The organism is Paenalicyclobacillus ferrooxydans (genome assembly GCF_001399675.1).
GTDB lineage: Bacteria > Bacillota > Bacilli > Alicyclobacillales > Alicyclobacillaceae > Alicyclobacillus_B > Alicyclobacillus_B ferrooxydans.
Window position 1 is genome coordinate 57,672 of sequence record NZ_LJCO01000011.1, and the last position, 57,671, is coordinate 115,342.

Annotated in this window: 48 protein-coding genes and 12 tRNA genes (2 of these 60 cut by a window edge); 43 read left to right on the forward strand and 17 right to left on the reverse strand. The window is 53.5% G+C overall.

The annotated features are described in order from the left end of the window. Both AN477_RS02390 and AN477_RS02395 read right to left on the reverse strand, forming a co-directional pair. A protein-coding gene (locus AN477_RS02390) for an FMN-binding glutamate synthase family protein (protein WP_245631684.1) crosses the window boundary here: on the reverse strand, positions 1-1,234 show its 5' portion. Its footprint begins 149 nt before the window's first position; only the first 1,234 of its 1,383 coding nucleotides appear in the window; it begins with the start codon at positions 1,232-1,234; the stop codon falls past the left edge of the window. A 59-nt stretch (positions 1,235-1,293) separates the two neighbouring features. After that, on the reverse strand, positions 1,294-2,388 hold the full coding sequence (locus tag AN477_RS02395) for a GerAB/ArcD/ProY family transporter (RefSeq protein WP_054967595.1): 1,095 nt from the start codon (positions 2,386-2,388) through the stop codon (positions 1,294-1,296). A 146-nt stretch (positions 2,389-2,534) separates the two neighbouring features. Between AN477_RS02395 and AN477_RS02400 the strand changes: the two genes are divergently transcribed. From AN477_RS02400 to AN477_RS02430, 7 genes are all read left to right on the forward strand, one after another. After that, a complete protein-coding gene (locus tag AN477_RS02400; protein ID WP_054967596.1) occupies positions 2,535-4,088 on the forward strand; it encodes a spore germination protein in 1,554 nt (517 codons plus the stop codon). A 3-nt stretch (positions 4,089-4,091) separates the two neighbouring features. Next, positions 4,092-5,294: a Ger(x)C family spore germination protein gene (locus tag AN477_RS02405; protein WP_083485883.1), complete on the forward strand. Its 1,203-nt coding sequence runs from the start codon at positions 4,092-4,094 to the stop codon at positions 5,292-5,294. After that, positions 5,291-5,515 (forward strand): hypothetical protein, encoded by a 225-nt coding sequence (locus tag AN477_RS02410; protein WP_054967598.1) that lies wholly within the window; start codon positions 5,291-5,293, stop codon positions 5,513-5,515. Before AN477_RS02405 ends, AN477_RS02410 begins: the two co-directional genes overlap by 4 nt. Positions 5,516-5,535: 20 nt before the next feature. Then, positions 5,536-6,621 (forward strand): GerAB/ArcD/ProY family transporter, encoded by a 1,086-nt coding sequence (locus AN477_RS02415; protein ID WP_054967599.1) that lies wholly within the window; start codon positions 5,536-5,538, stop codon positions 6,619-6,621. 87 nt (positions 6,622-6,708) lie between these two features. After that, positions 6,709-8,274: a 4Fe-4S dicluster domain-containing protein gene (locus AN477_RS02420; protein WP_054967600.1), complete on the forward strand. Its 1,566-nt coding sequence runs from the start codon at positions 6,709-6,711 to the stop codon at positions 8,272-8,274. Between the two features lie 105 nt (positions 8,275-8,379). Then, positions 8,380-11,544 (forward strand): molybdopterin-dependent oxidoreductase, encoded by a 3,165-nt coding sequence (locus AN477_RS02425; protein WP_083485884.1) that lies wholly within the window; start codon positions 8,380-8,382, stop codon positions 11,542-11,544. 171 nt (positions 11,545-11,715) lie between these two features. Next, a complete protein-coding gene (locus AN477_RS02430; protein WP_054967601.1) occupies positions 11,716-12,486 on the forward strand; it encodes a C40 family peptidase in 771 nt (256 codons plus the stop codon). A gap of 1,124 nt (positions 12,487-13,610) precedes the next feature. On the opposite strand, the gene AN477_RS02435 is transcribed toward AN477_RS02430, so the two are convergent. Continuing rightward, on the reverse strand, positions 13,611-14,156 hold the full coding sequence (locus tag AN477_RS02435; protein WP_054967602.1) for an aminotransferase class IV: 546 nt from the start codon (positions 14,154-14,156) through the stop codon (positions 13,611-13,613). Positions 14,157-14,261: 105 nt separating this feature from the next. Here AN477_RS02435 and AN477_RS02440 point away from each other — a divergent pair, with 105 nt between their 5' ends. Continuing rightward, complete coding sequence (locus AN477_RS02440; protein WP_054967603.1) at positions 14,262-14,474, forward strand: DUF1540 domain-containing protein; 213 nt, start codon at positions 14,262-14,264, stop codon at positions 14,472-14,474. 198 nt (positions 14,475-14,672) lie between these two features. On the opposite strand, the gene AN477_RS02445 is transcribed toward AN477_RS02440, so the two are convergent. Then, positions 14,673-15,017 carry a hypothetical protein gene (locus AN477_RS02445; protein ID WP_054967604.1) on the reverse strand — a complete coding sequence of 115 codons (345 nt, stop codon included), beginning with the start codon at positions 15,015-15,017 and terminating at the stop codon, positions 14,673-14,675. A 203-nt stretch (positions 15,018-15,220) separates the two neighbouring features. On the opposite strand from AN477_RS02445, the gene AN477_RS24190 reads away from it, so the two are divergent. Then, positions 15,221-15,370: a hypothetical protein gene (locus AN477_RS24190; protein ID WP_211265938.1), complete on the forward strand. Its 150-nt coding sequence runs from the start codon at positions 15,221-15,223 to the stop codon at positions 15,368-15,370. A gap of 4 nt (positions 15,371-15,374) precedes the next feature. Here AN477_RS24190 and AN477_RS24195 read toward each other — a convergent pair whose 3' ends face one another. The 3 genes from AN477_RS24195 to AN477_RS25630 form a co-directional block, all read right to left on the reverse strand. Next, positions 15,375-15,545, reverse strand: a complete 171-nt coding sequence (locus AN477_RS24195; RefSeq protein WP_157061776.1) for a hypothetical protein — start codon at positions 15,543-15,545, stop codon at positions 15,375-15,377. Between the two features lie 46 nt (positions 15,546-15,591). Continuing rightward, the gene (locus AN477_RS02450; protein ID WP_054967605.1) at positions 15,592-16,008 is read right to left on the reverse strand and encodes a CoA-binding protein; all 417 of its coding nucleotides are present in this window, start codon (positions 16,006-16,008) and stop codon (positions 15,592-15,594) included. 206 nt (positions 16,009-16,214) lie between these two features. Continuing rightward, positions 16,215-16,349: a hypothetical protein gene (locus AN477_RS25630; RefSeq protein WP_281176302.1), complete on the reverse strand. Its 135-nt coding sequence runs from the start codon at positions 16,347-16,349 to the stop codon at positions 16,215-16,217. A 344-nt stretch (positions 16,350-16,693) separates the two neighbouring features. Between AN477_RS25630 and AN477_RS02455 the strand changes: the two genes are divergently transcribed. The 23 genes from AN477_RS02455 (at position 16,694) to AN477_RS02570 (ending at position 34,376) form a co-directional block, all read left to right on the forward strand. Beyond that, positions 16,694-18,118, forward strand: a complete 1,425-nt coding sequence (locus AN477_RS02455; RefSeq protein WP_054967726.1) for an NAD(P)/FAD-dependent oxidoreductase — start codon at positions 16,694-16,696, stop codon at positions 18,116-18,118. Between the two features lie 369 nt (positions 18,119-18,487). Continuing rightward, positions 18,488-19,528 (forward strand): 2-oxoacid:ferredoxin oxidoreductase subunit gamma family protein, encoded by a 1,041-nt coding sequence (locus AN477_RS02465; protein WP_054967607.1) that lies wholly within the window; start codon positions 18,488-18,490, stop codon positions 19,526-19,528. Positions 19,529-19,530: 2 nt separating this feature from the next. Then, positions 19,531-21,834, forward strand: a complete 2,304-nt coding sequence (locus AN477_RS02470) for a transketolase C-terminal domain-containing protein (protein WP_054967727.1) — start codon at positions 19,531-19,533, stop codon at positions 21,832-21,834. A 132-nt stretch (positions 21,835-21,966) separates the two neighbouring features. After that, positions 21,967-22,043, forward strand: a tRNA-Asp gene (locus AN477_RS02475). Between the two features lie 15 nt (positions 22,044-22,058). Beyond that, a tRNA-Ile gene (locus tag AN477_RS02480) sits at positions 22,059-22,135 on the forward strand. A 197-nt stretch (positions 22,136-22,332) separates the two neighbouring features. Continuing rightward, positions 22,333-23,988, forward strand: a complete 1,656-nt coding sequence (locus AN477_RS02485) for a thiamine pyrophosphate-dependent enzyme (RefSeq protein WP_054967608.1) — start codon at positions 22,333-22,335, stop codon at positions 23,986-23,988. A gap of 132 nt (positions 23,989-24,120) precedes the next feature. Beyond that, on the forward strand, positions 24,121-27,108 hold the full coding sequence (gene fdhF / locus AN477_RS02490; RefSeq protein WP_425388115.1) for a formate dehydrogenase subunit alpha: 2,988 nt from the start codon (positions 24,121-24,123) through the stop codon (positions 27,106-27,108). Positions 27,109-27,211: 103 nt separating this feature from the next. Then, complete coding sequence (locus AN477_RS02495) at positions 27,212-27,685, forward strand: helical membrane plugin domain-containing protein (RefSeq protein ID WP_054967610.1); 474 nt, start codon at positions 27,212-27,214, stop codon at positions 27,683-27,685. Between the two features lie 83 nt (positions 27,686-27,768). Beyond that, positions 27,769-27,845: transfer RNA gene (locus AN477_RS02500), tRNA-Arg, on the forward strand. Positions 27,846-27,851: 6 nt separating this feature from the next. After that, positions 27,852-27,934 (forward strand) — tRNA-Leu (locus tag AN477_RS02505). 5 nt (positions 27,935-27,939) lie between these two features. Beyond that, positions 27,940-28,015 (forward strand) — tRNA-Ala (locus tag AN477_RS02510). Between the two features lie 5 nt (positions 28,016-28,020). After that, positions 28,021-28,095 (forward strand) — tRNA-Asn (locus AN477_RS02515). A 27-nt stretch (positions 28,096-28,122) separates the two neighbouring features. Continuing rightward, positions 28,123-28,197, forward strand: a tRNA-Glu gene (locus AN477_RS02520). A gap of 3 nt (positions 28,198-28,200) precedes the next feature. Beyond that, a tRNA-Val gene (locus AN477_RS02525) sits at positions 28,201-28,275 on the forward strand. A 152-nt stretch (positions 28,276-28,427) separates the two neighbouring features. After that, a tRNA-Met gene (locus AN477_RS02530) sits at positions 28,428-28,503 on the forward strand. A gap of 3 nt (positions 28,504-28,506) precedes the next feature. After that, positions 28,507-28,583: transfer RNA gene (locus tag AN477_RS02535), tRNA-Asp, on the forward strand. A 14-nt stretch (positions 28,584-28,597) separates the two neighbouring features. After that, positions 28,598-28,674 (forward strand) — tRNA-Ile (locus AN477_RS02540). Positions 28,675-29,121: 447 nt separating this feature from the next. Further along, positions 29,122-29,538, forward strand: a complete 417-nt coding sequence (locus AN477_RS02545; RefSeq protein WP_054967611.1) for a hypothetical protein — start codon at positions 29,122-29,124, stop codon at positions 29,536-29,538. A 106-nt stretch (positions 29,539-29,644) separates the two neighbouring features. Then, a complete protein-coding gene (locus tag AN477_RS02550) occupies positions 29,645-30,229 on the forward strand; it encodes a hypothetical protein (RefSeq protein WP_054967612.1) in 585 nt (194 codons plus the stop codon). Between the two features lie 68 nt (positions 30,230-30,297). Further along, positions 30,298-31,641 (forward strand): MFS transporter, encoded by a 1,344-nt coding sequence (locus tag AN477_RS02555; RefSeq protein ID WP_281176305.1) that lies wholly within the window; start codon positions 30,298-30,300, stop codon positions 31,639-31,641. Positions 31,642-31,843: 202 nt separating this feature from the next. Beyond that, positions 31,844-32,485: an anthranilate synthase component II gene (locus AN477_RS02560; protein ID WP_083485887.1), complete on the forward strand. Its 642-nt coding sequence runs from the start codon at positions 31,844-31,846 to the stop codon at positions 32,483-32,485. Next, entirely contained in the window at positions 32,482-34,119 is a 1,638-nt protein-coding gene (locus tag AN477_RS02565; protein ID WP_245631685.1) for an anthranilate synthase component I family protein, read from the forward strand. The genes AN477_RS02560 and AN477_RS02565 overlap by 4 nt, the downstream gene beginning before the upstream one ends. A gap of 182 nt (positions 34,120-34,301) precedes the next feature. Then, a tRNA-Arg gene (locus AN477_RS02570) sits at positions 34,302-34,376 on the forward strand. A 132-nt stretch (positions 34,377-34,508) separates the two neighbouring features. Here the strand turns inward: AN477_RS02570 and AN477_RS02575 are convergent. After that, on the reverse strand, positions 34,509-34,769 hold the full coding sequence (locus AN477_RS02575; RefSeq protein ID WP_157061777.1) for a hypothetical protein: 261 nt from the start codon (positions 34,767-34,769) through the stop codon (positions 34,509-34,511). A gap of 142 nt (positions 34,770-34,911) precedes the next feature. Continuing rightward, the gene (locus AN477_RS02580) at positions 34,912-35,493 is read right to left on the reverse strand and encodes a hypothetical protein (protein WP_054967615.1); all 582 of its coding nucleotides are present in this window, start codon (positions 35,491-35,493) and stop codon (positions 34,912-34,914) included. A gap of 193 nt (positions 35,494-35,686) precedes the next feature. On the opposite strand from AN477_RS02580, the gene AN477_RS02585 reads away from it, so the two are divergent. After that, positions 35,687-35,905: a hypothetical protein gene (locus AN477_RS02585; RefSeq protein ID WP_054967616.1), complete on the forward strand. Its 219-nt coding sequence runs from the start codon at positions 35,687-35,689 to the stop codon at positions 35,903-35,905. Between the two features lie 39 nt (positions 35,906-35,944). Here AN477_RS02585 and lepB read toward each other — a convergent pair whose 3' ends face one another. Further along, positions 35,945-36,484 carry a signal peptidase I gene (gene lepB, locus AN477_RS02590; protein WP_054967617.1) on the reverse strand — a complete coding sequence of 180 codons (540 nt, stop codon included), beginning with the start codon at positions 36,482-36,484 and terminating at the stop codon, positions 35,945-35,947. 138 nt (positions 36,485-36,622) lie between these two features. Between lepB and AN477_RS02595 the strand changes: the two genes are divergently transcribed. After that, positions 36,623-37,297 (forward strand): SOS response-associated peptidase, encoded by a 675-nt coding sequence (locus tag AN477_RS02595; RefSeq protein WP_054967618.1) that lies wholly within the window; start codon positions 36,623-36,625, stop codon positions 37,295-37,297. A gap of 583 nt (positions 37,298-37,880) precedes the next feature. On the opposite strand, the gene AN477_RS02600 is transcribed toward AN477_RS02595, so the two are convergent. The 4 genes from AN477_RS02600 to AN477_RS02615 form a co-directional block, all read right to left on the reverse strand. Further along, positions 37,881-38,801, reverse strand: a complete 921-nt coding sequence (locus tag AN477_RS02600) for an ABC transporter permease (protein ID WP_054967619.1) — start codon at positions 38,799-38,801, stop codon at positions 37,881-37,883. Beyond that, positions 38,798-39,886, reverse strand: a complete 1,089-nt coding sequence (locus tag AN477_RS02605) for an ABC transporter permease (RefSeq protein WP_054967620.1) — start codon at positions 39,884-39,886, stop codon at positions 38,798-38,800. The genes AN477_RS02600 and AN477_RS02605 overlap by 4 nt, the downstream gene beginning before the upstream one ends. Next, on the reverse strand, positions 39,883-41,415 hold the full coding sequence (locus AN477_RS02610) for an ABC transporter ATP-binding protein (RefSeq protein WP_054967621.1): 1,533 nt from the start codon (positions 41,413-41,415) through the stop codon (positions 39,883-39,885). The genes AN477_RS02605 and AN477_RS02610 overlap by 4 nt, the downstream gene beginning before the upstream one ends. Positions 41,416-41,514: 99 nt before the next feature. Beyond that, a complete protein-coding gene (locus AN477_RS02615) occupies positions 41,515-42,567 on the reverse strand; it encodes a BMP family lipoprotein (RefSeq protein WP_211265939.1) in 1,053 nt (350 codons plus the stop codon). A 263-nt stretch (positions 42,568-42,830) separates the two neighbouring features. On the opposite strand from AN477_RS02615, the gene AN477_RS02620 reads away from it, so the two are divergent. The 3 genes from AN477_RS02620 to AN477_RS02630 all read left to right on the forward strand — a co-directional run bounded on the left by AN477_RS02620 (position 42,831) and on the right by AN477_RS02630 (position 46,018). Beyond that, complete coding sequence (locus AN477_RS02620) at positions 42,831-43,304, forward strand: hypothetical protein (RefSeq protein ID WP_054967622.1); 474 nt, start codon at positions 42,831-42,833, stop codon at positions 43,302-43,304. A gap of 40 nt (positions 43,305-43,344) precedes the next feature. Beyond that, entirely contained in the window at positions 43,345-44,502 is a 1,158-nt protein-coding gene (locus AN477_RS02625) for a glycoside hydrolase domain-containing protein (protein WP_245631686.1), read from the forward strand. A gap of 121 nt (positions 44,503-44,623) precedes the next feature. After that, positions 44,624-46,018, forward strand: coding sequence for an amino acid permease (locus tag AN477_RS02630; protein WP_245631687.1), 1,395 nt, complete (start codon positions 44,624-44,626; stop codon positions 46,016-46,018). Between the two features lie 8 nt (positions 46,019-46,026). Here the strand turns inward: AN477_RS02630 and AN477_RS02635 are convergent, their stop codons facing one another. Together AN477_RS02635 and AN477_RS02640 are read right to left on the reverse strand one after the other, a co-directional pair. After that, a complete protein-coding gene (locus tag AN477_RS02635; RefSeq protein ID WP_054967623.1) occupies positions 46,027-46,437 on the reverse strand; it encodes a CoA-binding protein in 411 nt (136 codons plus the stop codon). Between the two features lie 209 nt (positions 46,438-46,646). Further along, positions 46,647-46,856, reverse strand: a complete 210-nt coding sequence (locus AN477_RS02640; RefSeq protein ID WP_054967624.1) for a hypothetical protein — start codon at positions 46,854-46,856, stop codon at positions 46,647-46,649. 200 nt (positions 46,857-47,056) lie between these two features. Here AN477_RS02640 and argC point away from each other — a divergent pair, with 200 nt between their 5' ends. The 3 genes from argC (at position 47,057) to AN477_RS02655 (ending at position 50,251) form a co-directional block, all read left to right on the forward strand. Next, on the forward strand, positions 47,057-48,094 hold the full coding sequence (gene argC / locus AN477_RS02645) for an N-acetyl-gamma-glutamyl-phosphate reductase (RefSeq protein ID WP_245631688.1): 1,038 nt from the start codon (positions 47,057-47,059) through the stop codon (positions 48,092-48,094). A 97-nt stretch (positions 48,095-48,191) separates the two neighbouring features. After that, positions 48,192-49,013, forward strand: coding sequence for an acetylglutamate kinase (gene argB, locus AN477_RS02650; protein WP_054967625.1), 822 nt, complete (start codon positions 48,192-48,194; stop codon positions 49,011-49,013). 98 nt (positions 49,014-49,111) lie between these two features. Beyond that, positions 49,112-50,251, forward strand: coding sequence for an aspartate aminotransferase family protein (locus AN477_RS02655; protein WP_083485888.1), 1,140 nt, complete (start codon positions 49,112-49,114; stop codon positions 50,249-50,251). A 193-nt stretch (positions 50,252-50,444) separates the two neighbouring features. Here the strand turns inward: AN477_RS02655 and AN477_RS02660 are convergent, their stop codons facing one another. Next, complete coding sequence (locus tag AN477_RS02660) at positions 50,445-50,945, reverse strand: N-acetyltransferase (RefSeq protein ID WP_054967626.1); 501 nt, start codon at positions 50,943-50,945, stop codon at positions 50,445-50,447. Positions 50,946-51,116: 171 nt separating this feature from the next. On the opposite strand from AN477_RS02660, the gene AN477_RS02665 reads away from it, so the two are divergent. The 3 genes from AN477_RS02665 to AN477_RS02675 form a co-directional block, all read left to right on the forward strand. Continuing rightward, positions 51,117-55,682 (forward strand): glutamate synthase-related protein, encoded by a 4,566-nt coding sequence (locus AN477_RS02665; protein WP_054967734.1) that lies wholly within the window; start codon positions 51,117-51,119, stop codon positions 55,680-55,682. 380 nt (positions 55,683-56,062) lie between these two features. Then, positions 56,063-57,034 carry an ornithine carbamoyltransferase gene (gene argF, locus AN477_RS02670; RefSeq protein ID WP_211265943.1) on the forward strand — a complete coding sequence of 324 codons (972 nt, stop codon included), beginning with the start codon at positions 56,063-56,065 and terminating at the stop codon, positions 57,032-57,034. Beyond that, positions 57,031-57,671, forward strand: the 5' portion of a protein-coding gene (locus tag AN477_RS02675) for an argininosuccinate synthase (RefSeq protein ID WP_083485889.1). It continues 631 nt past the right edge of the window; 641 of the gene's 1,272 nt are visible here — the first part of the coding sequence; it begins with the start codon at positions 57,031-57,033; its stop codon lies beyond the right edge, outside the window. The genes argF and AN477_RS02675 overlap by 4 nt, the downstream gene beginning before the upstream one ends.

Genomic DNA, 57,671 nt, shown 5'->3' on the forward strand with positions numbered 1-57,671 from the left:
TCTGCGCCCCTTCTTCGAGTGAAAAGTCCGCTTCGTGTGTGCCGGTGGCCCAGGCGAGTTGCGTTGGTGGTTCGAACGGGAGAGGCTTGAGTATCTGTTTATGAGATGTGGCGAACAAGGCCGAGGCACCGATATACACGGCGTCCGCACCCAGCGCAAGGGCTTTTAACATGTCTCCAGGTGTGCGAACCCGGCCGGAGATAATGAGCGTCGTGTTGTTGCGCTTGTGCCGGTTACGCAGGTGTTTGTCGGCCCGGCAAAGTGCGGCAAGTGTCGGCAAACCGAAATCGTCGACAAGGATGGCTGGGGAACCATGTGTCCCCGCTTGTGCACCGTCAATGACAATCGCATCGACATCCGCGCGAAGTGCAATATCGACTTCCTTTTCGAGCAGATGGCTTGCAGCCAATTTCACCGCAATCGGCACGCCGTGGGCAACGTCGCGAAGTCGCTTGACCAAGGAAACGAGCTCATCCCCAGACCGAACTTCACTGAGCCCAGCGGGAATGTGCAGTGTGCTCGCGGGGCGGTTCGCGTACTGCATAAAATCTCGCAAGACATCATCTGGGAGTTCAGCTGCTGTTACGCTTGCCCCGGCCCCGGCATTGGCTCCTTGACCAAACCGGATTTCAACCATATCTGCGACGGCCAGTTGTTCATCTGTTGGTCGCCAGAACGCCCCGTGGTACTGAACAACCATGTGCTTACCATAACTGCGATGTTCGGGCAGTATTGGACCCTGACCGGTGTTGAAAGCTGTACCAGCTAAGGCGGTTCCCTTGGCAATGGCTAGACTGAACGGCTTGCTGAGTGCGACACCGTATCCCATTGCACTGACCAGAATCGGCATAGACAGACGTAACGGTCGATTTGATCGTGGTCCGATTTCAGTCGAGATATCTACTGGAACGAAGTCATCTACGGGTAGTTTTACTAATTGAGCGGGGGTGAAAAGAAGTCCCTCAAAGTGCGGGAAGTCACGAGCGCCGCCCAGTGGTTTATGCAGCACTTTATTCGTCGAGGCACGCAGCTCGTTCTCCACCGTCTGCTCAATCCCCATATGTTTGAGGCCTGTTACACCCTCCCACAAATTCTCCGAATAAGTGTCCGAAAATAGTCGCTCAATTCGCTTTCGGAGCTGTCTAGCCACAATCATGTAGACAGTGCCGCCAAGGATGGCAAACAGAAAGAGTTGAAGTCCGACAGTCCATACAACAGTCCAGAAGACAAGCACGACGATCCCTCTCGTTCGTTGGCAGCATCGCTATGACGACATGGGCTCATTGCCACGCGTCAGGATGTCTCATGCGGCTTTGGATGAAAGAACCGATAAACGCCAGCAGAGAGCACAGGCAGCACCACGAAGGTAAAGATGAAGTATGCAGGCGTGGTGAGGATGATGAATTGCCCCATCGAGTCAACGTCTTTGAACAAGAACATGCTCCCAGCCCATACCAAAAGTGTCGCTGGCCAAATCACGACCTTTTGGCTTGAAAGGCCAAATAACTCCTCCATGGCCTTGCAAAACGCATAAATAAAGACCGCCAGTTTAATGTAGATCGATGCAAGAACCGCCATCACGTAGAGTGTATCCAAGCGTTCAATAAACTCCGATATCTTAATGACGCGAATCACTTCCAGGATTGGATAGCGTAGTCCGGCGATAGCCCCCCCTAGAACACCAATAGAGACCACCTCCAGTGCCAAGAGGAAACAGAACACGAGAGCTACGACGATTGCAAAGTCCCACGGTAACGACTTACTGCGGTTCAGGTCCTGAACCAATTGCAGGATGACTAACGGTTCAAGGACGTACGTGATTCCTGGAACCACAGCGCCTCGAAGCACGGGTGTCAACCCGTCTGTAAGTATTGGTCTTAGTGAGCTCAATTGCACATCTTCCATACTGAGAATGACAAACACAGCCGAGACAACGACAGCGAGAGGAGCGAGAAAGTCGCTGAACAGGCCGACACTCTTGATTCCTTTGTGCAATCCGTAAAAAATCGGAAAAACGAGTACTGCAGCCAGTAAGGACAACGCTGTCTTTGGATACACAGTGACTTCAAGGAAGACAATTAGTTCTCTCCAGACGGTAGCAGCTATGAGATACAAACAGAGCGCATACCACAACCCAAAGGCTCGCCCAAAGATGCGTCCAAAGGACAGTGTGAGTCCCTGCATGACACTTTGTTGCGGAAAACACCTGTTGTGGATGATTGCAACCAGGATGATGCTTAGCCCCGTGAACAACACCACAGTCACTGACAGCCAGCCGTCTCGTATGGTGAATTGTCCAATTGCAAATGGAATGGCTAAGATTCCAGTGCCCATGACAGACCAGACACTTAGATAGATGGTCTCGAGCCGCGTTAGTTTGTCACCCATCAGTTCATCTCACTTAGTCGCTGAATTTTTTACCAGGGCAGGTTAAGACCTTTGTCAACTAGCTTGCTACAGAACGACGTTATGCATACAAATATCGCTTCCGGGTACAAATACTGTAAGTTCGTTTACGGGAATGGGTGAATACGATGCGGAAGCGTGACAGCCAGAAACAACGTTTTGATGACCTGATGGCAAATCTCGCATCTGATAACGAAGTCTCTGACGTGCGCGTACCAATCCATTTGTCAGAGTATGAGCCAATCGTGAGGGAGACTTGGAAGAACTGCGACGATTTTAAAGTTGCGATGATGGAAATTGGCAGCACCAAGCTGATGATTACTTGGTTGCGCGGCCTGGTTGACAGGCAGGCGATGCAAATCGGAATTTTCGAGCCTCTCACTGGACTTGACGGGAGCGATTTGCATGATCTAGGGCAGAGTGTTGAGTCGAGGATGGCCGCTGCCCCCATCAAGCATTGTGCGACGATGGCCGCTGTCTCTAAGTCCATGGCATCCGGTTGCGTGGTCATCTATCAGGATGGCCTGGACAGTGTCATCGGTGTCGACATGAACAACATGCCTGGCAAAGCCATCGAGGCGTCACAAAGTGAGCCCGTCATCGAAGGACCGCAAGAGGCCTTTACTGAAAGCCTGGACATCAATGTTGCAATGCTGCGCAAGCGGTTTCGAAACCCAAAGTTCAAGGTTGAGGCAACGGAACTGGGAGAACTGACCAGAACTACGGTATCGATACTTTATGTGGAAGGCTTGGCACCAGCAGATTTGGTAGCTGAGGTTCGCCAGCGGTTAAGTCGAATCAATATAGATGCCATCCTTGACATCAATCTGATTCGAGAGATGACAAAAGATGCTCCCTGGTCCCCGTTTCCGACGACAGAATCAACTGAGCGTCCTGATAAGGTAATTGCGGGTCTTGTTCAGGGGCGTATTGCAATTGCGGCGAACGGCGCTACGCATATGCTGCTTGCACCCACCCTGTTTGTGCAGAGTCTGATGGCTTCAGAGGACATGTACTCAAATTTTTGGATCGTCACTCCCATTCGATTACTCAGGCACATCATGTTTTGGAGTTCTATTCTGCTGCCCTCTTTGTATGTCTCTTTGCTTTCGTATCAGCAAGATTTGATTCCTACGCCCTTGTTAATCAGTTTGATTGGGCAGCACGAAGGTATACCGTTTCCTACGGTATTCGAGGCGTTCTTAATGCAATTTTTCTTTGAGGCACTGCGTGAAGCGGGCCAGAGGCTGCCACGAGCAGTAGGGCAGTCCGTCAGTATTGTGGGCGGCCTGGTTATCGGAGATGCTGCCGTAAATGCCGGGATTGTCTCCCCTGGTATGGTGATTGTGGTTGCGGCTACGGGTATTTCATCGTTTACGATTGCATCGTACACGCTCGTAAACACAAGCCGCGTCTTACAGTTTTGTTTCCTCCTCTCATCAGGTCTGCTGGGCTTGTATGGTGTTGTAATCCTTGGCATCATGCTTACGACCCACATGGTGTCCATCCGTTCCTACGGGATTCCTTACATGGCTCCATACGCGCCAATGGTCATACCGGATATGAAGGATTCGATTTTACGCGCACCTTGGTGGCTGATGCGGACACGGCCTCAGATTTATTCCGTGACGAATGAAGTACGAAACCGGACACCGCAACCCCGGCCACAGACGGACCAATAGACGATGAGACGGTGGAGACGGGTTCAAATCATTACCTTGACGTTGGCCATGACACTTGGTTTGCCAGGGTGCACTCGGGATTTAGCTGAGGTAGATTCAATCAACCTTGTTTTGGCCTTTGGCGTGGATGAAGTTGCCAACATGGTTCGTGTCAGTGCTGAGATTGTGTTGGCTCAGGGTGCCCAAGGAGGAGCACAACAGGCGACAGGACCCCAGTACATGGTGGCAGACGCAACCGGCCCAACGATTGAGCAGGCTATGAACAAACTGAATACCCAGGTGCCGCGGCAACTCTTCTTACCCCACAACACCCTTGTCATATTTGGTAAACAATACGCGGAGCATGGGATAGAAAGGTCCTTCGACTATTTGGATCGGGATAGGAACTTTCGAAGAAACGAATTGATTTTGGTGACCTCAGGGGAGGCACGTGACTTGTTGAAAGCCCCCACAACACCAGAGGGTATTAACGCGATGGGGCTGAGACAACTTGTGGAACAGTATTCCGAAAACTCCCCCGTGGCAATGAGTCAACAGCTGCGTGTCATCCGGGAATATATGCAGGCGTCAAACGCTCCAATCATGACGCAACTTGACCTGGATTCGAAGAACAGCCCCGTGGTATCAGGGGTCGGAATCTTTCAAGGACCACAACTTGTTGGGTCTCTTAATACGGAGCAGTCACAGGGATTGTTTTGGATGATTGGTCCTACCCGAGACATTGTGCTGAATGTTCCATGTCAGGGGAAATCGGGAGTGGATATAGGCTCGACATTTCGTGTTCTGGCGACGAAGGTCAAGGTGTCTCCGATCATCACAGGCGGCAAAGCCAACATTCATGTCAGACTGCGAGGAAAAGCAGAACTCGAGAGAGCGTGTCCGGACCTTCAACTGAATGTGGAGGCCATGAACAAAATGGAGCAAGCACTCAATCAGGAGGTCGAGCTTCGCATGCGAGAAACGATGAAGACTCTGCAAGATAAGGGTACGGATACGGCCCAGTTTGGCACTGCGATGTTCCAGCAGCACCCGAGATTGTGGAGACGGTACTCGGGCGAGTGGGACAATTTGTTTCAGCATGCGACCGTCACGTACGATGTGAAAATTCATCTATTGCGTACCGGGCTCAGTGCAACGGGACCGACGGTGGATTATACGCGCGCGCAGTTACCGCCAAAATCAGGAAGGGAAGCGAAGGTCAAGTGATTTGGTTTGCCATGTTGTTTGTTGGCGGGACAGTAGCCGAGTGGATTATTGTCAAACCAAAGCAAAAGTTTCAAGATTGGGCCGTACAACTGGTTTTGCTAGGCATGACAGTATTTTTTGCGGTACTCGTTGAAACGGACGTGTGGCCGCAGCTAGACCCACTGGAACCTCTGAAGGCCGTTTTTATGCCAATGACGGAGTGGATTTATAATCACGTCTGAGTTGAAAGGGGCAAGAACGGGTGAACATCAAGATTTCCAGGGTACAACTTGTGTTCTTGCTCGTCTGGGGAATATTGGGCACCGGCACCATCACCATCCCGTTTGCCATTGCTCGTTTTACCGTCCGAGATGGGTGGATCGTCGCGTTGATGTTCATGGTGACAGTCGTTTTTGCAGCAGGTATCGTCTGGTTGTTTAACCGGAGCTTCCCCGAAGGATCTTTGTTTGATGCGTTTGACAAGGCGTTTGGTCGTTATGTCGGGAGAGCAGCATCGCTCTTTGGTGTTTTATGGGCGTATGTCTTTATGTGTATGCTGGTTCGGGAACTCAATCTGTTTGTTGAGGTCACGATTCTTCCGAAAACGGCCCTGTACATTATCAATTTCTCTATCGCCGTGGCATTCACGTATGCCGTATACAGCGGTATTGAGGTGATTGGCCGACTTGCAGAGGTGTTTACAATTGTAATTCTTGCGGCGTACATCGTCCTGTTTTTCCTGCCATTACGAGTGGCAGATGTCCATCTGTTGCTTCCGCTCGTATCATCAGGGTGGAAGCCGATTCTCCGTGCTGCGATTAATCCGGATATTTCTTTTGCACTGGAACTGATTGCGGCTCTTCAGTTTCTGCACTTGGTCAAGGACCGAAACAAGATTGCCAAAGATGTACTGATAGCGGGAACGATTATTACGGCAATTCTTTTGATGATTGACGTGATGGTGATTATTGTCCTAGGGCCCGCATCAACTTACCTCGCATTCCCTGGGCTCGAAGTTGTGCGAAGTATTCGCTATGGCCAGTTTATCGAGCGACTCGACACCATCCTGGTGATGATTGTCCTTATCACGATGTTCCTTAAGTTCTCACTGTTTCATTTTATCCTTTGCGACTTTCTTCGCTATTCCTTTAACCTCAGCTCAGCGAAGTTGATTGCTATCCCCGCGGGTGGTGCGGTTTGGGCTGGCAGCCTATTATTGTTCAAAAACGGGGCGGACTTGCAAAAGTTCATGCTGTTTGTCACCCCAGTTTGGTTTACGGTGGTCCTCATTGGCGTACCGGGAACAGCCATGGCTGCGTGGATGATACGAAAGCGCTTTATTTCCTGAATGCCCCCATGCAGGCTTTGCATTACCTCCAACGTTTCGCGCGATGATACGCTGAAGTTACTATCGTTGCAAAGGAGGTCGTGCTCTGTGTTAGATACGGAATTTATGGAAGGCAGCGCTGCTGGGTCAGAGGCCCCAATCCGATGGGGAAAGGTTATCAATCAGGAGACCTGCATTGGCTGTCATGCTTGTTCGATTGCCTGCAAAATGGAACACGACGTTCCGCTCAGTGTGAATCGAACCTACGTGAAACAGATTGAGGTCGGCGTCTATCCAGAAGTGAGTCGGCAGTTTCAGATTACGCGTTGTAACCAATGCGATGATGCACCTTGTGTGCCGATTTGCCCGGTCACAGCGATGTATAAGAGACCCGATGGTATCGTCGACTTTGACCGGGAAGTGTGCATCGGCTGTAAGGCTTGTATGGCTGCATGTCCGTACGATGCCATCTACATCAACCCGGACGTACACAGTGCAGAGAAGTGCAACTTCTGTGCTCATCGGATCGATCAGGGGCTCGAGCCAGCCTGCGTGATTGTCTGCCCAGTCGAGGCCATTGTGGTTGGAAACCTGAATGATCCAAACAGTGAAGTCCTGCAACTCATCAGCCGCAACAAGGCCGACGTCCGTAAGCCGGAGAAAGGCACCAATCCCAAGGTGTTTTACGTCGGAGCCAGCGATTATACTTTAAATCCTTCGAAATCAGAATATACGGGGATGCACTTGTATTCTGAGGAAAAGGAATCATATCCGGTACATCACGCAAAGACAGATACCCCGAAGCACAGCGTCGCCGCGGCCCGATTGGCGTATGACGTGCCTCATGCTCATCCCTGGCATTGGGAGGTTTCGCTCTATACCTGGACCAAATCGATTTCTGCCGGGGTCTTCATGATGTTTGCCATTCTTTCGTTTGCGGGGATCCGATTGTCACCTGTCTGGGATGTGCTGTCAGCGATCATTGCAGGTGTCTTTCTCGCCGTAACCGGTGTTGTTCTGATTGCGGATCTGGAACATCCTGCTCGTTTTATCCGAATTTTTACGAGACCGCAGTGGAAGTCATGGTTGGTGCGCGGCTCCTTCATTATCCTTGGCTACAGCATCATCTTACTGATCCAGTTTGTGCTCGGAGTCGCGGGTACCTCTGCCGGCAATGTTGCATTATCGGTACCGGGTGTCATTTTGGCTGCGTTCACCGCCATGTACACGGCGTTTTTGTTTGCACAGGCGAAGGGACGTGACCTGTGGCAAAACCCGTCTCTGCCGCTTCATCTGTTGTCTCAGGCAGCACTCTCCGGTGCAGCTGTATTCGCCATCGTGGGTCTCTTTCTACCGCTCCCCGGTGCGTCACTGACGATTGTACACGTGACACTGCTCGCGTCCTTGTTGGTCCACCTCGCGCTCTTGGTCAGTGAGCTCGCTATCCCGCACACTACGGCTGACGCAGCGAAAGCTGCCAAACAGATGTTCCATGGACGATATAAGGGATATTTCTGGACGGGTCTCATCGTCGGTGCAGCTGTGCCGGTGGTTCTCAGTTTGTTTGTGACGTCGGTAGCCTTGCCGGCCGTTGGAGCCGTGTTGGCCCTCTGCGGATTGTTTGCCTATGAACATGCGTACGTCCAAGCGGGACAATCGGTCCCGTTGTCTTAGCAGAGGACCCGAATCCTCGGTGTAAGAAATCAAACATCCCGCTCAGGTCAGCTTGAGCAGAGTGAACGTCAAAAAGCTGACTTCCTTAAATCAGGAGGTGTATCTGTGAGTATCTCGGAACAACACAAGCAGCTTACCCAAGGTTTTGGCCATCTGCGCTCTCATCCTGAACCGGCGAACTGGGACGACTGGACAGAACTCGATGCCAAGGCCTGGCCGCGCAAAGAAGTACACCACTATGAACTGGTTCCGACCGTCTGCTTCAACTGTGAGGCAGCCTGCGGATTACTTGCCTATATCGACAAGGAAACAGGTGAAGTCAGAAAGCTGGAGGGCCACCCGCTTCACCCAGGGAGTCGGGGCAGAAACTGCGCCAAGGGCCCGGCGACGGTCAGTCAGATGACGAACCCGGAACGGATCCTTTATCCGCTGAAGCGCGTCGGCAAACGGGGTGAAGGGAACTGGGCGAGGGTCTCCTGGGACGAGGCGCTCGATGATATTGCACAGCGGATCAGAAAGAGTATCACCGAAGGGCGCAAAGACGAAGTGGTGTATCATGTTGGCCGCCCGGGCGAGGACGAGTACACGGAGCGGGTGCTGAAAGCCTGGGGGATTGACGGCCTGTCGAGTCACACCAACGTCTGCTCTGCCGGCGGGCGTGCGGGATATGCGTTTTGGATGGGCATGGATCGACCGTCGCCAGATTACTCGAATGCACGTTTCATCCTGATGATGAGTTCGCATCTTGAGTCGGGTCACTATTTCAATCCGAATGCACAGCGGATTATCGAGGCACAGCAAAAGGGTACCAAGATCGCTGTGGTTGACACGCGTCTCTCAAACACTGCGTCAAAGGCAGATTATTGGCTGTCTCCGTACCCAGGGACAGAAACCGCACTTTTGCTCGCGATTGCGAATGAACTGATTCAAACGGATCGTTTCAATCATGACTTTGTACGTCAGTGGACGAACTGGAACGAGTTTTTGGCGGACCGGCAGTACCTGGCGCGGCTGAAAGAGAGGAAGTTTATCCAGACCATCCCGGACGGACGCCAGTTTGACGACTTCGTCTTCGTCCTGAAACAGCTTTACAGCCATTACACGCCGGAGTGGGCGGCGGAGGAGTCTGGCGTCTCCGCCAAGATGTTGCGGCAGATTGCTGATGAGATTGCCAAGGCGGGAGAATCCTTCTCAAGCAATATCTGGCGAAATGCGGCAGCAGGTCACCGCGGCGGCTGGATGATCACACGGGCACTGATGTTCTTGAACGTCCTGATGGGCGCTGTAGGTGAGGAAGGAAGCATGATCCCGAACGCCTGGGTCAAGTTCGTTCCCGCCCGGAACTCTGCTCCTGCCCCAATTCAGGAATGGAACGAAAATCATTGGCCGCGGGAGTATCCCCTGTCCTATTTTGAGATGAGCTTTATGCTGCCGCACATCCTCAAGAAGCGAAACAAGCGGCTTGAGGTGTACTTCACACGCGTGATGAACCCGGTCTGGACGTTTCCGGACGGCTTCTCATGGATTGAGATGTTTCAGGACGAAGAACGGGTCGGGTGCCACGTGACGCTCTCGCCGGTGTGGTCAGAGACCGCCCAGTTTTCGGATTATGTTCTTCCGATGGGGCTCGCAACAGAACGGCATGACCTGCACAGCTATGAAACCCATGCGTCGCAGTGGATTGGTTTTCGGCAACCGGTCCTGAGGGTGGCGAAGGCGAAGAAGGGCGATCCGATCACCGACACGCGCGACACAAACCCTGGCGAGGTCTGGGAGGAAAACGAGTTTTGGATTGAACTGTCGTGGCGTATTGATCCCGATGGATCGCTTGGCATCCGCCAGCATTTTGAGTCGCCGTACCGGCCGGGTGAGAAAATCACGATTGACGAGTACTACCAGTGGATCTTCGAAAACGCTGTGCCGGGGCTCCCCGCGGCAGCTGCGGCGGAAGGCATGACGCCGATGGAGTACATGCGCCGCTATGCAGCGTTTGAAATCACGAAGGATGTCTACGCGGTCCACAAGCGGCCGCTCGACGCCAGTGTTCTGGAACACGCCGACGTCTGTTCCGAAGAGACTGAGTCGGATGAGGGAGACACGGCCGAGGAGTCCGGCCATACGGTGCCCGGCCACACGGAGCCCGGCCACACGGAGCCCGGCCACACGGAGCCCGGCCACACGGAGCCCGGCCACACGGAGCCCGGCCACACGGAGCCCGGGGTCTGGGTCGACAAACTGCCGCACAATCCGAACCATGCACCGCAGCCGGGGCCATTCAAGAACGCCAAGGGACAGCTTCGGGCTGGTATTGTGGTTGATGGGAAACCGGTCAAAGGCTTCCCGACACCGTCCGGACGGCTGGAGTTTTTCTCAACGACCCTGCGGGATTGGGGATGGCCGGAGTACGCCATTCCAATTTATCCGCGCAATGACCGTGAGCGCGACGAGATGATTCATATCGTCAGCCAGGTTCACCACAAGACCATCGATAGAAGCAAAGGGGAGTACATGCTCCTGCCGACGTTCCGATTGCCGACATTGATTCACAGCCGTACCAATGGCGCCAAGTGGTTGCACGAGACGGCGCATACGAATCCCGTCTGGGTTAACCCGGTTGACGCAAGGCGCCTCGGCGTGCGGACGGGGGATGAGGTGCGTATTACAACGGAAATCGGATCGCTCGTCGATAAGGTCTGGGTGACAGAAGGCATCAAGCCAGGGGTTATTGCATGCTCCCACCACCTGGGCCGTTGGCGCCTGCACGAAACAACCGGCAGTGACCGGTGGAATTCATCCCTTGTCAAGATGAACAGCGGCGACGATGGGAACTGGAGTATCAGTCAGGTGCACGGTCCGCAGCCGTGGCAGAGCAGCGATCCGGACACGAGCCGCGTCTGGTGGACAGACGGCGGTGTGCATCAGAACATCATCTTTCCTGTTCAGCCCGATCCGATTAGCGGCATGATGTGCTGGCACCAACGCGTCTCTGTGGAGAAGGTTTCCGGTCAGAGTCAATACGGTCAGATCAAAGTCGATACCAAACGAGCCTATCAGGCTTTTGAGCGTTGGTTAACGTTGACCCGGCCGGCTCCGGGACCAGGCGGTCTATATCGTCCGTACTGGATGCTGCGGGTGTTGAAGCCGCACCCGGATGCGTATGTGGTCCCGGAGTGTCGGGACACATCGACACAGGGTGAAAGTGCATCGACAGAGCGTGAAAGTGCGACAGAGGGACGCGGTTTGCGGCGAGCGGGTACCGCGGGTTCCTGAAATTGGATATCCTGCGCGAAGGCGGGTGAATCCCCACCAATGTGACATTGTAGCTGTGCCCAAACCCGATATACTTCTACGCGGGCCTTCATCTGCGCCTGAGCATTGGGCGCGACTGCGGCCTGAGATTGGTCGCAGCGGCAGGCTATGATGTCTACGGGGGATTCGCGAATGAAACAGAGTGTAATGCTGGCTTTAGCCGGCTTGATAACGATGAGTATGTCTAGCCCGATGGCGTTGGCTTCTACGACAAGTTTGCACCCGGCTGTGAGTACAGCCCGTGCAAGTACTAGCACGGCGAAGGGTAGAAAAAATGTTGCCACGAAGTCCACGGGAAGGAAGACGGCTAGCCGTCTAAAGCCAGCGAAGGTTACGAGCAAGAAGACGGGCGGCAGTCCCAGCACGATTACGTACCACGTGCAAAGCGGCGACACACTGTGGGGAATATCTCAGCTATCCGGAATTTCGCTTCAACGGCTTGAAACAGTGAACTCTACAGTCAATCCAAATGCACTGTCGATTGGGGAACCGATCCTTATTCCAACCGTCAAGGCAGCGGCTGTGATTGCAACCGCGAAACATTACCTCGGCAAAGTTCACTATGTCTACGGAGGAACGACGCCGGCAGGGTTTGACTGCTCTGGCTTTGTCCAGTACATGTTTGCCAAAGACGGTGTGACGCTTCCGCGTACTGTAAAACAGATGGCGCTGACGGGGGGCCTTGTGTCGAAGAACAACCTTAAAACGGGGGATCTCATCTTCTTTGCCGGGACGAATGGCACCGAACCGGGGCTGACCCATATTGGGATTTACGTGGCCAATGGTTGGTTTATCGAGCAATCGAGTGATTACAACAACGTGATCATGGCGCGGTTGTGGGGGAACCCGTTTTACAAGGACCATTTTGCTGAAGCCAGACGGCTGACCAGCGTCGTACAGTAACCCAAGTTGCAGCGATTTGACGGGTCAGCACACCATGTTGACCGGTGAGGCGACAAAGCGTTTGGCGAACAATATCGAAGGGGACGCGTTGCGTCCCTTCTACTATGCAGGCTGTCGGGTCTTCCCGACAGCCCTTTTTCCTTGCTCAATAGGGCGTCCGAAGGAAGCCCATCTCTTTCGCTAGGCCTTTGCCGACTAAGGCCGCCTGAACGAGACCGCATGGGCGGGAGCGCATGGGCGGCGCTAAGTCGCTGATACCGACCAAGGTCCCCCGAAGGGCGCGGCATAGGCGGTGCTAAGTCGCTCTCACCGACTTAAGTCGGGGAAAATCGGAAGTTAAGTCGCTCGGAGCGACTTAACGGATCGGCATGAGGGTGGTTAAGAGGCTGTCGCCGACTAAGGCCGCCTGAACGTGACCGCATGGGCGGCGCTAAGTCGCTCTCACCGACTTAAGTCGGGGAAAATCGGAAGTTAAGTCGCTCGGAGCGACTTAACGGATCGGCATGAGGGTGATTAAGAGGCTGTCGCCGACTAAGGCCGCCTGAACGGGACCGCGTGGGCGGTGCTAAGTCGCTCTCACCGACTTAAGTCGGGGAAAATCGGAAGTTAAGTCGCTCGGAGCGACTTAACGGATCGACAAGAGGGTGGTCAAGAGGCTGTCACCGACTAAGGTCGCCTGAACGTGACCACATGGGCGGTTCTAAGTCGTTCTCACCGACTTAAGTCGGGGAAAATCGGAAGTTAAGTCGCTCGGAGCGACTTAACGGATCGGCATGAGGGTGGTTAAGAGGCTGTCACCGACTAAGGCCGCCTGAACGGGACCGCGTGGGCGGTTCTAAGTCGCTCTCACCGACTTAAGTCGGGGCAAATCGGAAGTTAAGTCGCTCGGAGCGACTTAACGGATCGACATGAGGGTGATTAAGAGGCTGTCGCCGACTAAGGCCGCCTGAACGGGACCGCATGGGCGGTGCTAAGTCGCTCTCCCCGACTTAAGTCGGGGAAAATCGGAAGTTAAGTCGCTCGGAGCGACTTAACGGATCGACATGAGGGTGGTTAAGAGGCTGTCACCGACTAAGGCCGCCTGAACGTGACCGCATGGGCGGTGCTAAGTCGCAAGAGAGGGCCTATGAGAGTTTTGTAATCGATGGGGAGGTCGTGTCGGTCACACGAATGATGTCCAAAACATGCCCACCCTTTTGCCCAGGCATCATCACTAACAAGTTGTACTGGCCGGAGGTGGCAGTGCGAAGAAACAGATCGTTGCCGTGAGCTGATGGGAATGGCCCCTCGACTAACGGTAGGTCTTTCGCACCAATAGAAAAGGGTGTCACAGTCGCACGATACGTGGACCTGACGGGGAGCGCAACACGCAATGTCCAATTCTTCGGCACGGTGATCCGAAGTCGTTCGGCATCCCACGTTGCATCGAGAGGCAGGTTGTTTGCCAATTCGCGGATGTGAGTGAGATCCACTGTGACGAGCTGAAGCGAGGCATCAAATCGGACTGTCTGGTGTGCACTTATGTGGAGCGGGCGGGCGCCCCCTGTGACAACCCCGTCCTCCGATTGAACCATCGCTCCGCTTTGACTGGGGCTAGTGCATCCTGTCACAGTACCCAAGGTGATGAAGAGGAGTCGGACAAGCAGACGTTGCTTCAGTCCCGATTGCATAACAATTCCTCGTTTCGCTGAAGATGGAAATAGGGTTTTCCGAACACGTGCATTTCATGCAGTAGAACGCAGTGGAAAATGGATTTTGAAAAGGAGTGTCGCACAATGCAGGTCGAAGTAAAGTGCAGTGTTTCGAATTGTGAGTATTGGGCAGAGGGAAATGACTGCGTTGCATCGTCGATTCTAGTGAGTATCGACGAACACGCGAATGCGAATCTGAAGGAGGAATTCGGCTTACTCGGCGGGGCACACAAGGATACGGCTCAAAACTCTGCTCAAACTTGCTGCCACACGTTTAAATCGCGAAAACCGTCGTGATGGTGCACCTTTGTTGTGAGGGTGCAACTTTGTCATGAGGATCTAACTGTCTCGTGAGAGTAGAACCCTGTCTTCCGGGGGTATGGCTCGTGAGACTGCAACCTTGGGGTATGCATCGGTACAAGGAAGGGATGTCCGTCCAAGCGGGCATGCGTTCTGGTTCGGACATCCCTTTTGAAACGTCTCAAGATTGTGCACTTACGTTCGATTGCGAACGAGGTCGCCGTACCATTGTGCAAGCCCGGCACCTATCTTTTGATACATTGCAGCAGGCGAAAACGGCCCGTCATACAACGTCTGCGGTTCATCTGATGCATCTGTATTTTCATTCACGATCTGCACCTTTACCAGACCTTGCTCTTTGACGCTGCCTTTAATGGTCACAGAGGCAGTCTCATGCTGACCAGCAAAGCTTAACTGGCACTGTCCAGTTGACGTTGTTGTATAACCGATCCGGCCGTCAAATGCAGCGATGGTATCAGCGATATCATTTAATAATTCCTGTAGGGATACATGCAAATTTGCTTCATGAGTATGCTCCAAATTGATCCTCCTCCATACATAGCAACCTGGCGAAACATGAAATCAACAGAATCGCGAACGACAGGGTCACCGAATGAGTTGATTCTGTTAGAGTAGTCGTTTCAGACTGTTTTTATGGTTCACCCTTATCTTAAGCCTGATCAGGCAGGGGAACCAACTCCAACGAGGAAATCACAGTCAAACTATGAGAGAGGTGAACCATGGTGGCTCCTCATCCCGACGCGTTGCGGGTCCTCGTTGCCATTGCCAGCTTTGTCATTATCACCGGAGCACTTGTCAAGGTCATTCGGGAAGGGATTCGAGTGGTTCACAAATACCGCCATCGTGACGGCAACTGGCCGATGAGCAAATAGAAAGTCAGACTTCTTCAAACAGCGAAAACCGGAAACGTTTGATAACGCTTCCGGCATGGATAGTCGTGCTGATGTGGGTCGAGTTGATCATGTGGATGGTGATGATGATAGTGATGGTGATGAGGTGGTGGTTGGTGATTGAGACAGGTTGATGCCTGTCCAATTCCATGTCCATGGAATTGGCTGCACCGCTTTTCCTAGAGACGGTCGCTCAGTCCTGCCTACGCCTTAGCATTGCCAAGCAGACGCTGATGATCCCGCATGATGCAATGGTTGGTGTAAACTGGAACTCCCGTCTGCTTGCACGCCTGTTCAACGTTGGCAGAACACCCCGGCTGAACCCAAATTGCCTTGACTCCAAGACGGGATACATCGTCTGTCAGGGCTGGTGCCTGGTCACTCGTCAAAAAGACAGACATGACATCGACTGGTTCTGTGACTTTGTCGAGACTTTTTGCGGTTGGATATCCGACCACAGAATCGTCCCCGTCAGTCACTGGAACGAGTTGATACCCCTGTGACTGCAAATATGAAGCAACTTCATAACTTGGAGTATCTGGTCTTGGTGATACACCAAGGAGGGCGACGGACTGTGAATGAGACAGTAGGTCGAACATTGAAGCGTCTGCTGTATTCATGATGAAAACGTCCCCTTCGCAGTGGATTCGCGGGTAGTATGAGCAAAGCAGGGCTTTTCATTCGGAGTAAACACAGTTGGCCCCCGCAAGGTTGCGGGGGCCAACAAACGAGTGGTCGGTAAAACGACATCTGTCATTAAGCGGCAGTGAATAAGCAGCATTGACTAAGCGCGATTGGTTGAGCGGCATTGATCAAGCAGCGGTGATTAGTATGCACCTGCACCTGCTGCGCAACTTGCACCAGCTCCGAACCCATAGCCCGGTACCAGCAAGAAGAACAGGACGAAGATGATCAAGAAAACGACTGCCCACTGCGTGTATCCGCCGAATGTTCCGTACATGAAATTCACCTCCTCGGCGTCAGACCATACAGCATACGCACAGGTCCTGGAGACGGAATGGGCGAAATGCCCAACCTTTGTTTTTGATCCAGCTTGAGCGAGTGGTCGTTCGGACTGTCCTGCTGTTGAAGAAGCTGTTGAACAAGACGGTCTTGAGCGAGGCACGGACTCGTGTATAATAGGAGAGGCTCGAAATACGAACGTTTTTGGTTTTTGGCGTACAAACGTTCGCAACCCTGATCGCGTGCGATTGCGACGCAAAGACTCCTGATTGTGTTCGAGACAAAATATTCCTGACCGTGCGTGAGACAAATATTCCTGACCGTCGAAAGGATGGTTATTTGATGGACTACCAATATGACGTAATTATCGTCGGTGCTGGACCGGCCGGGCTCTACGCTGCCTATGAATTTTCTTTGCAGGCACCGAATGCGAAGGTCCTACTGGTGGATAAAGGGGTCGAGGCAAAATACCGGCACTGTCCAATCATGGAAGGGAAGATTGAAAAGTGTCCTCCGGCCAACAAAATCAAGACATATGCGAGTTGCTGGCCTGCATGCGGCGTCATTAACGGTGCCGGCGGAGCGGGGAGCTTTAGTGATGGAAAGTTCAACATCACATCTGAATTTGGCGGTTTTCTCACGGATTACTTGCCGCCATCCAAAGTCCTTGAACTGATTCGCTACGTGGACGATATCAACATGCGTCACGGGGCGCCAGATACAATCACCGATCCCACGACACCAGCTGTTGCGGATATTGAACGGAGAGCAATGGGGGCCGGGTTGAAACTGTTGCGTGCGCAGGTGCGCCACATCGGTACGGATAAAAACCTCGAGCTCATGACGAGCATCTTTGAATACCTGTCCGCAAAGGTTGAACTTCGTTTCCGTACCTTCATCGAAGACCTTGTGGTCGAAGAGGGCAAGGTCCGCGGGGTGAGCATTCGAGGCGGTGAAACCTTGACTGCACCGTACGTCATTATGGCGCCTGGTCGAGACGGATCGACATGGTTATCAGAACTGCTCAAGCGCCACAACCTGCGTATGACGAACAATCAAGTGGATATTGGTGTGCGGGTAGAGACCTCAAACGTTGTCATGCAGGAGATCAACGAAAACCTCTATGAAGGCAAGTTCATCTTCAATTCGCCGTCGACAGGCTTACGGGTACGAACATTTTGCAGCAACCCGTCCGGTCATGTCGTCATTGAAAACCACACCGGCGTCATGGCTGCAAACGGTCACGCTTATAAAGACCCGCTGCTTGGATCGTCGAACACAAACTTTGCGCTGTTGGTAAGTCATCAGTTTACCGATCCGTTTGATCGGCCGAACGAGTTTGCCAAGCAGATTTGCCGGCATGCAAACGATTTGTCGAACGGGTCCATTATTGTCCAAAAGTATGGGGATATCCTCAAAGGGCGGCGCAGCACGCCGGAGCGGATTCGCGAGGGGTTTGTAGAACCGACGTTGCCGGAAGCCGTACCTGGTGATCTCGGACTGGTCCTGCCGTACAAGACAATGGTTGCACTGCAGGAGATGATTGAAGCCTTAAACCATGTTACACCTGGCATTGCGAGCGAACACACCCTCTTCTACGGTGCGGAAGCGAAGTTTTACGCATCGCGCGCAGAGGTAAACCAGAACCTTGAAACCCCCATTGAAGGGCTGTTCTGCGCAGGCGACGGCCCAGGTATCTCTCGAGGCATCTCGCAGGCAGCAAGCAGCGGTGTTCACGCCGCACGGTCCATCATCAGCCGTCTATAACCACTAAGGTCTCATTCTGCGTGCCGTGCTTGAAAAGGCACTTCGGATTTCCATCTTGATTTCCATCTTGATTTCCATCTTGATCTCCATCTTGATTTCCATCTTGATTTCCATCTAAGAACACTTCATCAAAGGCCGACGCATGGTGCGTCGGCCTTTCTTGATCAGAGGACATCGTTGCTTATTGAGCTATTCTCCTGGTACAAACGAGCTACTCACAAATAGGACACATTTACCTTCTCTCTCTTCACTCTCAGATTTACGCTTGAACCGTAATCGTTGATACAGAGTCCGACTAATCCGTGGTACAGATTCCCATGATCAGCATGAATCCCTGTATTAACAGCCAACTCTGGAGGTGAACGTGCAATGAAACAGATTGAAACAGAACACTCTCATCGCTTCCTTGAGATTCGTATGGAGTCGATTGGCGGACTTGGCGCGAACTTGGCTGGAAAAATCCTCTCCGAGTCGGGCGTCATCAGACAAGGACTGAACGGTTGGTACGCAGCTTCTTACGGTTCAGAGAAAAAAGGGTCTCCGGTAAAGGCTTTTGTTCGGTTTGCCCCGCACGAGATAGAGATTCGAGGAACCTATCCGGTTGATGAGCCGGATGTGGTCGCTGTCTTCCATGAAGCATTACTGCATAACCCGTCAACCATTGCGGGACTCCGGACCGGTGGCACGTTGCTTGTGAACACGAAGCGAAGCCCGGCAGAGCTGCGCGGGCAGGTCGGCAGAAACGACATCACGGTCGCCTGCGTCGATGCACTCGGTATCTCGGTTCGTGAAGGCACCCGGATTAATGCAGCCATGCTTGGTGCGATGTGTCACGTCGTTCCACTCCTTGATGTCGACGCAGTCCGCAACGGCATCGCTGAGACGTTTACGACCAAGTACCAGCATCTGCTCGATGCAAACCTTCGCACCTTCGATGGCGCGAGAGAAGAAGTGACGGAAGAAGCACCGCTGGACGAGACTCCGTATGTACCGTCGAATGGTGCAACAGTGGGCCGGGCCCTCGGGTACGAAACCATGTTTGTGGGTGGATCTATTCCGTACGCTGGGAATTCGATTGCGAAAGACCTGAGTGCTTCCCGTCAGGGCTTCGTTCCGACATTTAACGTTGACACCTGTATCCACTGTGCAGCCTGCGATCAGGTTTGTCCGGATGCGTGCTTCGTGTGGGAAACCAGAGACAATGGCAGAGGGCGCGAGTTTCAGTTTCTCGTTGGTATTGACTATCAGTATTGCAAGGGCTGTCAAAAGTGCGTAGAGGCTTGTCCGACCGATGCGCTGCAGACTGCCCCGGAAGACGAGGCATACGTGCTCGCAAACCGGGTTCAGAAATTCGGGCCAGCAAACTTCGCGGTTGTAAATTCAAGCGCAAAGGAGGTCACAAGCAGATGAGTATGAACGTGATCGAACGCCAAACAAGTCAGAATCCCGTCGAACCAGAGAAGAAGCAGATTGAGGAGTTCCATTCCGGGAATGAGATGGCAGCAAGGGCGGCTGCGCAGATTAACTATCACCTGATGGGTTATTTCCCGATTACGCCGTCAACAGAGGTGGCAGAGTATCTCGATGAGATGCGTGTGCGCGGCGAGCACAACATCACGATGATCCCGGCGGACGGCGAACACGGGGCCGCAGGCATCAACTACGGTGCATCCACAGCCGGGGGGCGCGTATTCAACGCAACATCGTCGCAAGGGTTCCTCTACATGCTTGAGAACCTGCCCGTCCAGTCCGGGACGCGCTTCCCGATGGTACTCGACCTTGTGACCCGTGCTGTTTCCGGACCGCTTGATATCCGCGGTGACCATTCAGACCTCTACTACGGGCTGAACATCGGTTGGCCGATTCTGCTTGCGCGCGATCCGCAGGCTGTCTACGACATGAACCTCATCGCACTGCGAGTTGCGGAGCACAGTGACGTGCGGTTGCCGGTGATCGTCGCGTACGACGGATTTTTCACCTCTCACGCCAAACGGCGCGTCAAGTTCTTTGAAGATAAGGCCGTTGTTCAGGACTTTATCGGCCCTGTCCCGACGCCGCCTGTGACGTCGCTTGACCCACGGCATCCGGTGACGATTGGACCGTATATGAACGATCCCGATCAGATGAACAACAAATACCAACAGTCCCTCGCGATGTACAAAGCGGGTGACGTCTTTGTCCAGATTGCCAAGGAGTATGAACGGATCTCCGGGCGCGCCTACGAAATCCTCGACCTGTACCGCATGGAGGATGCGGATGTGGCACTGTTCATCCTCAACTCTGCGGCAGATACAGCCCGCGATGCGGTCGATGAGCTCCGGGCAATGGGCATTAAGGCTGGCATTGTCTCGCCGAACATCATTCGTCCATTTCCGAAGGAAGCGATTCAAGAGGCGCTCGCTAAGGTCAAGGTTGTCTTGGTCGGAGAGCGGGCTGATTCTTACGGCGGTCACGGCGCGAACCTGACCCATGAAGTAAAGGCCGCACTGCAGGAAATTCACACACCGATTCACGTCCTGTCGCGCGTCTATGGGCTAGGCGGCAAAGAGTTTTATCCAGACGATGCAAGAAGCCTGTTTGACCTTTGTACGGCATGGCTTGACGGGGAACAGGTTGCCGATTTTGATTACTTTGGTGTTCATCCTGGCGATGAAGAGGCAGCAACGATTGCGCTCCATCACGGACTTCCGCCTCTGTCACGGGAGGAGATGAGCGGCTACGTTTCGGTGGCACAAAACGAAGAGACGGGAGAGCTGAGCGTTAAGGCACCGAACCTGCGTGCACTCACGAAAAAGCCGAGGCGGTTGGCACCAGGACACGGAGCATGTCCAGGTTGCGGTATCTTCCCAGGCATCGAGACGTTCCTAAAAGGAATTGAGGGAGACGTCGTCGTCCTCTACCAGACCGGATGCGCGATGGTAACGACGACCGGCTACCCGTATACGTCGCATCGGGTGACGTATTTGCACAACCTGTTCCAAAACGGGGCAGCCACCTTGTCAGGACTCGTTGAGATGTTCTGGGAGAAGAAGCGCCGCGGAGAGATTGAAGTCGGTGAGGACATCACGTTCATCATGGTGACCGGTGACGGCGGCATGGACATCGGCATGGGTCCAGCGATTGGCGCTGCACTGCGAAATCACAAGATGATTATCCTCGAGTACGATAACGAGGGTTACATGAACACAGGGGCTCAGTTGTCCTACTCGACACCGCTTGGTCACATGACTTCGACATCAGGCGTTGGCCCGCAGGGCAACGGCAAAACGTTCCCGCACAAGGATACCGCGCAGATTATGGCTGCCACCAACATCCCTTATGTCTTCACGGGGACAGAGGCCTTCCCGCAGGACCTGATTAGGAAGGCTGCGAAGGCGCAGTGGTACGCGAACCATGAAGGACTGGTCTACGGCAAAATCCTAATTGCCTGTCCGCTCAACTGGAAGTCAAAAGATGAGCTCGGAAACGTGATTGTCGGGGCCGCCGTGAAGAGCTGCTTCTTCCCGCTCTACGAAGTGGAGCATGGAAAGACGACGATCACGTACAACCCGGAGCAAAAGGATGAACGGATACCGGCAAGTGATTGGCTAAAAACGATGGGCAAGACAAGACATCTGTTAAAGCCCGAGAATGCAGGACTGTTGCACGACTTTGAGGTTGAGATCGAGCGCAGATGGCGCCGGTTGATTGCTAAGCACGAACACCCGGAGCTGTAAGCCTCGCGCCGAGTTTTCTAGCACAGGCATAGCATTTTGCCGGTTATGTTCTCGGGGCTCGCGAAAAATAGACTTGATTCTACAAGACTCGACGTGGTATGGTAACCGAGGTTGCAAGTGATACAAACCTCTGGAGCTGTGGTGTAGAGGCCTAACATGCCTGCCTGTCACGCAGGAGACCGCGGGTTCGAATCCCGTCAGCTCCGCCATATCTTTTCTATCAAGGGCCTATAGCTCAGCTGGCTAGAGCGCACGACTGATAATCGTGAGGTCAGAGGTTCAAGTCCTCTTAGGCCCACCACAAAGGTTGTCTCGACTGTAGTGAACTACTCGGGATAGCCTTTTTTATTATGTCTGGGTGCTATACTTGAACCGAATGTTGCCCGATATTTCGGAATTGGATTTTGATTCCGTATTCCATAACCTAATCTTCACTTTTCATAACCTAATCTTCACTTTTCATGACCTAATCTTCGCTTCTGTGGAGGGGGATTTTCGATGACAGTATCCATGACGGGTGGACAGGTGGTCACCCAAGTATTAGCCAGCGAAGGTGTAAAGCATGTTTTTTGCGTACCTGGTGAGAGCTATCTTGAAGTCTTGGACGGTCTATATGAGCACCCAGAAATTGAACTCATTTCTACGCGCCATGAAAGCGGCGCAGCATTCATGGCTGAGGCCTATGCGAAGGCATCAGGGCAGGTTGGCGTGTGCATGGCGACCCGGGCTGTCGGTCTGTCTAACCTTTCCATCGGCCTTCACACTGCTCGCCAGGACTCGACGCCGCTCGTTGCCATCGTGGGGCATGTCCCACAGGATCACCAGGAGAAAGAGGCGTTCCAGGAGGTCCCGCTCTCCGAGTGGTTTCGGCCTGTGTGTAAATGGACGGTTGAGATCAGGGACGTCAAGCGGATTCCAGAGCTTTTGCACAGAGCATTCTACGTGGCCTCCACAGGTCGCAAGGGACCGGTGCTGGTCGTCATGCCTCAAGACGTCCTCGAAGCGGTTACAGAGCCGCCCGTACGGGATGCGCTGCCCTATCATGCCTCACTGCCGCAACCGGACCTGTCCATGGTTAGGAATGTCCATCAGGAACTCATCAGAGCTGCCCGACCCGTCGTGATTGTCGGTGGAGGTGTTACGGCATCAGCTGCAACGAACCCTCTGCTTGCCGTCGCGAAGCGCTACGAGCTTCCCCTCGTCTCTGCATTTAGACGCTATGACGCGGTGCCGAATGAAGACGTTTATTTTGCTGGGTGGCTTGGATTTGGACCGAATCGCGGGCTCGTCGAGGAGATTGGTCAGGCCGATCTCGTTCTCACCATCGGCACGCGCCTCTCACAGGTCACGACACAAGACTACACGCTGCTGTCGCCGGAGACAAAGGTCATTGTGGTCGATGTCGATCCGTTGGCAGGGGTAACAGCCCACCCGCCAGCTTATGTCATCTCATCGGATGCAGCCGCCTTTTGTGAGGCTCTTTTGGCTGTGTCAGAGGACTCGGGTGACCTTTCTACATCGAATCGGACGATGCGCAGAGACCGGATCGACCGGTTGCACCGTGCCTACCTTCAGTTTTCGGAGCCAAGGCATATAGAAGGGGATGGCGCGGTCAACCTCGAGGGCATGATGTACGATTTCGCCCGGACAGTGCCAGAGGACACCATCATTACCAGCGACGCAGGAAACTTCTTTGGGTGGCTCGCCCGGTACTACCGGTTTAACAAACCAGGGACGTATGTGGGGCCCACATCTGGCGCTATGGGTTACGGCTTGCCGGCTGCACTCGGAGTGAAACTGGCCAAACCGTCTGCCACGGTGGTTGCGTTTGCCGGCGACGGGGGCTTCATGATGACCATGTCTGAAATGGCCACAGCAGCACTTTACGAGATTCCGGTTGTTGCGGTTGTGGTGAACAACAGCCTCTACGGAACCATCCGGGCGCACCAGGAGAGGAAACACCAGGGACGTCCTGTCGGGACAAGTCTCTTCAACCCGTCCTTTGCGGAAGTGGCGCGGTCGTTTGGTGGATTTGGCATTCGGGTGACGACAAACGAGGAGTTCAAGGCAGGCCTCGCACAGGCGCTTTCGGCAGGGCGGTTCGCCTTGGTGGAAGTGTTGTCCGATCCGAAAATTCTCTCTGCCGGTTCATGAGATAACGAAGTCGGGGGATACTAATCTGGACCATATGCCAACGATGACGGTCATTCTACCCTTCCATGGTTGACTTTCTTGACGGAGGTGGACGATTTGACGCTAAACTCGACGACAGCGAATTCGGTTCAGATTGAAATTGATGGGCAATCCGTCTCCTTAACGGAGGGACAAACCGTTCTCGAAGCTATCCTCCGATTTCAAAACGAATTTCCGCACATTTGCTATCATCCAGCACTCGGACCGATTGAGACCTGCGATACTTGCATCGCCGATGTGGACGGGCAGTTGGTGCGTGCATGTTCCACGGTGGCCAAGCCGGGCATGAAGGTTTCTACCAAGACGGTAGGCTCCCGGTTCGCCAGAAAGGAAGCACTCGACAGGATTTTGCACAACCACGAGCTGTACTGTACGGTCTGTGACAACAACAACGGGAATTGCACCGTACACAACACAGCCATGGCGATGCGTGTGGAACATCAAAAATACCCGTTTGAGCCAAAGCCTTACGAGCAGGATAACAGCCATCCATTTTATCGTTACGATCCCGATCAGTGCATCCTCTGCGGCCGTTGCGTGGAAGCATGCCAGAATCTCCAGGTCAGCGAAGTGCTCTCGATTGACTGGGAGCGGGATCGGCCGCGTGTGATTTGGGACAACGATGTACCTATCAACGAGTCATCCTGCGTATCCTGCGGACACTGCGTCACTGTTTGTCCATGCAACGCCTTGATGGAAAAACCGATGCTTGGAGAAGCCGGGTACTTAACGAGTATTCCGATTCCGACACTCGAGCGGATGATCCACATGACCAAAGAGATAGAGCCGGGGTACGGACCTATCTTCACGGTATCTGAAATGGAAGCGAAGCTCCGCGAGTCTCGGATTGAGCGAACCAAGACGGTTTGTACATACTGTGGCGTGGGTTGCAGCTTTGACATCTGGACGAAGGGGCGCAAAATCCTGAAGGTGGAGCCGCAGATGGATGCGCCCGCAAACCAGGTGTCAACCTGTATCAAGGGAAAGTTCGGTTGGAGCTTTGTGAACAGTCCTGAACGGATCGTCGAGCCCTTGATCCGCAAAGGCGACAGCTTTGTTCCGGCGTCCTGGGATGAGGCACTGGAATACGTCGCCAACCGGCTGAAAGGCATCAAGGACAAATACGGTCCGAACTCCATTGGATACATTTCATCGTCGAAGTGCACGAATGAAGAAAACTATCTGATGCAAAAGTTCGCCCGGGCTGTGATGGAGACCAACAACATCGATAACTGCTCGCGTTACTGTCAATCACCGGCCACGTATGCTCTCCGGGCAACAATGGGGCTTGGCGGCGACACCGGATCGATTGAAGACATTAAGATTGCAGACTTGATGATGGTTGTCGGGGCAAACCCGGCCGAATCTCACCCGGTATTATCTACGCGAATCCGCCGCGCCCACAAGAAAAACGGCCAAAAGCTGATTGTTGCGGACCTTCGCAAGAACGACCTGGCACATCGGGCCAATATTTGGCTGCACCCGAATCCCGGCACTGATTTGGTGTGGTTGTCTGCAGTGACGAAATACATCATCGAGCAGGGCTGGCACGATGCAGCTTTTGTGGAACAGAATGTAGATGGATTTGAAGCGTACAAGGGGTCGCTCGAGCCGTTTACGCTTGACTATGCGGTTGAAGTAACTGGTCTGCCGCGGGAGCAGCTGATTGAGACGGCAGAGATGATCCACAACGCGAAGCGGATGTGCATCGCCTGGGCGATGGGCGTAACCCAGCACATTGCAGGGTCCGATACGAGTACCGCCATCTGTAATCTGCTGTTGGTGACCGGCAACGTAGCCCGCCCAGGTACAGGTGCCTATCCGCTGCGTGGACACAACAATGTCCAAGGTGCAGGGGATATGGGATGTGCGCCAGACGTGTACCCCGGTTACGAATCGGCATCGGATCCGGCTGTTCTGGCAAAGTACGAAGCCGCTTGGGGAACGAAGCTCCCGACGACGAAGGGGCTCGATAACCACCAGATGGTTGAAGCGATTCACGACGGCAACTTGAAAGCAATGTACATCATGGGTGAAGAGATGGCCCTGGTTGATTCGAACGCCAATCACGTGCAGTCTGCGTTCGAAAAACTGGAATTCTTCGTCGTCCAGGACATCTTCTTCAGCAAGACCGCTGAGTTTGCAGATGTCATTCTGCCTGCGTCACCGAGTCTGGAGAAAGAGGGCACGTTCACCAATACGGAACGGCGGGTTCAGCGGTTGTATGAGGTGCTTGAACCGCTTGGCGATTCAAAGCCAGACTGGCAGATTCTCACCGAGCTCGCGAAGCACATGGGTGTTGATTGGAATTACACGCATCCGTCCGACATTATGGACGAGGTTGCTTCTCTTGCCGAACTGCTCGCTGGCGTCAGTTACGAACGCCTCGAAGGGTACAAGAGTTTGCAATGGCCTGTCGCGAAGGATGGGACAGACACACCGCTTTTGTACACGGACGGTTTTCCGTTTGATAACGGGCGCGCCAAGTTAATCACGCTTGAGTACACGAAGCCGATTGAGTTTGACGCTGAGTACGACCTCCACATCAATAACGGTCGCATGCTCGAGCACTTCCATGAGGGAAACCTGACTTATCGTGTGGATGGCATTAAGGAGAAGGTTCCAACGACGTACGTCGAGGTGTCACCCGAGCTCGCGAAAGAACGCGGCGTGGAAACCGGCAGTGTGGTGCGGTTGATTTCCCCATACGGTCAAATTCGTGTGAGTGCAGTCGTGACGGACAGGGTGGTTGGGAAGGAGCTGTACATCCCAATGAATACGCCAAAAGATGAAGAGGCCATCAATTACCTGACCAGCAGTTATCACGACGAACATACGCACACACCGGCCTATAAAGAGTGCTCTGTGCGCATGGAGGTTGTCTGTGCTGAAGGAAAGTCGCCCATGGCACGTGGAAACTTCCGGCTCGGTCACCCGAATCCGCAACCTGGCGTTCGTGTTCAGAAGAAGTGGCAGAGGGACGACTATACCCCGCTGACAGGGGAAGATGGAGACGTTGCCACTGAGCAGCGCCGGGTTCGGGGAGAGCGGCCTGATCTCGTTTCGCAGTCTGGGGATTGAGACGGCGTGGGATTGAGCTGTGTGGGATTGGGGCACCTTTGGGACGCCGGGGGACAGGCATTCGAACCAACCACGATAAACAGACGGTAGGAGGGGATGACAGATGGGGAAGGCCATAACATGGGTTCCGGATGCAGAGATTTCGCGACAACCCGTCCCGAAAGATATGCTTTCGGGTCATGAACAGGCCCTAGCTGAGGCTCTACACCTGATTGACCTCTTGCACGAAAAAGGACTGTTGCAACTGAGCGTGGCATCACTAGAACAGGGTAAGGGTCTCATGGACATCTTGGTCCGGCAGATGGACCAGCCTGGGGCCTTGGGGGGGCTGAAAAACGTTATTGCACTGGTACAAGGTGCTACTGCGATGGATGCCCGAGGTTTGTCCCAGTTACTTCAAGGGCTTGCAGAGGGAACAAAGTTGCTCGGACAAGGGGAACGGGTGACTGTGAACGGCGTGTTTGATCTCATGAGATTAATGCATGATCCCGATGTGAGCTCCGCACTCGGTTGGCTGTTCACAATTTTAAAGGGAATTGGTCAAAGGGTCGCCGAAAACTCGCAGTCAAAAAGCTAGCAATTTGCGGTTGCATTTTGCGAAGCCCCATCGTATAATAAGCCTTGTCGCTCCGGACGGTAACGTTCGGTAGGCAAGGAAATGTGCCCGTAGCTCAGCTGGATAGAGTGCTTGACTACGAATCAAGAGGTCGGGAGTTCGAATCTCTCCGGGCACGCCAGTTAGTGCCGAAGTGGCGGAATTGGCAGACGCACACGACTCAAAATCGTGCGGGAAACCGTGCCGGTTCGACTCCGGCCTTCGGCACCACGAGCGGGGCTATAGCTCAGTTGGGAGAGCGCTAGAATCGCACTCTAGAGGCCAGCGGTTCGAATCCGCTTAGCTCCACCAAATATTCCTCGATAGCTCAGCGGTAGAGCATCCGGCTGTTAACCGGAGGGTCGTAGGTTCGAATCCTACTCGGGGAGCCATTAAGTTTAAGCCGGATATCCGGCCTTGGCCCCATGGTCAAGCGGTTAAGACACCGCCCTTTCACGGCGGTAACAGGGGTTCGAATCCCCTTGGGGTCACCATTTGGGCGGTTAGCTCAGCGGGAGAGCACTCGCCTCACACGCGAGGGGGCGGCAGTTCGATCCTGCCACCGCCCACCATGCAACATTCTCATATGTGTTGCGTCGCGAAATCTCATGTGTGCTTAGGGTATTTCGTTTGCGATGGGGTTTCGTGTATAACATTGTTTGTGCGTGACATCATACATACGTCACGAATAAGGATTTCTGTTTAGGGTTTTTGTTTTTTCTGACGCGGGGTGGAGCAGTTGGCAGCTCGTCGGGCTCATAACCCGAAGGTCGCAGGTTCAAGTCCTGCCCCCGCAACCACGTGGAGCTGTGGTGTAGAGGCCTAACATGCCTGCCTGTCACGCAGGAGACCGCGGGTTCGAATCCCGTCAGCTCCGCCATTTTTAGTGAATATGGGCCTATAGCTCAGCTGGCTAGAGCGCACGACTGATAATCGTGAGGTCAGAGGTTCAAGTCCTCTTAGGCCCACCAATGAAAGTCGACCGGATGTCCGGTCGACTTTTTTGTGTCGCGCCCCGACAGGGGCGCGTTCCGCTTGGTAGTGAAAAATGCCGCCTGGTCAGTTGGCTGTAGCTAGTGGGTGCCGGGTGGACGATAGCGGAACTGAGTTCCGCTATCGCAGCGGCTAGTGAGCGTGGGGTGGACCGTAGCGGAACTGAGTTCCGCTACGACGGAGGCTAGTGGGTGCGGGGTGGACCGTAGCGGAACTGAGTTCCGCTGTGACGGAGGCCAGTTGGCGTCCGGCGCACGGCCGCAGCGGGAATGTCCGAACATCGTGATCGCTATGGATGAGCGAATATAGCCGATTGAACTAACCTCATATGATGCAATGGGATCTCGCCGGTCCAACGCTCACGTTTTAAGATTGCTATGTAATCATTTATTGTTCATATTGAAACCCCGACTGGGAGATGAATCATGATGATGAACCTTGACCGGGATCGAATTCTGGATGGCTTTCCAACTCTAGGTTACCAGCTCGCAAGTCGACTTGAAGACTGGCAGGGTGACGGTACACTCGCGCGTATCGATCATTTGCTGATTCTCTTATCTGATGCAACAGCTGGTATGAACGCCGCGGATATTCAAGCCGGTGCTGTCAAATTCAACCGCGTGCTGAACTTTGCTAATGAAATGATGGATGTGCCTGCTGTGCGTAACATACCTGCTGCACTAAAAACCCTTCAAGAGAACCAGTCGGACGAATCGGCTTCCGCGACGCATGGAACAGGCGTTCTAGAGGTCCTTGAACGTCTGAATGAACCGGACATTCAAAGCGGTTTAAACTTGGTCATGGACCTCTTGGGCCTCCTTGGAAAGGGTGGCAAGGCCTAAACATATACACTCGAAACAAACAGGGCCCAACGTTTCTGTGGTATCTTGTGAAGGACTGCATACATTTGCTTAAGCAGTCTCAGAAACGTGGGAGGGGGACGTCGAGGTGGGATTCAGGGCGTTGAAGTGGGGGTTTCTGTTCACTATTCTGAGTTTTCGGATTCAGGGCGTGGACGTGCTTCCCGACTGTGTAGGTTACTACCTGTTCGCCGTGGGACTCAGTCGCTTACGCTCCTATAGTCCATCTTTCGAACGTGCCATTCCTTGGGCCTATATCCTCAGCGTGCTTTCCCTGTTTGAGATTTATCATCGCCCAGCCGCAAATGCAGCTGGGCTTCACGTGCAGAACAGCCTCACAGTGCTGGCCTCAGGGGGGCTTTGGAGCTTCCTGTCTGTCGTTTACTCTGCAATCGTATGGATACTCAACCTTGTCGTCATATACCGAATCTGCATGGGAACGGTCGATCTGGCAACGTCGACAGCTCACACGGAGGTTGCCAAGCTAGCAGAGAGACGTTGGAGCAACTACCTCGTTTTTAAAATTGTAACCGTACTCGTTCCACTGGTTGGTTTTATCGTTCCTCTACCTCCAATTATCATATTGCTTGTTGTTGGGGGGTTAATTTATGCTGTCATCATGGTCGCCTTAATGATGGGATTTATGAATGAGGTCAACCGCACAATTGCCTAGATGGAGACAGGGGCCGTGGGACTATCGCGACAAGCACTGTTTGGAAAAATCAGGATTATGTATGGCTGATTAGTGGACAAACCGTGTCTGAGTTCGGTTCTGCCGTGACCGGATTTGCTCTGCCGTGGTTGTTACTTAAACTGACCGGATCGGCGATGCAGATGGGCCTTGCGTTTGCAGTGATGATGGTTCCGTATTTGCTTGTTTCGCTCCCCGCTGGTGTCTATGCGGACAGGTGGAATCGCAAGAGCCTGATGATGATAGCGGATGCTGGGCGATTGTTGTTGATTCTGTCGATCCCGATTGCACACGCGCTCGGCCGGCTCAGCCTTGGGCAAATCTATGTTGTCCTCATTTTCATGGGTGCCTGTAACGCACTCTTTGACGCCGCCTATGTGGCCTGTCTTCCGAATATTGTTGCAAAGGAGCAATTGCGCCAGGCCAACGCTGGTTTACAGTCCGGTGTCTCAACGAGCCAGATCATGGGACCCGCACTGGCAGGTGTCCTGGTGGGATGGCTCGGAACAACCAATACTTTATACATTGACAGTGCTTCATTTGCGGTTTCGATTTTATCCTTGCTGTACATTCGCCGGCCGTTCTCGGCCAATCGGGATCATCCTAGTCAAGGTCGCATGTTTGTTCAGATTGCTGAGGGACTGCGATTCGTTTGGGGGCACCGCTTGGTTCGGCTGATTAGCTTGTTTACGATGACATTGAACATTGCCAGTTCTGCGGCAAGCGCCGTGCTCATGTATCACATGGAAAGAGACCTGCATTTCTCAGCTCAGTGGGTAGGTCTTGTCATGGCTGGCATGAGTGTTGGGACTGTGCTTGGGTCCATTGTTGCAGGTCTCATTCCGGATAAAATTCCAATGGGTAAGATTATGGCTGCATCACTCGCCGTGCAGGTCATACCCATGTTTGTCTTCGCTTTTGCTCCATGGGCAGTGGCTTTAGCGGTCGCGAACTTTCTGCTTGGGTTTACCGGAGTCAATTGGAACGTTCAGTCCGTTTCGTTACGGCAGTCTGTCATCCCAGATCGACTGCTTGGCCGAGCAAGCAGCGCCATTCGGCTCGTTGCGTGGGGAGCGATGCCTTTTGGTTCGGCTGTCGGGGGAGGCTTGGGGCAACTGATCGGTGCGCCGACCGTACTCGCTTCCGCAGGTCTCGTTCAAGCAGGCAGTTTCATCGCTGGTTTCTTTACACCGTTATTTCATACCGGGCCACAAACAGCGTTAAGTCATGCCGGACCAACGCAGGCCTCACCAACGCAGGCTGGACCAATGCAGGCTGGATCAACGCAGGCTGGTCAACAGAGCGAATCACTGATCACCGGATCGCCCGAACACCCGTCAGCAAACACCTCTGCAACCCTCTTTGAAGGCGGGCAAACGCTCCCCTATGACTGAGCATTTCGAGAAAGTCATTGACGTGGAGCGGGAAAGGACTGTAATCTGACTATAGATGAGCTGAGTATGCAAGAGTCGAGTGAAGTGGAGCCGAGGAACCTAACATTGGGATTCCACTGCCTACCACAGCCTTGCTGTGGTTTTTCTGTGGATGAATGTCCTCGCCTTCTCGCTCGAGTGAGCCGAGAGGATGTGAGAGCTGTTGTTGCTGGTCATTGATAATTTTGATTCGTTTACGTACAACCTCGTTCAGTATTGCGGAGAACTCGGGGCGGATGTCCTGGTCCATCGCAATGACACCCCTTTATCCACCCTGAAGTCGCTGCGTCCGAATGCGATTCTCGTCTCTCCAGGACCGTGTACGCCAACCGAAGCTGGTGTTTCTCTGGATACCATTCGTTATTTCAGTGGTCGCATCCCAGTCTTTGGCGTGTGCCTTGGTCATCAAGCTCTTGGTCAGGCGTTTGGCGGCACAGTGTTGCGCGCACCGCAGTTGATGCACGGGAAGACGTCCCTTGTTACTCACTCGCACGATCCGTTGTTTGCCGGCGTCCCCAACCCCTTCCAGGCCACACGATATCACTCCTTGATTGTTGAGCGTGAAAGCTTACCGGATGAGTTCGAGATCACCGCCGAGTGTGAAGGACTGATTATGGGACTGCGGCACCGACCTACTGGTGCAAGCGGAGTTCAGTTCCATCCAGAATCCATCTTGACTCCAGACGGCCGCGTCATCCTGAATAACTTCTTGCACGAGAGCGGCGAAGCGGCAAACTCCTCCGGCTTTGTGCGCGACAGTCTATGCGCCGAACCAGTGGGTGCGCTTGAGGAGGGTGTACGGTGAGTTCAAACCTACAGGTAAACAAACACGATGAGATCGCATTACAGGACCAAATCCGTGGTCCTCAAAGTGACACAGCTGTGTCTGGTGGTACACAGTGCGACGTTCAGCGGCTCGATCCGTTTTATTTGTATCTCAGATTCACCGAGAAACTCGGCACCGGGCAAGCCTTTTTGCTCGATGCGGCAGCGGATCCGACGTCTTTGTACCAGATGAGCCTTGTTGCCGGGGCGCCCGTGCTTGAAGTGCAAGTGAAGGATGGCGTTACGTCTGTATTTGCCCTCGAAGGTTTGGATGAGTATCTCGTCGCTGCGCTTCAGGACGCAGGCATTCATCACACCCATGACGATCTGATGGCTGTAGGTGCTTCCATACCAGCCGACAGCGTGGTCTCAGCGAAACCCGTCCTATACAACGCGATCGATCCCATGCTCATCCTTGAGCAGATCCGACGTGCGATGCGGCAACTGTACGGCGAGGCGTTTCAGGACCCATTTTCAGCAGGGTTTCTCGGATACATCGGGTACGACGCCGTGCACTATCTGGAGAAGTTGCCAAAGACGACAGAGGACGATAGAAACCTCCCGGACATCCGCTTGCAGTCTCATGCCGTGATCGTCCAACTTGTTCAATCCAAAGTCTCTGTGTACAGCAGCACTCGGGCCCTGGACTCGGTCCTGTCTGAGTCATCAAAGCAGTACGTAAAGAGTCAGGTAGAAACGGTCGAGGCTATCCTTGCTTCGGATGATGTCTCCGCAGAGCCTCCGTTGCTGCAATTTGTCCGAGAACATCCGGATCTGAAATCAGAGGACGCACTTGTGAGTGATGACGTATTGCAAGAGACGTTCGAAAACAACGTTGCGCGTGCTAAAGCTTACATTGCCGCAGGCGATATTTTTCAGGTCGTGCTGTCGAAGCGTGTGCGTGTAAAGCGTCAACGTCATGCCTACGTTATCTATGACGAGCTGCGTCGCTTGAATCCTTCGCCCTACATGTTTGTCGCTGAGTATCCAAGTCTGCGGGTGTTTGGAGCGAGCCCTGAGGTACAGTTTCGCGCTGTGTCCGGTACCGCACAAATGAAGCCGATTGCCGGGACATCGAAGGGCCGTGGGAAAACGCCGGAAGAGGATGCTCAGCTTGCGGACGCATTGTTCCACGATGAGAAGGAGCGGGCTGAACACGTCATGCTCGTGGACCTGTGCCGAAACGATTTAGGTCGCGTCTGTCAGATTGGATCCGTTCAGGTTCGTGACCTGATGCACGTTGAAGCGTATTCACATCTGTTCCACCTTGTTTCCGAAGTGACGGGTCAATTGCGTGACGACGTCAGTGTGTTTCATGCACTCGTTGCAACGTTCCCTGCCGGAACACTGTCTGGTGCACCAAAGATTCGGGCGATGGAAATCATCGACGAGCTCGAGTCTCTGCGCCGCGGTCCCTACGGAGGCATGATTGGCATGATTGATTTTGATGCCAACGCCAACACGGCCATCGTCATTCGAACCATTGTTGAGTGTCAAAAGACGTACTATGTCCAGGTGGGGGCCGGAATTGTAGCGGACAGCAATCCGACTCAGGAGTGGCTCGAATGTGGACACAAGGCAGGAGCTGTACTCCAGGTACTTGGTGTGCGGTAACATTGACCATCTAGCATCTTGACGAGCCATGCGCGGTCTCACGAGTGGAATCAAGGGCCAGCGCGTGGATTCAGGAGCTCAATTTCATCGCTAGGATAGGTCAGTGAGTTCGCAGTTCGGTTTTCTCGATATAGAGACTTGTCACTGAAGGTATTTCTGTGGTATATTCAAATGCGTCGCTTGCGCCTATAGCTCAGAGGATAGAGCACCGGTCTCCGGAACCGGGTGCGGGGGTTCGAGTCCCTCTAGGCGCACCACAGAGAAAACCAAGGTGTACGTAATCCTTGTACAGGAATGGCTTCTGCGAAACGAGTGCAGAAGCCATTTCTGTGTTTAGGGCCACGTTGATTTTTACGATGCGCTGGACTTTTAGACAATGATCTGGAGATTTAGATGATCCGTTCTAGACAAGGTTGCAATGTATTATTGGGTCGCCAAAAACAGTGTTCAATCTGCATGGCCAATGGTTCAGCCAACCCGCGCCGAGCTCTGTCAGTGACGGGACAGGCATCACAGATCACCAAGGGATAGTCCGTATCTTGGTGGCGGTAGAACCCGGTCTTGAAAACCTTCACTGACCCGTTGTCGATGGCATCCTGAATGGAATCCGATTCTTCCAGACTCATATTTAACCTAAGGCAACGTACCACGACAATCACCACCTTTCCTCAGATACAACACCATCATAATAATACTGAAGTGTGTAAATTTTGTGGAAAGTAGATTAATATCCTGTGGATTCTAATTTTTCAGTGCACGGAGAGTAGCCGGTGTTCGTATCGTGATCAAAGTTCACCGATACTGCAGGCTCAACCACCTGTCTTTCTGCCACAGCCTCAAGATGAATGGATATTTATAAAATGTGATTTGAGGCGTAAAGACACCCACTAAGAACACCATTTGGGACAGACCTTGCACGGAATGGGCCTTGGCAGGATTATTGTCGGCCAGGACAGCGCGGTGCAGAGCGATGACATTAGTAGCGGCATCAACGACGATGAGGAAGAACAAGATGGGGAGAAGAAGTTTGACGATGACGAAGATTTCTGATGACCTTTTTTTCAGATCCCAGGTACCGTTAAAGCGACTGTTGCCAGTAATGCAGCACACTGATTTCGTACTGTCCAAATCAAAGTGTACACTCACGTTACGGTAGAGCACTCGTTGCAACACAGGCAACCATGCTAAAGCGGCTTCACAGAGCCATGGGATATCGTAATCGAACCAATGAATTGCCCTTGTGTGCATTGAGTCCAGGTGAGCCATGGTCATCATCGCGACGACCAGGACGGCAAGTACAATGAGGCCATAGGCGATGGCATGCCGTATCTTTATGCATGAATAAACCTGAGCGATACCGGTCTGTTTATCCACGCGAAACCCCTCCAAATGATAAGTATCCACACAAGCAGATCATCAGCTGGCGATGTCAATGGAGTCCCTGAATATAGTCCGTTTATCGTATTCAATTAGTCCTAAGTTACATGTTGTCAAACGCTCGTGCTCGATATACTGAAGACAAGAGATACGGAAGCGACACAGGTTTATTATCGCAGGGGTGAATGCCATGTTACGCCGATTCAGTGTTTATGCGATTACAATGTGTATCCTTGGTGTTTTGTTTGCAACGAGTTTGTTGCTCAAGGTTGACCATGCCAGCGCACAACCCGCACCTGCGCCGGTGACAACAGCTCCTGTAAACAATGAAGGGTTTGCAGCCACACACCATGAAATAAGGCCAGCAGCGACGCATGACTTGGTGAATCCGGCCCATAGTCGCGAATAAGTACGATTCGTCATCGAACACGGCAGGACTCAAAGCTCCTCAGTGAACGAGACGAGCGTCTTTTAGCGGCCACAGGACGGCGTCAATACGGCCTACAATGTCCGATGCTGGGACGTAGTGGTTTTGCCAAAAACGACTGTCAAAAGAATTGTTGCGGTTATCCCCCATCACGAAATATTCCCCTTGAGGTACGTGATAAGGTCCAAAGTTTCCTTCTGTCACAATACCTTGCAGATAAGGTTCCTTCAGAACCTTTCCATTGATATACACATGGCCGCCTGTAATCATAACAGTATCGCCAGGCATCCCAACAATTCGCTTGAGGAGCGGAGTTTCGGTAGTGGTGTGGGGTGGTGCATGAAACAGAATGATCTCACCTCGATACGGGTGCCCAAACTTGATGGCAAAGTGATCTACCAGCAGATAAGTGGGGTAAGGCAACGTCGGCTCCATGGACCCGGAAACGACCTCTGCGGCGCTCACTCCGTACGTCCGAGACGCAAATGCAATGACCACGCCTAACACAACCGGGATCACAAGGTCTAGAAACCAGCGTTGCTTGCTTCTTCTTGACGCCATGAGTTCTCTCCTGTTCTTATGATTCTGTCTACAGAAAGCTTATCACGTGGGCCTCGAAAAAAGTATGCTTCGCGTGATTTCTCTTGCCTATGTTGCTATGCTGTAGACAAATGACAGCATCGAGACGGAGGGGCGCCTATGTGCGGAAGGTTCAGTCTTGCCTACGAAGACTGGGGAGAGATGCTTGATTACTTTGGGGTCGAGAATGCAATCTTTACAGAACCGCCCCGTTATAATGTAGCTCCCGGTCAAGACGTCGCTGCGGTTATCGGCAGACCGGATAAGCGCAGAATTGGGATGCTTAAGTGGGGGCTCATTCCGAGTTTTGCTAAAGATGAAAAAACAGCGATAAAATCCATCAATGCTCGACTAGAAACGGTTGCGTCCAAACCGATGTTCCGGACGCTTATGGCCCGTAAGCGATGTGTGATACCAGCGGATGGCTTCTATGAGTGGAAACGAATCGGAGAGAGTAAGAGGCCATATCGGATCGTCACCAAGGATAGGCCCTTCTTTGGTTTTGCAGGGTTGTACGATACATGGGTTGGCCAAGACGGACACCGTGTCAGCACGTGCGTGATTCTCACGACAAAGCCGAACGATGTGATGCGGGAAATCCATGATAGAATGCCAGTTATTCTGACTCGGGAAATGGAAAACCTGTGGCTTGACAGCACAGTGTCAGACATAGACCACCTGGTAGAGCGTGTAGGTTCATATCCATCCGATTTGATGCGTGCGTATCCGGTGTCACCGATCGTGGGCAACGTGCGCAATGATTCGCCGGAGTGCCTGCAGCCGATTGCGGAGTAACGGTAGTGGCTGCGACCGACTTAAGTTGTGGGTTGAGCAGTAGAGATCGGCCGATTAAGTCGGTCTCAGCGACTTACGGGCGATCCGGTATGGAAGCTAAGTCGGTCATACCGCCTTAAGTCCCCCAAAAAGGCAACTTAAGTGGCTGCGACCGACTTAAGTTGGGGTTGAGCAGTTGAGATCGGCCGATTAAGTCGGTCTCAGCGACTTACGGGCGATCCGGTATGGAAGCTAAGTCGGTCATACCGCCTTGAGTCCCCCAAAAAGGCAACTTAAGTGGCTGCGACCGACTTAAGTTGGGGTTGAGCAGTTGAGACCGGCCGATTAAGTCGGTCTCAGCGACTTATAGGCCATCCGGTATGGAAGCTAAGTCGGTCATACCGCCTTAAGTCCCCCAAAAAGGCAACTTAAGTGGCTGCGACCGACTTAAGTTGTGGGAGGGTCAACTACGCGTAAACAAAAACCAGGCAGCGGTGTATGCGCTGCCTGGTTTTTCGTGTTCCACGTCGTCTTGACCACGTCGTGACCCGGCCACCACCGCGTCACCCGGCGGCCACCAAGTCACTCAAACAAGGTGTCGCAATTAGCGGTGCTGCTCGTACGGGATACCATCGGCTGCCGGGGGCGTGCTCCGCCCGACAAGGCCGGCTAATGCCAGAATGGTGAGGACGTACGGCAACATGCCAAGCAGGTTGGACGATACATTAAAGCTCTGCAGGGCGATACCAAGTGCTGTCGCGAATCCAAACAGAAGCGATGCACCAAATGCGCCAAACGGCGTCCATTTGCCGAAAATCATCGCGGCCAAGGCGATGTACCCACGACCGTTTGTCATGTTCACATCGAAGGAATGCAGGATGCCAATCGACAGATATGCACCGCCCAGCGCGGAAAGCAGACCGCCGATAATGACTCCGGTGTACCGCAGTCGACTCACGCTGAGGCCAGCGGTATCAGCTGCGAGTGGATTTTCGCCGACGGAACGAATCCGCAGGCCGAGCCGCGTGTAGAAGAGAAACCAGTGTGACACGATGACAATCACAATCATGATGTACACGAGCACGCTTTGGTCGTTGAAAACACCGCTCAGGAATGGCATGGATTTGAGCCACGGTAAGTGAACTGTCGGCAAACTCGGCGTATTCGCGGGTGTGCCGTTGAATCCAAATACGGTGTCAAGCAAGAATGCAGTCAGGCCTGCGGCAAAAATGTTGACTGCCATTCCGAGCACGACTTGATCGGCAGCGAGTCGAATCGCGGCCCAAGCGAAGATGGCAGAGATGACACCGCCCATCAGCATACCGAACAACAAACCGAGCCAAGCGCTGTTTGTCCAGTAGGAAAATGCCACGGCGAAAAACGCGCCAATCAGCATAATGCCTTCCATTGCGATGTTCACGACACCGCTGCGTTCGGAAAATGTACCGCCAATCGCTGGAAGGGCAAGCGGTGTTGCCATGGCCAGCGTAGCAAACCACAGTTGAGGATTAGCAAGGACACTCATCCGTCTGTTCGACCTCCTTCCGGGAGGGAGACTTGTAGTCGTCCACTCTTGCGACGCCGGTACCACGTGAGTGCCATCGGGATCAGGCGTTCCGCTGCAACAAAGAAGATGATGAGCCCTGTCAGGACATCTGTCAGGCTCTGAGGAATCCCAGAGACGAGCTGCATGTTCTGACTGCCAGTACTCAGGGCAGAGAAAAAGATACCCGCCAAGATGACGCCAAACGGGTTGTTGCGCGCGAGCAAGGCTACAACGATAGCGGTGTAACCGTAACCGGAACTAAAGCTCTGTGTCAGTCGATGGTCTTGGGACAACATCTGGACTGCGCCAGCAAGTCCGGCAAGCACACCGCTGAAGCCGAGTGCAAGCACTGTGTAAAGCGGCACGTTCATGCCAGCGTAGCGGGCAGCAAATTGGTTGGACCCAACAGCGCGCAACTGAAAGCCAAACGTTGTGTGAAAGAGAATCCACCAGACAACCACCGCTGCAACAATGGCAATGGCGAAGCCCCACGTCAATTGGGAGTTTGGAATAATAGAACCGAGCCAAGCATTCTGTGCCACTGCAGGTGACTGCGGTTGGTATCCCTTTTCAAGCATCGGGCCGCCCGGCTCAATGCAGTACTGCGCAAACAGAATGCCGATGTAGCTGAGCATCATCGTGGTGATGACCTCGTGCGCGCCGCGATAGGCTTTGAGCAGACCTGGGATGATGCCGCCCCACAGACCGCCGACAACCATGGCGACAACGAGCATGAAAATCAGGTGGAGAAACCCGGGCATCCCTTTGAAATGGTACCCAATCCACACCGCTGCGACAGTCGCAATCCAGTACTGGCCTTCTGCCCCGATATTGAACAAGCCGGCCCGAAAGGCCACGGCAATTCCAAGCCCTGCAAGAATGAGCGGCACCGAACCTGCCAAGGTATTGCCCAGCGGAATGGCTCCGCCAAACGCACCGCTGATGAGCGAACCGTACACCTGCAAGGGGTTGTAACCGATAGCGGCTGCAATGATGCCGCCAATGATGATGGCGATGAGGGAGGCTAAAACTGGTGTCCCAATCGCTCGCCAGACACTCTTCATACGCGTTCACCCCTTGTCTCAGCCGTGCTCTTGACACCGGTCATCAAAAGGCCGAGTTGTTCACGGGTCGCTGAATCCCCGTCCACGATATCGACGATGCGACCGTCATGGATGACGGCGATCCGATCGGACAAACTCAGGATCTCATCCAACTCGAGCGAGACGAGGAGGATCCCTTTGCCGTTGTCTCGCAGACGCAGCAGTTGGCGGTGGATGCCCTCAATGGCTCCGACGTCAAGTCCGCGGGTCGGCTGAACCGCGATGAGTAAGCGCGGATCGCGGCTGACTTCCCGGGCAAGGATCACTTTTTGCTGATTGCCGCCTGAGAGCTCGCCTGCCTTACGGTCTGCGTCCGCGGGGCGCACGTCAAACTCCCGAATCAAGCGCTCGGCGTATGCGCGGGCTGCACGGTAATTGATAGCCCCAGATTTGCTGTAGGGCGACTTGTGGAAATCTCGAAGGATTATGTTTTCCACCAAATCGAAGTCGAGGACGAGTCCGTCCCGCTGACGATCCTGGGGAACGTAGGCAATACCGAGTTCCGTCCGGTCAAACGGTCGCACCCGCGTGATGTCCTGACCCGCCAAGTGAATGCTGCCGGCCGTCGTCGGCAAGAGTCCTGCGACAGCCTCGACGAGTTCAGATTGTCCGTTCCCGTCAATTCCGGCAAGACCGAGGATCTCTCCTTCGGAAACCGTCAAGGACAAGTCGCGAATTCGTTCATGACGGCTTGCATCCCGGACGTGAATCCCTCGCAACTCAAGTAACTTGTTCCCGAGCTGAATGGGGTTCTTCTGCACGCGCAAAACGACATCTCGACCGACCATCAGGTTGGCGAGGTCTTGCGGCGTAGCATCGCCAATGGGGAGCGTTTCCACCGTCTTGCCTGCACGCATGACAGTAACGACGTCAGCAATCTCGCGAACTTCATCAAGTTTATGGCTAATGAAAACAATGGGAATGCCCTCAGCTTTGAGGTGTCCGACGATCTCGAACAACTCTCTTGTCTCCTGCGGGGTTAAGAGCGCTGTCGGTTCGTCAAGGATGAGCAGCTTTGCTCGGCGGTACAAGACCTTCAAGATTTCCACTCGCTGTTGAAGTCCGACAGATAAGTCGGCGACCCGTCGCGTCGGATCGACCTGAAGCTTATATTGATCCGATATCTGCTGCACGCGGCGAACAGCTTCTTTGCGATTGTACTGAATGCCGCCAGGTTCGTCGCCTAGCACGATATTCTCCGCTACAGACAACGCGGGAATCAGCATAAAGTGTTGGTGAACCATCCCGATGCCTGACCGGATGGCATCTCTCGGACTCGAAAACTCAACCTGTTTGCCTTCCAGCAGGATTTGACCGCTGGTCGGCTGATAAAGTCCGTAAATCATGTTCATTAATGTGGACTTTCCTGCGCCATTCTCGCCGAGGATGGCGTGCACCTCGCCGGACTTCACCGTCAGGTTGACTCCGTCGTTGGCCTTAACGCCGGGAAAGTGCTTTTTTAAATCAATCACTTCGAGGAAGTGTGTCATTTGCGACCTCCTCAATCCCGGACAAGGGCAACCCGAACCACTGCCGGCTCGGGTTGCCACTCGACCAAGAATGACTGTCATATATGCTCGTACTTTGAATTATTTCATCGTGGCCGAAACAGTGATCGATCCGTTGATGATCTGCTGCTCAAGGTTGTTCACTTGTGTGATGACACTCTTCGGCACAGCACTGTTCGGGGTTGCGATACCAACGCCGCCGTTTTTCAGGTTGAAGTACTGGATCCCTGACTGGAACTTGTTGTTCATGGCTTGTTTGATGACGTCGTAAGTAGCTGTGTCGACGCCTTTGGTCGCGCTCGTGATGACGGTCGCAGGAGCCAAGTAGTTCTGATCAGCGTCAACACCGATGGCGTACACGCCAGCGCTTTGGGCAGCGTCAATCGATCCGATACCGGTTCCGCCGGCAACAGGGAAGATGATGTCTGCACCTTGGGAGATTTCTGCCTGGGCAATCTGGCTGCCCAGTGCCTGGTCACTAAAGCTGTTCGCCCACTTCACGAGGATGGTTGCACCTGGGTCGGTTTTTTGAACGCCCTGTTGAAAACCAGCTATGTAGGATGTGACAGGCGGGATCTGCTGACCGCCGACAACGCCGAGCACATTCTTATTGTTGATGCCTTTCAGTCCTGTTTGTTTCTCCATCAGACCCGCCATCGCTCCGACGAGATAACCGCATTGTTCTGTGTTAAAAATAGCGCTGGTGACGTTTGACATGCCCGTAATCGGATCGTCGATAATCAAGAACTTTGTCTTCGGATATTCTTTGGCAACCTGTTTGACAGCACCGTCCATCAAGAAGCCGACAGCGATGACCAATTGGTACCCGTTTTGAGCAAAGTTCTGCAAGTTCGGAACGTAGTCACTTGCTTGTGTAGATTGCACCACCTTGCCAGTAATGCCGAAGTCCTTCTCGGCCTTGGTCAGACCGACGTCTGCCAAGTGGTTAAAGCCATGGTCATTGAGCCCGCCAGTATCAGTCACGAGTCCGACCTTAAAGCTTGCGTGCGCACTGCTTCCCGTTGTGCCTGCGTTGTTCGTCGTGGAAGTGGAGTTGTTTGGTGTACCGCACCCCGCGACGAGTGCCCCCATGGTTAAAACCGCGAGGGACGACGCCATTATCTTTCTGTGCACAAAAAAACCTCCCTTTGAGAACTGTTGCTTCTGATGAGAACTGATGCCTTCAGAGGTATTTACCGCCAAGGCAGATTTAACACAATCGTAGATGTTCGCCCAATCCTGAAAAATCCCTGCCGTTATTCTGCGCAATTCGACAAATTTCTTACGAACAATATCAGCATTCGTCCACTCGTTTCCGGAGCTTCTTGCACTGACTGTTAGGTGAGGCGCTTTACAACTTCTCTTTCATGTCTATTGACGAAATGGAGGATCGACCATTGAGCCTACAGCCACAACAAATCCTGCTTTACGCAGCAACTGCGCACGACTTTCAAATCGCACTCGGGGCAGCAGCAGCCAACGAGATCCCGATTTCTCAGGTTACAGGAAATTACAATGCCGCGTGGGTTACGTTGACGGCAGGTCAACACCTTGTCATTGCTGTTGGGGGTGCAGCACTTTACGCGCTGGCGTCCAATCCGTGCGGCTGGAGTAATCCCGCAGGAACTGGCGCTGGAGAAACTCCGTTTACCACAATTGCAGCACCAACGGACACGTTGCCAGGGCCAAACCACTTTGTCAACGCAGCGGGCTATCTGGCCCAGGACACCTATCTTGCGGCAGCGGTCCTGTCGTACTATGCACTGCACGGGACATATCCGTATGACATGCAGCCACTGCCAAAGCTTCTGACGCCGATTCACGAATGTGCCCCTGGCGCAGAAAGTAATGTAGTGATTTCTGTCGGATGAGGTTCGTCTTGAAAAATACCCGAAAGGAGTGATCATGGAGATGCCTCTCGACTCAACCAAAATCATGCTTTACGCAGCTGGTCAGCACGATTTTCAGATTGCTCTCGGAGCCGCGGCGATGTCAGGCATTTCGCACAGTCAAATCATGGGGGATTTCACAACCGCGTGGAACGCCGTTGCCAGCGGGCAAAAGATGGTGATTGCTGTGGGGGGTGCTGCAGTGAACGCCCTCTACTACAACCCCTGCGGCTGGAGCAATCCGGCCAACCAACCCGGTGGACACACCCCCTTCATCATGATCAATACCCCGCTCGACACCATGCCCGGCGCAAACTACTTTGTGAACGCTGCAGGTGTGTCCGCCCTTGACACGCTGCAGATTGCATCTGCGCGTGTTTATTACGCGGTGACGGGTCGAACACCGACGGCCTTCACAACTGTCCCGAAGGTGCTGACACCAGCAGAGCGTTGCGTCGGGTCGCCGAACCTGCCAAACCCGCTGTTGCTGACATCTGCAGGAACCGGAGGTTCTTCATCAGGAGGGCACACCGGACCCTACTACGGTGTCGATTCAGCAGCACAAGTTACGTCCACATTTTACGATTGTGTTGTCTCACAATACGGAAAACCGGACTTCTGGGGACGCTACCTGACACGTGTTTCCGGCGTGAGTGACGGGCTGACCAGTTCTGAGGTGTCCTTCCTGCACAGCAAAGGCGTGAAGATACTGCCAATCTTCAATGGGTTTAGTCAAGCAACTGGGTTGTCGAACGGCCAACAGGACGCTCATATGGCGATTGCTGCGGCGAAGGCACTCGGTGTACCGAATGGGACTGCGTTGTTCGCGGATGTGGAAGTGACGTACGCGGTTGATTCAGCCTGGATTGAAGGGTACGTAGAAACCATACTTCAGTCTCCTTATCTGCCTGGTATCTACGCGAACCCTGTGACCGGATCGTTCAACTCGGCGTATTGCGCCGCTCTTTCGGCGAACAGCGCTATGAAGCAGACCATCATCTGGAGCAATGAACGGGAACCGGGAGTCACATCGAAGTCGAAAGCTCCGGCGTGGAACCCTGCTGTGCCAACGTGTCCCGCAACCGTAGAGGTTTGGCAGTTCGGTGAAAATGGGAACGCATGCAGTGCAGGGGTCGATACGAACTTGGCTTTGCCAGCGGGCTATTCGAAATTTTGGTAGCCGTCCAAAGAAAAATCGACAGCGTCCTGCATAAACTGATCTACGGTCTGGTTAAATCCTGGTTACGCCGGAGGTTTATCCAGACCAACGAACTCGAGCCATAATTGGGAGGGGTCCGTTGGTGGAATCAGGCAGTAGACCGGAAGGTGCAGGAAACAAGGGGCTGAGGCGTGCTTTAAACAGTCGCCAGATTCAGATGTTGGCGATTGGCGGAGTCATTGGTGTCGGATTGTTTTACGGGGCTTCACTATCGGTGAAGATTGCAGGACCTGCCGTTCTCATTGGGTTTATCATCTGTGGTGCCATCGCGGGGATTGTCATGCGGGCCCTCGGGGAAATGACCGTCGACCGGCCGGTGTCCGGTTCGTTTCGTGAGTACGCCGAAACGCACCTCGGACGCGGTGTTGGTTTTGTGACGGGTTGGATGTGGTGGTTTTTCTGGACAGCGACGGTCATGTCGGAATTGGCTGCCATCGGTAAACTGCTGCAGTTTTGGTTCCCAAATTTTCCGCCATGGATACCGGGATTTGTAGCGCTCATTCTGTTTACGATATCGAACTTGTTGGCCGTCAAGGTGTTTGGAGAGCTTGAATACTGGTTTGCAGTATTGAAGGTCTTCGCTGTTGTATTGTTCATGGTCTTCGGCCTCTTGATGATGATCACCGGTGTTTTTAACCACGGGCATGCCGTTGGGATTTCGTCTCTCTGGTCCTACGGCGGGTTCATGCCGAGCGGTTGGGCCGGGGTGTTTGCTTCCTTGTCATTGGTGGTGCAAGCGTACAGCGGAATTGAGACCCTTGCGGTTGAAGCGGGGGAGACGAAGAACCCGGTCAAGAACATTACGAAGGCATTTCGAGCTGTCACTTTTCGAATCCTTGTTTTGTACATTGGTTCCGTATTGATTATGCTCAGCGCGTTTCCCTGGACCTATCTTACGTCGCACAGCGGAAGTCCGTACGTACTCTTGTTTGCTAAAGTTGGAATTCCAGTTGCTGCCACAGTTGTGAACCTCATCATTATCCTATCAGGCCTCTCATCGTGTAACACAGGACTGTATGGGGGCAGCCGCATGCTCTACAGTATGTCGGCCGAAAGCAAGCCGAACAGTCGCCTCGCTCGCCTGAATCGCAACCAGGTGCCACACGGTGCGGTCTGGCTGACCGCACTGATGATCTCGATAGGCACCCTCATCACGTATTTGGCTCCAAACTATGTATACATCTGGATCACCAGTGCATCGGCTTTTGCGTCCCTGTGGACATGGGGCGTTATTTTAGTGTCCGAGCTTGTCTACCGGTCGAAGGCCAGAAGAGCCGGTGCAAGCGTGGCGATGCCGATGCCATGGTGGCCGACATTGCCCATCGTGGGTCTGATTCTGCTTGTGATCTCGTTTATCGCGATCATCACCTCTCCCTACACACGGGTCTCCGTTTGGTCTGGTCTGATTTGGCTGTTGTTGTTGGTGTTGTATTATGCCATTCGCGGCCGCAAGACCTATCACTCAAACATGACTTGATGTCTTGGTCAGATCAATCGTCTGTGCATGACTTTGATACAGAGGTCCATGACCAGGGTCTTGTTTGCAGCCTCAGCAATCCTTGCCGCTTCTTCATTGTAGACGCCAAGCTGCGCCCAAATGACGGGGGTCGATGTCTTCGCGGCTTCGCGAACCACATCCGGAAGGGCGTCACTTTTGCGAAAAACATCGATGATATCGACGGGCTCGGCAATATCTGAGATGGAAGGGTAGCATTTTTCGCCGAGAACCTCAGTCAGGTTCGGATTGACGGGTATGATGCGATACCCCAGTTTTTGCAGTTCCTCTGCAACTGCATAACTGTCTCGGGATTTGTTGTTGGACAGACCGACAACTGCAATGGACTTCGCTGACTGAAGGATGTCTTTCAGTTTCTCGTTCGACGGGTTTTGAAACATGAGGGGACCTCCTTTTTCCACATCGTACTCTCGTGTACGGAGCCCTGCAAATACCAAGTAGGTATCTTTGTCTGAGTGTGGTCATAAGTTTTGGATGACATCTTACACACAGGTGCAGCGAGGGCCCCGAAGGGCCCTCGCTGACGCATTCAAACCATTTTCGCCAATTTAGTCAGGCAAGTCGTGTCACGTTGGTGAAGCTAGTGTTGTCACGGACTGCTTGGGCTTTCGTACCCGTAGCCGCCCATCATGTTCACGCCGCCCATCCCCATATGATGGTGAGTTGTATAGGCGGTGACTGCTACACCAGGCGCGGCCATTGGTGCCCCCATGTATCCAGGCACAAGCAAGAAGAACAACACAAAGATGATCAGGAACACTACCGCCCATCGCGTGTAACCACCGAAAACACCGTACATCTTTCATCCCTCCTCCTGAGATACCTCATCAAATGATAGGACAAATGCCTGATGATACGGACATTTGCGGAATATCTCGAGGAACTTCCGGGCGATTGTATGCATAGGCGCAGGACAAACGACAGAGGTATTTCTGTGAATGACAAACCTTAACCTCTGAGTTATACTGAATTAAAATACAAACACGAGGATGTTTATACATGCAGATGACGGAGAAGATTCGGGTCGGTATCGTGGGTGCCACCGGCTATTCAGGCCAGGAACTGATTCGCCTGCTGCTCAGTCACCCTGGTGTCGAGCTGACGTATCTGGCAGCCACCAGCGATGCAGGGGAAACCGCGGATTTGTTGCCTCAGGTAACGGGCACTGTACTGCCGTCCATTGTGGGCTATCGGCAAGAGGACTGTGTTCGGGCTTGTGAAGTTGCATTTGTTGCTTTGCCGTCCGGTGCAGCGGGCCGAATTGCCGGAGAACTCTGGGGCGGCGGATTAAAGGTCATCGATTTATCAGGAGACCTCCGTTTGAATGCGGAGGCGTACAGAGAGTGGTACGGAAAGAGTCCGGCTCCGAAAAGATACCTCGACAGTGCGGTCTATGGCCTCAGTGAGTGGAACCGAGAGGAGATTTCGCAAGCGACGCTGGTTTCCAACCCAGGATGTTATGCGACAGCCATCTTGTTAGGTTTACTGCCGCTCGCAAAGGCGGGTCTCCTGCAAGGTCAGTTGGTCACCGTAGATGCAAAGTCCGGCGTGTCCGGTGCGGGACGCAGTCCAAAATTTGAAAATCAGCTTGCACAGCTCGCGGACAACTTCGTTCCCTACAAAATTGGACAGCACCAGCACACCCCAGAGGTGGAACAGCAGCTTGGCAATGGAACGAAACTTTTATTGACAACCCAGTTGCTGCCCATCACGAGAGGGATTTATGCGTGTGCGTACGTTCGATGGCCCGAACTTGCATCGATCGCTTCGGTTCGTGAGATATATCAAGCAGCATATGGCGATGAGCCTTATGTGCATCTGTTGCCAGAAGGCGTGGTCCCGCAGCTCAAGTCAGTTCGAGGTTCGAACAGTTGTCACTTGCAAGTGCACCTGGACGAACGCACCCATACCTTGATGGTTTTTTCTGCCCTCGATAATCTCGTCAAAGGGGCCGCAGGCCAGGCTGTACAGAACCTTAATTTAATGTACGCGTTTCCTCCAACGGCTGGCTTGTCGCCGTTCGGGTTTGCGCCGTAAGTTTGCCTCACCGTAAGGTTACCTCAAGGTTACCTCACAGTAACTTTGCCTCGCCGTAAGTTTGCTTCGTAAGAAGGGAAGGGTCGGTGAAACGAGTATGAAACCTGTTGTTGTACTCAAGGTTGGCGGATCGCTGAAAGACACAGCCATAGAGAGTCTGATTACTGCAGTACAGACCGCGGTTGCGGCTGGAAAGAGTCCGGTCATTGTGCATGGGGGCGGGCCGCGTATTACAGAAGCGTTGGCGGAGATCGGTGCCCAGCTTCCGTTTGTGGGCGGACAACGCCTCACGCCGGCCGCCGTGATGCCGATTGTCGAACGGGTCTTATGCGAAGAGGTCAATGCTGAGATTGCCGTGGGTTTGGGGGCAGTTGGTATCCCAACAAGGCGTCTCTTGCGTGCTGAAAACGGGCTTTATGCAGCGCCGTTGCCAGACATGGGCCGAACCTCCGTCGTCACCAGCGTGGATACAACGGGTGTATCAGCCGCCCTGGCTGCAGGAAATGTGCCTGTGATTGCGCCGGTCGCCACGGAACAAGCGACGGGTCTGTCCTGTAACGTCAATGCCGACTTGTCGGCGAGTGCGATTGCCAGGGCTCTGACAGCTGAGCGGGTAGTGTTTTTCACCGACGTAGAGGGGATTTATTCCGACTACAGTACCCGTCAGCGGATCGACTATGCCACGGATACGGTCTTGTCACAAGGACTTGTTGCGGGTCGGTTTGAAGGTGGCATGCGCCCGAAGGTCACTGCAGTGTTGGAGGCCTTACAGGCGGGCGCCGAAGCAGCGTTTGTGATTCACGGCGGAAACCAGGATGCTGCGGCTTGGGCCGTTGCAGCAAATATCGGAGCGGGAATGAGCACAGTGCGGACTGCTGCGCTTGGTACGTGTGTGTTGCGGACGAGTATCCATGACTGATGGTGGACGAGGTCTCTTCGCGATGACGGGGAGGGGAGTCTTCAACGCCCATGAGCCAACTGATCGACAGACCGTTTGAAGGTAGAGGGGGAAGGAACATGAGTGTAACAGAACAAGCCGCATCTGCACTGATGAACAACTATGGTGAGCGCACCATTTCGCTCGTGCGCGGTGAAGGGGTTTATGTGTACGACGATGCAGGTAAGCAGTACCTCGATTTTACTGCCGGCATTGCTGTTTCTGCGCTTGGACACGCGCATCCGAAACTTGTCGCTAGGCTGCAGGAACAGGTGGCAACACTGATCCACTGTTCAAACTTGTACCGAACGCCCTGGCAGGAACAGCTCGCTTTACGACTTCAGGCACTGTCTGGCATGGACCGAGTGTTTTTCTGTAACTCAGGCACGGAGGCGAACGAAGCGGCTATCAAACTGGCGCGGCGCTATGCGTATCGAAACGGAGCGGAGCAACGCCGGGAGATTGTTTCCCTGCCAAAGGCGTTTCACGGAAGGACGATGGGGTCTCTTTCAATTACGCCGAAACCGGCTTATCACGAGGGCTACCAGCCGCTTATTCCAGGGTGTGTCACGCCGCGAGACTACCACAGTGCGGTTGAACTCATTGGAGAGAATACTGCTGCATGTATCGTAGAAATTGTGCAGGGGGAAGGCGGCGTCAACGTTGTTCCACGTAGTGTGCTCGAGGAAATTAACGCGCGATGTAAGGAGACAGGCGCCCTGTTTATCATTGATGAGGTGCAGACAGGGGTTGGCCGGTGCGGCAGCTTTTTGGCTTACCAACAGCTGGGATTGAAGCCGGATATCGTCACAATGGCCAAGGGTCTTGGCGGTGGTGTGCCGATCGGTGCCGTTCTGGCTTCAAAAGAGGTGGCAGAGGCCTTCACACCCGGATCGCACGGTACTACGTTCGGCGGCAATCCCCTTGCAATGGCCGCAGGCTTAACGGTGACCGAAGTTGTATCTGAGCCGTCGTTTCTCGAACATGTACAGGATGTCGGTGCGTATCTGCGGACGGCGCTTGAGGAGTTTGGTAGGGAAGTGTCAGGACTGGGACTGATGCTTGGTATGACAGTGGAAAATGCCAAGGCGTTCGTCCTGAATGCGGCAACGAACGGGGTTCTCCTGACCGCGGTAGCCGATACGCGCGTGCGGCTGGTTCCACCACTGATTGTTGAAAAAACACACGTCGATGAGATGGTCCGCCGCTTGCGGTCATGAAACCGTCCTTGTCTGACCTTGTCTGATGGAGTTCTCGAATTTTCATTCGTTATGTCGCAATTCTGATATCAACATAAATATACAGACATAACAAGGAACCGGCAGTCATCGCTGGTTCCTTGTTTCATGGACGAATGGGGTGTCATACGGATGGGATGGGTTCCCAACGCTGTGGTATCTCGTATAAAATTTGTTACGAAGAGGTGTCTATTTCCACTAAAGGCTGCACTTTCATGAAAGATTGTGTATAATATATCATAGCGATTTCGTCACAGCGATCGAACTTTTTGCAAATGACGCAATCTTTCCATACCTTTCGCGGCAGTGTATCTCTCTGCACAACTTCAAATCCAAGTTTGGTAAAGAAGTCTGTCTGATACGTCAATGACAGCACTTGCTCAATCCCGAGCGTTTCCGCCTCATGCACAGCATGTTCTACTAATTTTCGCCCAATGCCCTGGCCGTGGCAGGTATCTGAGACGGCGAGTGAGCGAACCTCAGCGAGGTCTTTCCACAAAACGTGCAGTCCCACTGTTCCGACAATTATGCCGTCGTGCTCCGCGACTGTGAAGTTTTGAAGGTGTTCATAGAGCGATTTTGCAGTTCTCGGGAGCATCAATCCGATGGCTGCATACTGTTGAATCAATTCTTGAATGGGATCAACGTCCTCGACTGTTGCCTTACGGATCCGCATGATTCGCAGCCTCCTGTCGGTTCGTAGCATTATGAGTGATGTTATATCACATGTTGTATTTATATTCAACATGTCGTATATTCTTTCTAAAATTAATTTGTTTCGGTCGATCACGCAACACACCTCACTTATTGAAAGGAAGTGACGTAGTTGGATTTGAACGCGTTCACCATGCTTATGGACCGTGAACAAGACGCTTGTGGAATCTTTTCATGTGTTCACAGACAAGGAATTGCGAGTCACAAACCGATTCGGATGGGGGTTGACGCGCTCAAAGCTATGAAGCACCGCGCCGGCTACGTTGCGGAGGAAGGCGATGGGTGCGGACTGATGCTGGATATCCCGCGTGGATTGTGGGCTGATTGGCTCAATGAAGCAGGGATTGATGCGAGTGTTGTCCGTAATGACACATTTGCCGTCGTTCACGTACTGCACGACAGTCGTCAGTCAGAGTTCACCGCACAAACGCTCGCTCGCCGTCTTGAAGAGGCTTCGGCGAACGTTCTCCTTGTGCGACAAGGGGAGACCTTCAACGGTGCGCTTGGCCCGTCGGCTAGTCGCGAGAAACCTGTGTTTTACCAAGCAGCTTTTGAGGCAGGCTCCAAAAACCTGATGCAGGTGAAACGTTTCCTTGAACAAACGCCTGGGGTTCACGTTGCCTCCTGCAGCACAGATATCGTCGTTTATAAGGTTGTGGGCGATGGGGATACGCTGATTGCGTACTACGGGGATTTGCAAAACCCGCGCTTTGAGAGCTGTTTCGTTATGGCTCACACCCGGTATTCAACCAATACACAGACAACCTTTTCTCGTGTCCAACCCTTTGCAACGCTCGGTCATAACGGGGAAATCAATACGATTGCACGGTTCTATTCCGAAGCTGGGATGGCAGGAATGACCCTGAATCCGGACTCCAGTGACTCACAGATGGTCAGTGAAGTCGTCGAATCCCTGACGGAAGAGCGTGGGTGGACATTGTTCGAAACTGCGGAAATGTTGTTTCCGCCGATTGTCAACGAGATCAAACAGATGCAGTCGGACCTGGCTGATTTATACATGTTCTACCGTGCCATGTGGGGACCGTTCTCGCAGGGGCCGGCGGCGGTAATGATGCGTGCGGGGAAAGAGGCTGTGTTTGCCGTCGATGCCCTCGGCCTCCGTCCGATGTGGCTCATCAAGACGCCTGAGTTTTACTGTTTCTCGTCAGAACAAGGTATCGTTCCGCCAAACACTTGGGCGGCAGATCCGCAGCCGCTTGCCCCTGGTGAGAAAATTGGCATCCAGATGGCCGAAGGCGGTGTGCGGCTTCTCAGCTACCCACAGCTCCAGCGTGAGGTTTTGAGCCGTGCGAAGAAGCGGTATTCACTGACAGGTGAACGACGTACCATTCATTTTGCAGGGTCCTATGAAGAGAGGGACGTAGCATCGCCGTATTGGAATCAAAAACGGAGCGCAATGGTCCGGGCAGCGGCCTTTGGGTGGCGCGAGGATGACGTAAAGCAGCTCGAGGCAGAAGTGAACACAGGCGCAGAGCCGATTCGCTCGATTGGGTATGACGGCCCAATGGCCGCACTCGATACAGGACTGACGTTGTTGTCGGATTACCTCCAAGAGACGGTTGCCGTAGTCACCAACCCGGCGATTGACAGAGAACGTGAGATTGAACACTTCAGTACGCGTATGATTGTCGGCAAGCGTCCGTCGATGGACGGTGTTTATCACGATGCGCCTCGACTCGAACTCCAGTCACCGCTTTTGTTTGACTGGCTCCCTGAGTCCCTTGATGTCCCGCGTGAGGCGATTCAGACTTTGGCCAATCGCTATGGCACGATGACCTATGAAGAAGCGCTTGCAGGACTGCACACAACGCCGAACGGCACGGCAGAGATTCTGATTCATCGTCAGAAAGGGGAATCCACTGAGGCAGCTCTGTCACGTCTACGCAGAATTGCAGTAGAAGCCGTACAAGCGGGTGCTCATGCCATCGTGCTCGATGACCGTCTGCAGTTCTCACGCGGAATGCACCTCGATCCGTTTCTGGCACTGGCTGCGGTTCACAAAGCTCTGCAGCGCTCGCCCGGTAAGGACTGTGGTGCTGAACACCTGCGGCGCAGAACGAGCATTATTGTCCGCAGTGCAGGCATTCGCAACCTTCACGACATCATGGTTGCCGTGGGGCTTGGTGCTGAGGGGGTTGTGCCGTATCTGATGTGGGAGTTGGCTGCCGAAAAAGCGGGTGTCACCGGTGTCGAGAACATGTACGCCGCACTCTGCAAGGGAATTGAAAAAGTCATCTCTACCATCGGCATTCATGAGTTGCGCGGGTATGAGCGATTGTTCTCCGCCATCGGACTTTCAAAGGAAGTAGCTGACGTTCTCGGCGTGCCTTGTTTCTACGGCTCTGAGCGCTCCGGGTGTACGTTGGAAATTCTGGACCAAAACGCCATCCGTCGTCAGGAGTTGTACGACGAAGCAGATGAGCGGGCAGCGATGAAACTGCGCGTGTTTCAAATCTATCCGCGCATTTGGAAAGCGGCCGGGGCAGTCGCAGAAGGCGGTATCTCCTATCACGAATATTACGAACGACTGGCCTCGTTCGAACAGGATAACCCCGTCAATCTGAAACACTTGCTCGGCATTAAGCTTCCAGAGAAATCCGATGTACAGCCCGAGAATGTGGATACGACGATTGACGGTCATAGCTATCCCATTCTCATCAGCTCGATGTCATTCGGGTCACAAGGCGAAACAGCCTATCGTGCGTATGCAGAAGCTGCTTATCGGATGAACATTGTCGCAATGAACGGTGAGGGCGGCGAAATTAAGGACATTTTGAATACCTACCCCAAGAACCGCGGACGTCAAGTCGCATCGGGACGGTTTGGCGTCAACGCGGAGCTCTGCAACGGGGCATATGTACTAGAAATCAAGATTGGTCAGGGTGCCAAGCCTGGAGAAGGCGGTCACTTGCCAGGGTCCAAGGTGACTGAACTGGTGGCGAACGCTCGCAATGCGGCACCAGGGATTGACCTGATTTCACCATCGAACAATCACGACATTTATTCCATTGAAGACTTGGCGCAAGTGATCTACGAACTGCGTGCAGTGAACCCCACAGCCCGCATCGCGGTTAAGGTGCCGGTCGTACCGAACATCGGGACCATCGCTATTGGCATTGTCAAAGCCGGTGCAGATATTGTCGAACTCAGCGGCTTCGACGGAGGCACAGGTGCCGCAAGAGCACACGCCCTGCGGCGTGTCGGGTTGCCTGTCGAGATTGGCATTCACAAAGTCCACACGGCGCTATCGGAGGCGGGCATTCGTCATCTCGCCGAAATCTGGGCGGATGGCGGCATGAAATCCGGCGTAGATGCGATGAAGGCCATCCTGCTTGGGGCCAATCGAGTTGGATTCGGGACAATGGCCATGGTTGCACTCGGGTGCACAATCTGTCGCGCGTGTCACAAGGATACATGCCACGTAGGGATTGCGACGCAGATGACCACGATGGAGGAGGCTGCCGAGAAGGGTGTGGCCAAATTCACGCCGCGGGAGTTCGACACAGCGGTTGAGAACTTACAGCGCTTCTTCACAGCGGTTGGGGAGCACATTCGTGAGCTCACTGCCTTACTGGGTGCAGTCAGAACGCAGGACCTTGTCGGTCGACGTGATCTCTTGGAACAGTTGTCTGGCCACGACCGAATCGATTTGTCGAGCATCGTGCATTTTGATGAGCAGTACTCTGGGTCTGGTACGCATGTTGAGTATCGAGAGTCGGCGTTTGCTTCAGGCATCATAGTCGAAGCCGAGGTGAGCAGTCTCTCGCGGGCAGTTGGTGAAAACAGTATCGCAGGTCCTTCGAGTTTGACACCCTGGAAAACCGCACGTGGCAGCCGTTTCACAGCACCCATGGCTCCTCTGAAAGCGGGAAAACCTGGCGATATCCCATCGATTCGGCCGGTTGAGCGTGTCGTTGGGACCTGGCAGAGCGGCGAACTGGCAAGGAGTGGCGCCAAGGCGGATGCACGAGAGGTGCTGGAACACCCCGATGTCGCAGGTGCAGGGTTCGCTGCGTATCACCTTCAGGGGCAGTACACTGTTGCACACGGCGGGGCTCAGGATGGAACAGCAAAATGTTCGATTGGCGGCCGCGTTGTGGTCCTAAAAACCCGCGGAGCAAACGGCAATTGGGTCGGTGGTTCCGTTGGCAAGGGCCTTGCTTATGGAGCGCAGCACGGGCTCATCATTGTTCAGGGAAACGCAGACGCCAGGGCGGGAATTCGCCTTTCCGGAGCGGACTTGGTCATCGGCGGACAGGTCAAGGCTCCGCTTGACGATACGCTCGGTTGGGTTGGTGCAAGGAGTAATCTCAAAGGGTTTGCCTTTGAGTACATGACAGCAGGTCGAGCGGTTGTCCTTGGAGACCCAGGGCCGTGGATGTGTTCTGGAATGACAGGCGGCAGCGTATACGTTCGCTATGCACCTTCACTCGGTTTAACGGAGCAAGCGCTTCGCAAGCGGATTGCAAAAGGTGCCAAGGTCAGACTCAGTATCCTGGATGCACAGGGCGAACTCGATGTGACAGACTTGTTGTGGGCGTATCACCGCGAATTGCGGCAAAGCGGACAGAACGATGCGGCCCAGGAGATCGTTCCATTGCTGAAAAACCCAAGCGAGCATTTCCGAATGATCCGTCCGTCGTCCGGTCAGACCGACCAAGATATCGCGACTGAGTAACTCCTCATATCGCAACGGAGTAGATCCGCGACGATCCGTTTGGTTTGAGAGCGCGCCACATTGGCGCGCTCTCTCTGTCTCTGGATTTTGATTCACTCTGTTGGCTCTGCCAAAAGAACGCTCAATTCGCCGAGCGTTGAGGATTCATACCATTTGTCCACATTGCCTGTCCTTCTGCCCGTAAAAATCAATCAAGTCTATTCTTGATATTCATACGCGTGTATGTATAATAATACATAGCAGCGTCCCGTGAGTCACGTTGCACACTGAGTAACGGGAGGGGTCAAGAGTTGAGCATTCACGTAATGAGTCAAAGAGTCAAGAACATGGTTCCTCCGCTCGGCAAGGGTTATTTGTCCGTTCGCTTGCAGACAGCCTTAATGAAAGCACACAGCCTTTTGCATGGGCGTGACTTGCTGGATTTTAGTGACTATAGCTCAGAAGAATTAACTGCGTTGATAGAACTCTCTGTTGTCTTGAAAGAGGCGCAGAAAACGGGCTTTACGCATCATTTGCTGGCGGGCAAGACTCTGGCGATGGTCTTCGAGAAAGCCTCAACTCGCACGCGGGTGTCTTTTGAAGTCGGCATGGTCCAACTCGGCGGACACGGCTTGTTCATGAGCAGTGGCACGACGCAAATGGGGCGCGGAGAACCGATTTCCGACACGGCGCAAGTGTTGTCTCGTTACGTGGATGGCATCATGATCCGCACGTTCGCGCATGACACGGTAAAAGAACTTGCCGAACACGCCGAGGTGCCGGTTATCAACGGATTGACGGATGAACATCATCCTTGTCAGCTGCTCGCAGATGCACTGACAATTCTTGAGCACAAGGGTCATTTAGAGGGCGTAACGGTCGCGTATATCGGGGACGGAAACAATATGGCACACTCGTGGCTGCAAATTGCACCAAAACTCGGTATGAACATTCGAATTGCCAGCCCCACCGGATTCCTGCCGGATCAGGCGATTGTGGAAGCGGCGAAGCGCGAAGCGATGGCCAATCACACTGAGCTCTTGATTACGACCGATCCGCTCCGTGCTGTAGATGGCGCAGATGTCCTGACTACGGACGTGTGGGCCAGCATGGGGGAAGAGAGCGAGGCAGAAGAACGAAAGCTTTTGTTCCAGGACTATCAAGTCAATCAAACTTTAGCCGGACTTGCGGCGAAGGACTATTTATTCTTGCACTGCCTCCCGGCACATCGCGGAGAAGAAGTGACGGCCGAGATTATCGACGGGTCGCACTCTGTGGTATTTGATGAAGCGGAGAACCGTCTGCATACACAAAAGGCCGTTTTGGCCGCTCTAATGGCAGATTCAGACGCATTTGGGGAGGGGCTCGCGTGAGTCAGAAACTCGTATTGGCCTATTCCGGAGGACTGGATACCTCCGTTGCAATCGCTTGGTTAAGAGAGACGTTCGGTTACGAGGTTATCGCCATGTGCGTGGATGTGGGCGAAGGTCAGGACCTGGACTTTGTCCAAAAGAAGGCGCTGGCCGTTGGGGCAACAAAGTCGTACCGCATGGACGCCGTTGGTCGCTTTGCAAAGGAATTCATTCGACCGGCACTGTTGGCAAACGCTCTCTATGAAGGCAAGTATCCGCTGGCGTCGGCGCTGTCGCGACCGCTCATTTCGCAGCTATTGGTCGAGGTTGCGGCCAAGGAAGGCGCTGTGGCGGTTGCGCACGGTTGTACTGGCAAGGGCAATGATCAGGTTCGCTTTGAGGTCTCCGTTAAGTCCCTCAACCCGGACCTCAAAGTGGTGGCACCGGTGCGTGAATGGAGTTGGACACGCGATCAGGAAATTGAATACGCGAAACAAAATGGTATCCCGATTCCCATCACGCAGGCCAGCCCGTACAGTATCGATGCCAACCTGTGGGGACGTGCAATCGAGTGCGGTATGCTGGAAGACCCGTGGGTAGAGGCACCTGCGGACGCTTTTCAGTGGACGAGTGACCCTGAGGCAGCTCCCGACGAGCC

Bases quoted from the DNA above. Each gene is read 5' to 3' on its own strand.
- AN477_RS02395 (WP_054967595.1), bottom strand. From the start codon at position 2,388: ATGGGTGACAAACTAACGCGGCTCGAGACCATCTATCTAAGTGTCTGG.
- AN477_RS02400 (WP_054967596.1), top strand. From the start codon at position 2,535: ATGCGGAAGCGTGACAGCCAGAAACAACGTTTTGATGACCTGATGGCA.
- AN477_RS02405 (WP_083485883.1), top strand. From the start codon at position 4,092: ATGAGACGGTGGAGACGGGTTCAAATCATTACCTTGACGTTGGCCATG.
- AN477_RS02430 (WP_054967601.1), top strand. From the start codon at position 11,716: ATGAAACAGAGTGTAATGCTGGCTTTAGCCGGCTTGATAACGATGAGT.
- AN477_RS02435 (WP_054967602.1), bottom strand. From the start codon at position 14,156: ATGCAATCGGGACTGAAGCAACGTCTGCTTGTCCGACTCCTCTTCATC.
- AN477_RS02440 (WP_054967603.1), top strand. From the start codon at position 14,262: ATGCAGGTCGAAGTAAAGTGCAGTGTTTCGAATTGTGAGTATTGGGCA.
- AN477_RS24195 (WP_157061776.1), bottom strand. From the start codon at position 15,545: ATGGACATGGAATTGGACAGGCATCAACCTGTCTCAATCACCAACCAC.
- AN477_RS02450 (WP_054967605.1), bottom strand. From the start codon at position 16,008: ATGAATACAGCAGACGCTTCAATGTTCGACCTACTGTCTCATTCACAG.
- AN477_RS25630 (WP_281176302.1), bottom strand. From the start codon at position 16,349: ATGTACGGAACATTCGGCGGATACACGCAGTGGGCAGTCGTTTTCTTG.
- AN477_RS02455 (WP_054967726.1), top strand. From the start codon at position 16,694: ATGGACTACCAATATGACGTAATTATCGTCGGTGCTGGACCGGCCGGG.
- AN477_RS02465 (WP_054967607.1), top strand. From the start codon at position 18,488: ATGAAACAGATTGAAACAGAACACTCTCATCGCTTCCTTGAGATTCGT.
- AN477_RS02470 (WP_054967727.1), top strand. From the start codon at position 19,531: ATGAACGTGATCGAACGCCAAACAAGTCAGAATCCCGTCGAACCAGAG.
- AN477_RS02485 (WP_054967608.1), top strand. From the start codon at position 22,333: ATGACAGTATCCATGACGGGTGGACAGGTGGTCACCCAAGTATTAGCC.
- AN477_RS02495 (WP_054967610.1), top strand. From the start codon at position 27,212: ATGGGGAAGGCCATAACATGGGTTCCGGATGCAGAGATTTCGCGACAA.
- AN477_RS02545 (WP_054967611.1), top strand. From the start codon at position 29,122: ATGATGATGAACCTTGACCGGGATCGAATTCTGGATGGCTTTCCAACT.
- AN477_RS02585 (WP_054967616.1), top strand. From the start codon at position 35,687: ATGTTACGCCGATTCAGTGTTTATGCGATTACAATGTGTATCCTTGGT.
- lepB (WP_054967617.1), bottom strand. From the start codon at position 36,484: ATGGCGTCAAGAAGAAGCAAGCAACGCTGGTTTCTAGACCTTGTGATC.
- AN477_RS02595 (WP_054967618.1), top strand. From the start codon at position 36,623: ATGTGCGGAAGGTTCAGTCTTGCCTACGAAGACTGGGGAGAGATGCTT.
- AN477_RS02600 (WP_054967619.1), bottom strand. From the start codon at position 38,801: ATGAGTGTCCTTGCTAATCCTCAACTGTGGTTTGCTACGCTGGCCATG.
- AN477_RS02605 (WP_054967620.1), bottom strand. From the start codon at position 39,886: ATGAAGAGTGTCTGGCGAGCGATTGGGACACCAGTTTTAGCCTCCCTC.
- AN477_RS02610 (WP_054967621.1), bottom strand. From the start codon at position 41,415: ATGACACACTTCCTCGAAGTGATTGATTTAAAAAAGCACTTTCCCGGC.
- AN477_RS02625 (WP_245631686.1), top strand. From the start codon at position 43,345: ATGCCTCTCGACTCAACCAAAATCATGCTTTACGCAGCTGGTCAGCAC.
- AN477_RS02635 (WP_054967623.1), bottom strand. From the start codon at position 46,437: ATGTTTCAAAACCCGTCGAACGAGAAACTGAAAGACATCCTTCAGTCA.
- AN477_RS02640 (WP_054967624.1), bottom strand. From the start codon at position 46,856: ATGTACGGTGTTTTCGGTGGTTACACGCGATGGGCGGTAGTGTTCCTG.
- argC (WP_245631688.1), top strand. From the start codon at position 47,057: ATGCAGATGACGGAGAAGATTCGGGTCGGTATCGTGGGTGCCACCGGC.
- argB (WP_054967625.1), top strand. From the start codon at position 48,192: ATGAAACCTGTTGTTGTACTCAAGGTTGGCGGATCGCTGAAAGACACA.
- AN477_RS02655 (WP_083485888.1), top strand. From the start codon at position 49,112: ATGAGTGTAACAGAACAAGCCGCATCTGCACTGATGAACAACTATGGT.
- AN477_RS02660 (WP_054967626.1), bottom strand. From the start codon at position 50,945: ATGCGGATCCGTAAGGCAACAGTCGAGGACGTTGATCCCATTCAAGAA.
- AN477_RS02665 (WP_054967734.1), top strand. From the start codon at position 51,117: ATGCTTATGGACCGTGAACAAGACGCTTGTGGAATCTTTTCATGTGTT.
- argF (WP_211265943.1), top strand. From the start codon at position 56,063: ATGAAAGCACACAGCCTTTTGCATGGGCGTGACTTGCTGGATTTTAGT.